Source organism: Pantoea sp. SORGH_AS_0659 (assembly GCF_031453915.1).
GTDB lineage: Bacteria > Pseudomonadota > Gammaproteobacteria > Enterobacterales > Enterobacteriaceae > Pantoea > Pantoea leporis.
Genome location: NZ_JAVJAK010000003.1, coordinates 688,986 through 746,656, shown reverse-complemented (window position 1 = coordinate 746,656; position 57,671 = coordinate 688,986). Strand labels below are relative to the sequence as shown.

The window sequence follows — 57,671 nt, the reverse complement described above, 5'->3', positions numbered from 1 at the left end:
GATCCGCGTAAACTGCGTGGCGCCCGGTCTGGTGTATCCCACCGATGCCAGCCAGGCAACGCGCGAAGCGGTGCGCGATTCTCTCACCGCGCAAACCCCGCTGCGGCGCATCGCGCGACCGGAAGATGTTACCGGCCCGGTGCTGTTTCTCGCCACCGACTGGAGCGAATTTGTTACCGGGCAAACGTTGTACATTGATGGCGGATTAGTGATGAATTGATCCGTACGGTCGCCATTCATTCATGGCGACCGTTACGCATTAATAAGCTTAAGACGAATGATACACATCTGTACGCAATTACGGATTAAATAATAGATATTTCACACGCTAACGCCTCTCAGTATTTTCTTTACTGAAATGAGTAAAACACAAAATTAAGTGAGAATTTACACATCCTTATTTTATGAATAAGGATCACGTCTGGCTAAATTTTAGCTTCCCTGAATTATACCATTACTCTATTGTTTTCGTGGTTAACGGAGGAAATTTCAGGGATATATATATATCACAGTGATGCGGTCATAAAGCAGCTTCAGGCGCAAAGGATTCTGGCAGAAAAGCTCGACAACGCCGTTTCAGGCGTTATTGATGCAGTTTCCGATCAGGTCAGTAAGATCAATAAAGGGGCGGCCCGGCTTTCATTTTATACATCGTGCTTTACTGATGAATACATGGACGTCTGTAAAAATCAGATGCTGGAAGATAATCGTTTTAGAAAAGCAGTCGTTCGGTTAATAAAAGACAGAGATATTGTTTTTGCACTGTTGCAAACCTACATAGACTATCAGCTTGAAGGCAGATCTTATCGCCAACTCGAAGCAATTAAAATTCATCTAATGCGAGCAAACATTCACATTGCAGCCAGCACACTCACTACTCGCGCATTTGGTGCTGGAGCGGCTATGGCTGTCGTTATGGGGATGAATATAACGCTTCCTGTTGGCCGTAATGTTGGTACTGCAGTTGGTGCGGCAGCGTCAGTATTGGGAATTTATGCCATAGTTCAAAACGCAGCAGACAGCGCAAAGCGCTTGCAAATAATGCACCCTCTTTTTTACCACGCATTGTATATGCGAGAACTCGAAATGATGTATTTCCTTATTGAACCTTCATTCATGCGGGCTGGTGCGCTAAAAAATCAATGGCTTTCAGATTACGAAGTCGCTGGAGTATTGATGAAGTTAGTGGGGAAATGATGAAAAAATTTTTAAAGCAATGGTTAATATCAGAATCGAAGTTCCTGATTTGCACTTACGTGCCGATAGTATTAACAATACTTTTTGCGTTACTACAAATTTACTTTTTCCCAGATAGCAGTATGTTAGGTTTAGGGATATTTTATCTATGCTCTCTGTCATTTGTTATCTACAAATGTCGTTGAATTAAGATTGAAGTATGTTTGTTTAGGTGCCTATTTTTGCAGGCTAAACATATGTTCTTGATTGTGAATTTAAGACTCTTAGAGAAATAGCATATGTTCAATGTAATTAGGTATAAATGCTCGTCAGACTTGTATACGAGTAGATTGGAGTAAAACTATGAGAGGGTTTTTAAATCGATGGTTGATAACGCAATTGCAATTTCTATTACGTATATACGTTCCCGTTTTATGTGCGCTCGTGTTTGGTATGTTGAAATTTTATTTCTATCCTGAGAGTGGGATAATGAGTGTATGTATAGTTTACCTGTGCGCGTATATTTTTGTTGTTTATAAATGTCGAAAACTTTAAGGGATTAAATATGTCAACTCCAGCACATATCTGGTTAGAAGATGAAAGCGGTTCGCCGATTGTGGGCTCGTGCATGATGCCGACCAGACTCGGTTCGATAGAGCTCAACTCCCTCATGCACAACATTACCATCCCGGTGGATCCGCACACGGGAAGGCTTACGGCCATAAGAATTCATGCACCAATATCCGTTCAAAAGGAGTTTGATAGAACAACGCCGGTGCTGTTTCGTGCATTATGTCAGGCCAGAACGCTGAAATCAGCGACCATCAAGATGTACCGAATTAACGAAGCGGGTATTGAGGTTGAGTATTTTAATATCCACCTGGATAAAGTCAAAATCTCCAGCATTTCACCGGCTCTGCTGCCAAACGGCCAGACCAGCACGCATCTGGAAAATATTGAGCTACGATATGAAACGATCACATGGAAATACGTGGACGGTAATATTGTGTTTAAGGATGGATGGAGTGAGAGGATGATTGCTTAGCTTTTGGCTAAGATTGCTGACGCTGAGGATTAGAAATACATGAACAAAATAGTATTGCTTAAAGACGATATAACCAAAGTCCCAGTGAAAGCCATTGTGAACGCCGCCAACACCTCCTTACTGGGCGGCGGCGGAGTTGATGGCGCCATCCATCGTGCGGGCGGGCCGGCGATTTTGGCTGAGTGTCAGAAAATCAGAAATCGACAAGGTGGCTGTAAAGTCGGAGATGCAGTGATCACCACGGCGGGTGATTTGCCAGCAAAATACGTCATTCACACCGTTGGCCCACACTGGCATGACGGACGACATGAGGAAGAAACGCTGTTGAAAAATGCCTATCTGAGCTGTTTTAAACTGGTAGAAGAATACGGCATTCAAACCGTTTCGTTTCCCAATATCAGTACTGGCATATATAGATTTCCTAAAGAGCTGGCGGCTGAGATCGCATTAGATGTGATTAATCAGTGTTTGCGTGAGAACGCCAATATCGAGCAAGTCAATTTGGTCTGCTTTGATGAGGAAAATTACGACCTGTATTCAAAAATGCTTGGGCAATAAAGTTCTGTATAATTTCATTCAGCCGCACTCGAATAACGATATATTTACGGTTGGCTAGACAACATTGATGGCTATCTTATCGCCATCTTCAGCCGGGAAAAATGGCAATTTTTTACCCTTACTCAATAATTAAAAGGAATGGTTAATAACATGGGGTTTAGATTTCGAAAATCGATAAGCATTATTCCCGGTGTAAGGATGAGCCTGAGCTCCTCGGGTGCGAGTATGAGTGTTGGGCCGCGAGGGGCATCCGTTTCGTTCGGCAAACGCGGTACTTATGCCAATCTGGGACTTCCAGGGACGGGATTGAGCTATCGAACTCGTTTAGATCGAGCAAGTGCAGCGAGCAGAAAACGCAATGCTTCTCGACAAGAGGATCCCTATTTACGGCAAGAGCTTGAGCAAGAGGTGGAAGCGCTTAATCAGGCTGTAGACGATATTGTGAATATCTATCTCCTTACACCTGATCCTCGTACGGGGCATTCCTACTCCGAGCTCGAAGCGCATTATCGGCAGTTGATGTTGCAGCCCTACAATGTGCCTGCACCTGTCCGTCCCGAAAAGCCCGTTCCTCTTATTGCACCTGAACAACCTGAAGACAATCAAGGTCGTGGTCTTATTGGACGAATATTTGAATCAGCTTCTGCTCGCCAGGATCGGCAAACACGTAATATTGAGCAATGGCAACGAGAAGTCGAAGAGTGCGAACAGGAAAACGAACTTTCTATTAAGCGATATCAGGCGATGCGTCAGCGCTGGGCGGAGCTATACGCTAACTGGAAATTCGATGCGGCTGAACATGAAAAGAAGATTGCAAGCAAGTCGGCTAATATTGAATCGCAATTCGCCACCGATAACAGCTATTTCGAATCACTTCTGTCCGAAGTCATTCAAGCTGCAGACTGGCCACGTGAGACGCTGGTGTCGTTTCAGGTGAATGCCTCCACATCTGAAATTCTCATTGAAGTAGATTTGCCAGAATATGAAATGCTGCCTACTTCATCAGTACGGGTGAATGCCCGTGGAACAGAGATTATTGAAAAAGAGTTGTCACAAAAGGCGATGCGAGAACGTTATGCTTCGCATGTGCACGGTATCGTATTGCGGCTGGCTGGTATGGCTTTTTGCGCGCTGCCATTTAATACCGTTATCATTAGCGGCTTTACTCAGCGAATCAGTAAACAGACCGGGCACTTAAATGATGAATACATCCTATCCTCACGTATTGAACGTTATTTATTTGAACGGCTCAACTTTAGCAATCTGGAAAATGTCAGCCCGATTGACGCTTTTGATAAATTCCAAACACAGCGTCGCATGAGCGCAACATTCATTTTTCAACCCGTTACACCTATTGTTTGAGAAGATGATCGCGGCCTCTACTACTCGGAAACCCTAACCAAATTTGACGCGACCGCATTGATTCAGTCTATATCGGGTGACAAAAGGATCTGTAATAACCCCACACCCATAAAAAAAGCGGCCCTAAGGCCGCCAAAACCCTCAACTGCAGTGAACATTGAGGAAGGAGGATAATAAACGGGTTATCCTTTCACGCCACCGGCCGTCAGGCCGCTGACCAGCCAGCGTTGGGCCAGCAGGAACACCAGCGTAATCGGAATTGCAGAGAGCACCGCCGCCGCGGCAAAGTCGCCCCACAGATAGTTTTGCGGGTTGAGATATTGCTGCATGCCGACCGCCAGCGTGTAGCTGTTCACATCGCGCAGCAGCAGCGAGGCGACCGGCACTTCGGTGACAGCGGCGATAAATGCCAGAATAAACACCACCGCCAGAATCGGCACCGAGAGCGGCAACAGCACCAGCCGGAACGCCTGCCACGGCGTGGCGCCATCCAGCGCGGCGGCTTCTTCCAGCGATCCATCGATGGTTTCGAAATAGCCTTTAATGGTCCAGACGTGCAGGGCGATGCCGCCGAGATAGGCAAAGATCACGCCGCCATGCGTATTCAGGCCGATAAATGGCAGATATTGTCCCAGGCGATCAAACAGCGCATAGAGCGCCACCAGCGACAGCACGGCTGGGAACATCTGGAAAATCAGCATGCCTTTAAGCAGCGTGGCGCGCCCGGCAAAACGCATGCGCGCAAAGGCATACGCGCAGGTGGTGGAAAGCGCCACAATACCAATCGCGCTGATGGCGGCGATTTTCACCGAGTTCCACAACCACAGCAGTACCGGGAAGGGCGGCGGCGTCACGCGGCCATCGGCGTGCTCCACGCTGAAACCTAACGCCAGCTGCCAGTGTTCCCAGGAAATCTGCTCCGGGATCAGCGAGCCGGTGGCGAAGTTACCGGCGCGCAGTGAGATGGCGAACACCATCAGCAGCGGAAACAGGATTCCCGCAATAAACATCAGCAGCAGAAGGTGCGTCATCAACAGACGCAGCTTTTGCGATTTGGGTTGCACCATAGCCATAACACCTCCTTAATCGAATTTCATCCGCACGGCTTTTAGATTGATTACCGCCAGCGCGCCCACCAGCAGGAAGATCAGCGTGGCGATCGCCGCCGCCAGACCAAAGTCCTGTCCGCCGCCACCTTCAAACGCAATGCGCCAGGTGTAATTGACCAGCAAATCGGTGTAACCCGCTGGCGTGGTAGTGCCGATGCGATCCGGTCCGCCGTTGGTTAGCAGCTGCACCAGCACAAAGTTATTAAAGTTAAAGGCGAAGCTGGCGATCATTAGCGGCATCAGCGGCTTCAACAGCAGCGGCAGGGTAATCAGGAAGAAGTTCTGCAGCGGCCCGGCGCCGTCCATCGCCGAAGCTTCATAAAGATCGTCCGGAATCGCTTTCAGCAGCCCCATGCAGAGAATCATCATGTAGGGATAACCCAGCCAGGTATTGACGATCACCAGCATGGTGCGCGCCAGCGTCGGATCGCTAAACCACGCGGGCTGGAAGCCAAACAGCGCTTTGAGCATCACGTTGATTTCACCGAAGCTCTGGTTGAATAAGCCTTTGAAGATCAATATCGAGATAAACGCCGGCACGGCGTAGGGTAAAATCAGCATCACGCGATACACCGCTTTGCCTTTCAGCGCTTCCCACTGCACTAAGCAAGCCAGCACCATGCCGACCGCCACGGTGAGAATTACCGTCACAAACGAAAACAGCAGCGTCCAGCCAAAGATCGCCAGAAACGGTTTTTGAATCCCTTCATCGGTAAACACGCGAATGAAATTCTTCCAGCCGGTATTCACCGTAAAGCCCGGACTCAGCGCCTCGCCGCTGCTATTCTGATAGAAACCGCTTTCACGATTGGCCTGATAAAGCGCGCCGCTTTGCTGATTTTTCAGGTCGCCGTTGGCTTGCAGTACATACAATGGCCGCGTACCGGAGAACTGACGCAGTGAGCTCATCACCACCATACGACCATCCGGCAGTTCGGCCTGAATCTGGTTCAGCGCCTGGCGATTGGTGGTGACGATGCGCAGCGTGGCGCGTTCGCCCGGCGGTGGCGGGGCGCTAATGAGTTTCAGCTTTTGCGATCCGCCAAAAGCGAACGCAGGCGAGACGAAGGTTTGCCCGTTGGCGGCTTCGGTCAGCACCAGCTGCCAGCGATCGCCCGCCGGGATCAGCGAGAAGTTCAGCGCCGAACCATCCTGATACTGACGGCTCAGCAACACCTGTTGCGCACGTTCCAGCGTCAGCTGGTTGGTGCTGCTGTAGTTGGTAAAGGCAATCGCCACGGTACAGGCGAGGGGAAACAGTACGAATAGCGCCATACCCGCGAGTCCGGGATAGACATAGCGCCAGGCGTAAGCGCGACGATTGGCATAAATCCAGATGCCGACGGCGCTGATAATCAGCGTCACCAGCGCAAACAGATATTCACCTTTTGCATACATCAGCACGAGCAGATAGCCGACCAGCAGACAGCAGATACCGAGAAAAAGAGCCTTCAGCACGGCGCTGAACCGTGCTGTTTTCGGTTTTCCTGACATGATGCGGTTTTCCTTAACAGCCAGTAACGAGCCGGATTGCGCCGGCTCTGGTAGAGAGGATTACTTGTTGAGTCGTGCCTGCGCATCTTTTAGCGCCGCATCAACGCTTTGACGTCCGCTCAGCGCATTCAGCGTGGCGGTGCGCATCGCGTACCAGAAGGCGGCCATCTGCGGAATGTTCGGCATGATGTCGCCGTTGCGCGCGTTGGTCATGGTGGCGGCAATGCGCTCATCTTTCTCCAGCGTCTGCTGGAACGATTTCAGCGCCACCGCGCCGAGCGGTTTGTCTTTGTTGACCGCATCAAGACCAGCGTCGGTCAGCAGGTAATTTTCCAGGAACTCTTTGGCCAGCTCTTTGTTAGGGCTGGCGGCATTGATGCCTGCACTCAGCACGCCAACGAAGGTTTTAGAGTTTTTGCCGTTCAGCGTTGGCAGCAGCGTCACGCCGTAGTTGATCTTGCTCTTATCGATGTTGCTCCATGCCCACGGCCCGTTGATGGTCATGGCGGTTTGGCCTTTGTTAAAGGCGGCTTCGGCAATCGAGTAATCGGTATCGGCATTCAGCGTTTTGGCCTTCACCTGATCGACGAGGAACTTCATGCCCGCTTTGGCGCCAGCGTTATCGACGCCGGTATCTTTCACGTCATAGCGACCATCGTTGAGCTTAAAGGCATAGGCGCCGCCCGCCGCCAGCAGCGGCCAGGTAAAGTACGGTTCCTGTAAATTGAACATCATGGCGCTCTTGCCCTGTGCGCGCATTTTCTTATCGATGGCGGCGATCTCTTCCCAGCTTTTTGGCGGCTCAGGCAGCAGATCTTTGTTGTAGATCAGGGACAAGGACTCAACCGAAATCGGATAACCGATCAGCTTGCCGTTGAAGCGCACCGCGTCCCAGGTGAAGGGGAAGATTTTCTCCTGGAAGCGCGCGTCCGGCGAAATCTCCGCTAACAAGCCTGACTGCGCATAACCGCCAAAGCGATCGTGCGCCCAGAAGATGATGTCCGGGCCGTCGCCAGTGGCGGCCACCTGCGGATACTTCTCTTCCATTTTGTCCGGATGCTCAACCGTCACCTTGATGCCGGTCTCCTGCTCAAACTTTTTACCCACTTCAGCCAGGCCGTTGTAGCCCTTGTCGCCGTTGATCCAGATGACCAGCTTTCCCTCTTCAATCTTTGCAACGGCAGAGGCTGAAAACAGCACGGCCGTCAGGGCGGAAAGGGCAAGAATGCGTGCACCGGTTTTCATTGTCATAACTCCATCCTGTTAGCGGAAACGGAAATCGTTTTACCTGCCACATTGTGAGTATCTGCCGCCGCTTCTCATCCTCCCCGGCTCTACGCCTGCCCGACAACTGATGTGATCTGCGTTGCAAAACCACCCGGTTATCACGGGCTGGCGCACACAATCGTCGCTCTGCTCTGCGTCATAGCTCACAAAAATGGTTGCCTGCCGCGTTTTATCAGACAGGTTTGCAAGATCTCCTCCTCCCGTCTCCTCCCCCACGCTGACGCCATGCGGTGGAGGATGTCGGCGGTTATCTCCTTGCCCATAGTGGTCGCCGGGGTCTGTCCGCCGACTTGCGGACAAGGAATAGCAAGCTGAGAGGAAAGCATCATGTCGAGCGTTACGTTGCGCAGTGTATCCAAGGTGTGGGGCGAAACCGAGGTGTCGAAAAACATCAGCCTTGAGATCGCCGAAGGCGAGTTCGTGGTTTTTGTCGGACCTTCAGGCTGCGGCAAATCGACGCTGCTGCGCATGATTGCCGGTCTGGAAACCATCACCAGCGGCGATCTGTTTATTGGCGACAAACGCATGAATGAGGTGCCGCCCGCCGAGCGCGGCATCGGCATGGTGTTTCAGTCCTACGCGTTGTATCCCCACCTTTCGGTGGCTGAGAACATGTCGTTCGGCCTGAAGCTGGCCGGCACGCGCAAAGCGGAGATTCAGCAGCGGGTCAATCAGGTGGCGGAAGTGCTGCAGCTGGCGCATCTGCTGGATCGCCGTCCGAAAGCGTTGTCGGGTGGTCAGCGTCAGCGCGTGGCGATTGGCCGTACGCTGGTGGCGGAACCGCGGGTGTTTTTACTCGATGAGCCGCTCTCCAACCTTGACGCGGCGCTGCGCGTGCAGATGCGCATCGAGATCTCACGCCTGCATAAGCGTTTGAAGCGCACCATGATTTACGTCACCCACGATCAGACCGAAGCGATGACGCTGGCCGATAAGATCGTGGTGCTGGATGGCGGCCACGTTGCCCAGGTCGGCAAGCCGCTCGAGCTGTATCACTATCCCGCCAATCGTTTTGTTGCCGGTTTTATCGGCTCACCGCGCATGAATTTCTTACCGGTAAAAGTCACCGCTACCGCCATTGATCAGGTTCAGGTGCGTTTACCCAATACCCAGCTGGTGTGGCTGCCGGTCGACAGCGCCGGTGTGCAGGTGGGCAGCAACATGTCGTTAGGCATTCGTCCCGAACATCTGCTCTCCAGCGATATCGCTGACGTCACCCTCGAAGGCGAGGTGACGGTGGTGGAGCAGCTGGGACACGAAACGCAAATTCACATCCAGATTCCCGCCATTCGTCAAAGCCTGGTTTATCGCCAGGAGGACGTCGTGCTGGTAGAAGAGGGCGCCCTGATGGGCATCGGCCTGCCGCCAGAGCGTTGCCATCTTTTCCGTGAAGATGGCAGCGCCTGTCGCCGGCTACATCAGGAACCCGGTGTTTAGCCCTGCAAAACAATAAAAGCAATGACCTCAGGAGATAGAAAATGTTAACTCTGCGCAAACTCCCTATCGCGGTTGCTATCGCGGCAGGCACGCTCGCTGCCCCGTCGATGGCAGTCGATTTTACCGGCTATGCTCGTTCCGGCATCGGCTGGACCGGCAGCGGCGGGGAACAGCAATGTTTTCAGGCCACCGGCGCTCAAAGTAAATACCGTCTGGGCAACGAATGTGAAACCTACGCTGAGCTGAAGCTGGGCCAGGAAGTGTGGAAAGAGGGCGATAAGAGCTTCTACTTCGATACCAACGTCGCCTATTCGGTTTCTCAGCAGAATGACTGGGAAGCGACCTCGCCCGCGTTCCGCGAAGCCAACGTCAAAGGCAAAAACCTGATCGACGCGCTGCCGGGTTCCACCATCTGGGCCGGTAAGCGTTTCTACCAGCGTCATGACGTGCATATGATCGACTTCTACTACTGGGATATTTCCGGTCCCGGTGCCGGTCTGGAAGATGTCGATCTCGGCTTCGGCAAACTCTCTTTTGCCGCCACGCGCTCCTCCGAAGCGGGCGGTTCTTACACCTTCTCCAGCGATCAGATCCGTGATTACGCCACCAGCACCGCCAACGACGTGTTTGATGTGCGTCTCGCAGGTCTTGAAACCAACCCGAACGGCGTGCTGGAACTGGGCGTCGATTATGGCCGCGCCAACGCGCGTGACGGTTATCGCCTCGAAGATAACGCCTCCAAAGATGGCTGGATGTTCACCGCCGAACACACGCAGAGCATGCTGAAGGGTTACAACAAATTCGTGCTGCAGTACGCCACCGATGCGTTGACGTCGCAGGGCAAAGGGCTGCCGCAGGGCACCAACATCAACAACAGCGGCAGCATGTATCGCGTACTCGATCACGGTGCGATTAGCCTCGCCGATCGCTGGGATCTGATGTACGTCGCCATGTACCAGAACACCGATCTCGATAACAACCGTGGCACCGAGTGGTACACCGTGGGCGTGCGCCCAATGTACAAATGGACGCCAATCATGAGCACGCTGCTTGAAGTGGGCTATGACAACGTGAAGTCGCAGCAGGTGAACGAGCGCAACGGCCAGTACAAAGTGACGCTGGCGCAACAGTGGCAGGCGGGCGACAGCATCTGGTCGCGTCCGGCACTGCGTCTGTTCGCAACCTACGCCAAGTGGGATGAGAAATGGGGCTACAGCAAAGACAGCTCAGGTGATTTGACCTCCTTTGCTTCTAACGACAGCAGCGGCAACGGCATTCTGACCAACAGCCGTGGCAACGACGATGAGGTGACATTCGGGGCGCAGATGGAGATTTGGTGGTAATGCACCCGCATGTGGCTTAACTGAGACAATCTCTTTTCGGCGCGGCGCGCCATTGCCTGGTTCGCGCCGCCGCCTGACAGTTTTTGAGGTTATACAATGAGAATGAAAAAAACGGTTTTTGCGCTCTGCCTGAGCGCCGCGCTGCTGGCCGGCCAAAGTTTACCGGCGCTCGCGGATGTCAATCTGGTGCCACAGGATCTCTCTGCCGCGCCCACATTCCCCGCCGCCAGCCTGCAAACGCTGAGCTGGCTGCCGGTCGATACCTCCCGCACGCAGGTCACTACGCTGAGCGAGAGCCACAGCAACCTGAATGCAGCGGGCGTGACGGGTTCGGTGGCGGCCTACAGCTTGCCAGCCAATATCGGTGAACTCACCATTACGCTGAGCAGTGAAGTGAAACAAAATCAGGTGTTCGCACCGAATGTGCTGGTGCTGGATGAGAACATGCGTCCGGCGGCCTGGTTCCCGGCGCGCTTTTTCACCTACCAGCAGCCGGGCGTGATGGCGGCGGATCGGCTGGAAGGCGTGATGAAACTGACGCCTGCGCTGGGTCAGCAAAAGATCTACTTGCTGGTGTTTACCACCGAGAAGGATTTGACCGAAACCACCACGTTATTGGATCCGGCGAAAGCCTACGCCCGCGGTACCGGCAATGCGGTGCCGGATATCCCCGATCCGATTGCGCAGCACAGCCGCGATGGCACGTTGAAACTGAAAGTGAAAACCAGTTCAGGTTCATCCATTTTGGTTGGACCGCTGTTTGGATCATCGAGTCCTGCGCCGGTAACGGTAGGCAATACGCAGCCGGTTGCGCCGGCGACTTATCGTGCTGCTCCGGTTTCGGATGCAAAACCTAAACCGATCATGACGGATACCGAAGGTTACTTTAATCAGAACATCCGCGAAGCCGTTGAGAAGGGCAATATCGATAAGGCGTTGAAGCTGCTGGACGAGGCCGAGCGTTTAGGCTCCACGTCGGCCAGACAGGTGTTTATCAGCAGTGTTAAAGGCAAGGGGTAATCCGCCCCGGCAGTGCTGATTTGTCCCATCTGGTGCGCTTCGGTGCACCTTTTTTATTGGGAGCCAAAGTTCGTAGCGGCGCAATTTATTGCGCAATGCTGTGTCGGAGCACGAAAGTCAAAACAACGCGATGAATCGCGCCGCTACGGATGTGTGCGTTTTTAAGATCGCCTTCCATGGCGACCGCTGTGAATTATTTCACTTTCCGCCGGCGTTGATCGATATCCGCCAACAACGCATTGATCTGCGGGTCGTTAAACATCGCCTCCAGCGAAGCGCTGAGTTTGCGGCGCCAGTTGGGATATTGGCGGGTGGTGCCGGGAATATTCACTGGGGAAGCCATATCCAGCCACTCTTCGGGTTGCAGGCCCAGCAGCGCGCTATTGCTGTCGGCCAGATAACGCTGCATCGCCGCACTTAACGCGCGATCCATCACCTGCGGTTCGGCCTGTTCGGGCAAGCAATTGCTGCGTTGCAGGCTCTTAAACAGCGCGCGGCGCGCGGCTAAGCGTGACTTACTCAGACCGGCAAGAATTTGCTTATCAGGATAAAGCCCCAACTCGCTGCCCAGCCGTAAATCATCGCTTTGCCACCAGCCGCGCAGGGTCGGCATATCGTGGGTGGTGGCGACCGCCATCGCCTGACGTGGCCAGCGGGCGGGGGCGCGAAAGGCCACTTTGGACGTCTGCTCAAAATAGAGCACTTTGTAGGAGTAAACGCCCGCCTGGTAGAGCTTGCCGATGATCTTCTCCGGCACCGTACCCAAATCCTCACCAATCACCATGCAGTGATGACGCTGGCTCTCCAGCGCCAGAATCGCCAGCAGATCGTCGATGGGATAATGCACATACGCGCCTTCGGCCGCGCTTTCGCCCTGCGGGATCCACCACAGTCGCAGCAGCGCCATCACGTGATCGATGCGCAGCGCGCCGCAGTCGTGCATGTTGGCGCGCAGCAGATCAATCCATGGCTGGTAGGCGCGCGCCTGCATAATCTGCGGATCCATAGGCGGCAATCCCCAGTTCTGGCCCAGCGGGCCGAGGATATCCGGCGGCGCGCCGACGCTGGCCTGCAAGCAGTAAAGCTCGCGATCGCTCCAGGTTTCCGCGCCGCCCTGCGCCACGCCCACCGCCAAATCGCGGTATAAGCCAATCGGCATCGCCTGCTGCTGGCACACCGCCCAGCAATCAGCAAACTGGCGCGCGGCCAGCCATTGCAGCCACAGATAAAAGCGCACGTCATAGGTGTGTTCGATGCGGAATGCCCGCACCGCTGCGCTCTCGGGCGACTGCAACGCCGCAGGCCAGGTTGTCCAGTCGTAACGCTGAGGGTCTTCGGCGATCTGCGCGGCGTGCAGCGCATCAAACACGCCCTGATGCAGCAGACTTTCACCGCCTTGCTGCATAAAACGTTCAAAGGCGACAACCAGGCCATCATCCCCACCGCGCTGCCTGAACTGCTGCCAGGCGAAACGCAGCGCCTCCAGCTTCAGGCGAGTAACCGCTGAGTAATCGACCCACTCAGCGTCCCGCGCCGCCCGTAGCGCCTGCTGCGTGCTGGTCGCCTGCCACCAGCGTTGCGCTTCTTCACTCAGCGTAAAATCCTCAACGGCGGCGACATCGATATACAGCATGTTGAGCCAGCGCCGCGACGAAGGGCTGTACGGACTGGCGCTTTCCGGCGTTGCCGGGAACAGCGCATGCAGCGGGTTTAGCCCAATACAGGCACCGCCGCGCTGCGCGACCTCAACCAGCATCTGCTTTAAGTCGCTGAAATCGCCGATTCCCCAGTTGTTGGCCGATCGCAGCGTATACAGCTGAATGCAGGCGCCCCACAGTGATTGCCCTTGCTGGATGGCCGGTGGCTCGTAACAGCGCACGGGCGCGACAATAATCCGGCAGTGAAATGCCTGCTGTTGGGCGTTAAAGCTGAGCTGGTGATAACCCAAAGGCAGCGCAGGCAAAGCGATCGGCCGGTTGGCGATTGCGCGACCTTGCCAGCGTTCGCCCTGTTCCGCGATCAGCTGCCATTCGCCTGTTATGCCGGGCGCAGGCAGCACAATCTCCGCGTGTTCTTCCTGCACGATCAATACCGGCGGCAGCGGCGAAGCGTGCGGTTGCGTGGGATGCATCGCCGCCAGCAAACGCTGGCGGGTAACGGCAGAAACCGATTGCAGCTGGCCGTGCGCGTCGATGTATTCGCTGGCGATTTCGGCGGTTGGCGTGATAGTGCTGTTCATCGCGCGGCCTGCCAGATGCGTTGCTGATAGTCGCGGATGGCGCGATCGGCGCTGAACATGCCGCAGCGCGCGGTGTTGAGAATCGCGGGCGCGCGTCCAGCCATGCTGATCGGCCCACAAGGTTTCTGCCTGCGCCTGCGCGTTGAGGTAGTGACGAAAATCGGCTAGCACCAGATAAGGATCGCCGCCTTTGGCGCTCAGGCTGTGCAGCAGCGGCTCGAACGCGGTGACGTCGCCGTCGCTAAAGGTGCCGTCTTCTAACGCTTTCAATACCCGATCCAGCTGCGCATCTTTTTTGCGCCACGCGTCAGGCGAGTAACCTTCTGCTTGCAACGCGCTGACCTGATCAACGGTATGACCAAAGATAAAGATATTGTCGCGCCCAACCTGTTCGGCGATCTCCACATTGGCGCCATCCAGCGTGCCGATGGTTAAGGCGCCGTTTAGCGCCAGTTTCATGTTGCCGGTGCCGGATGCCTCTTTACCGGCGGTAGAAATCTGCTCCGATAAATCGGCCGCCGGAATCAGCCGCTCGGCAACCGTGACGTTGTAATCAGGCACAAACACCACTTTCAGGCGATCGCCAATGCGCGGATCGTTGTTGATGGTGGCCGCCACTTTGTTAATCGCGTAGATGATGTTTTTGGCCAGCACGTAACCCGGCGCGGCTTTAGCGCCAAACAGCACCACGCGCGGCGTCAGGTTGGCCTGCGGATCGCTCACCAGCGTTTGCCACAGCGCGATAATGTGCAGCAACGCCAGATGCTGACGCTTGTACTCGTGCAGGCGCTTGATCTGCACATCAAACATTGCCTCAGGATTCACCTGGATGCCGGTGCGTTCTGCGATCCATTGCGTCAGCGCAACCTTGTTCTGCTGCTTGATGGCGCGATACTGCGCCTGGAATGCGGCGTGATCGGCGTAGGTTTCTAACGCTTTCAGCTGATCGAGATCGGTGAGCCACGGCTGATCGAGAGTTTGGCTGATCAACGCCGCTAGCGCCGGATTGCACTGATTAATCCAGCGGCGCGGTGTGATGCCGTTGGTGACGTTGTGGAATTTCTCCGGCCACAGCGCGTGATATTCCGGGAACAGATCTTTCACCACCAGCTGCGAGTGCAGCGCCGCCACACCGTTTACCGCAAAGCCGCTGGTGACGCAGAGATTCGCCATACGCAGCTGGTTATTGTGTACCAGCGCCAGTTTCGCCCAGGTCGCTTCGTCGCCCGGCCAGCGCGCTTCCACCTGCTTCTTCAACTGAGCATTTAGTTGGGTAACGATCAGCATGTGGCGCGGCAGCAGGGCGCGCACCATGCGCACATCCCAGCACTCCAGCGCTTCAGGCATCAAGGTGTGATTGGTGTACGCAAAGGTGCGCTGGGTAATGTGCCACGCTTCGTCCCAGCTCAGCGCGTATTCATCCAGCAGCAGGCGCATCAGCTCGGGGATCGCCAGCGTTGGATGGGTATCGTTGAGCTGAATCACCTCATAATCCGGCAAGCTGGCAATGCTGCGTCCGGCGCGCTGATGACGGCGCAGAATATCCGCCAGCGAGCAAGCGCACTGGAAATATTGCTGCATCAGGCGCAACTTTTTGCCGTTGTCGTGGTTGTCGTTGGGGTAGAGCACTTTGGTGAGTTTTTCAGCCTCGATGCCCGGCTGCTCGGCGCGCAGAAAATCCCCGTTATTGAAGCGCTGCAGATTAAACGGCTGCGCATGTTTCGCCTGCCACAAGCGCAGCGGCTGAGTGACGCCATTCTGATAACCGACCACCGGCAGATCCCAGGCTTCGCCGAGAATTTGCACCGCCGGCTCCCAGCGCGCAACGCCATTATGGGTGCTGACTTTGCCGCCGAGATGCACCGGCACAGTTAACGCCGCGTTGTGGTTAAACCACGGATAGCTGTCGCGCTGCCAGTCATCCGGCATCTCCTGCTGCGCACCATCAACAAAGTGCTGGCGGAACAGACCGTACTGATAATTGAGTCCGTAGCCGGTGGCGGGTTGTCCCACGGTTGCCATCGAATCGAGAAAACAGGCGGCGAGCCGGCCCAAACCGCCGTTGCCCAGCGCCGGATCGGTTTCACACGCTTCCACGTCGCTCAGCGTGATATTCCACTCGGCCAGCGCCTCGTTCACCTCGTCATACCAGCCAAGGTTGAGCAGATTGTTGCCGGTCAGTCGGCCAATCAAAAACTCCATCGAGATGTAGTTAACGTGACGCTGCGGCGTGGCCGCTGGTGGCGCAGGCATCTCCGCCAGCATGTCGGCCAGTGCGCCACTCAGCGCCTGCCACCATTGGTTGGGCGTCATCTCTTGCGCATCGTGCAGACCAAAACGTTGCCATTGTCGGGTTAGCGCGTGTTTAAAACGGGTGCGATCAAATTTCATAATCAGTCCTGTCAGGGCGGAGGTGAATGTGCTTCATTCTGCGCGTCAGCCATGACGCGCTCCTCCTCCTGCACCAAATTCAGCGGGGAGGATGAGCGGGGAGGAGAGGCTGAGGGAAATCTTAAAGTGTGACAGGAATGTGATAACCGTCGCTTTTGTTAAGACTGCTTAATGGGTTAGCTTGCATTAGGTAAACGAATATCTGAACGTATGTGACTATTAATTACGAAGCGTAAAATAATGATGCGCCACGTTTAGGGAGAAGCGTTTACCGATGTTAATACCCTCCAAACTTAGCCGACCGGTCCGCCTTGAGAACACGGTTGCGCGCGAGCGCCTGATGCAAAAACTCGGCGCGGCGGGCAATTACCGTTTGGTGTTGGTGACTAGTCCGGCGGGATATGGCAAAACCACGCTGATCTCGCAATGGGCGGCGGGGAAAGCCAATCTGGGCTGGTATTCACTGGATGAGGGCGACAATCAGCCTGAACGCTTCGTCGATTACCTCATCGCGGCTCTGCAGCAGGCAACGCAGGGCGGCTGCGCCTCGAGCGAAGCGCTGGCGCAGAAACGGCAGTACATCAATCTGAATGCGCTGTTCGCCCAGTTGTTCAGTGAGCTGGCGGCGTGGCAGCAGCCGATTTGGCTGATCATTGACGATTACCATCACATCACCAATCCCGCGATTCACGACGCGATGCGCTTCTTTTTACGTAACCAGCCGGAAAATGTGACGCTGATTTTGCTGTCACGCAATCTGCCACAGCTCGGCATTGCCAACCTGCGCGTGCGCGAACAGCTGATTGAATTAGGCAGCCAGCAACTGGCCTTTACCCATCATGAAGCCAAACAGTTTTTTGATTGTCGCCTGACGACGCCGCTGGAATCGGAAGAGAGCGGGCGTTTGTGTGATGACGTGGCGGGTTGGGCGACGGCGCTGCAGCTGATCGCGCTCTCGACGCGTCAGGGTGCCAGCTCCGCTCAGGATTCCGCGCGCCGTCTTTCCGGCATTAACGCCAGCCATCTGGCGGATTATCTGGTTGAGGAGGTGCTGAATAACGTGGATAGCGCCACACGACATTTCTTACTGAAAAGCGCGCTGCTGCGATCGATGAACGATACGCTGATCGCCTGCGTAACCGGCGAAGAACAAGGGCAGATGCGGCTGGAAGAGATTGAGCGTCAGGGCCTGTTTTTGCAGCGCATGGATAACTCGGGCGAGTGGTTTAGCTATCATCCGCTGTTTGGCAGTTTTTTGCGTCAGCGCTGTCAGTGGGAACTGGCGGCGGAACTGCCTGCGTTGCATCGCGCGGCGGCTGAAAGCTGGATGCGGCTGGGTTTCCCTGGCGAAGCAATCCATCATGCGCTGGCGGCTGGTGATGCGTTGATGCTGCGCGACGTGCTGCTGCAATACGCCTGGACGCTGTTTAATCAGAGCGAACTCACGCTACTGGAAGATTCTCTCAAGGCGCTGCCGTGGGAAATTCTGCTGGAAAATCCAAAGTTAGTGCTGTTACAGGCGTGGCTGATGCAAAGCCAGCACCGGTTTTCCGAGGTGAGCAGTTTGCTGATGCGCTTTGAGCACTCCTGCAGCGAACAGATTGATGATGTGCTGCGCGGCGAATTCAACGCGCTGCTGGCGCAGGTTTCGATAAATGACGGTAACGCAGAAGAAGCCGAGCGGCTGGCGTTGCTGGCGCTCGATGCGCTGCCGGAAAGCCGTCAATACAGCTGCATCGTGGCGACGTCGGTATTGGGCGAAGTGATGCACTGCAAAGGCGAGCTGAGCAGTTCGCTGAAGCTGATGCGCCAGACCGAGCAGATGGCGCGCCGCGAGGAAGCGTGGAATTACGCGTTGTGGAGCCTGATTCAGCAGAGTGAGATTCTCTTTGCGCAGGGGTTTTTACAGTCCGCATATGAGATACAGGAGCGGGCATTTGTGCTGGTGAAAGAGCAGCATCTGACGCAGTTCCCGATGCATGAATTCCTGCTGCGAATTCGCGCGCAACTGTTGTGGGCGTGGGGCCGACTCGACGAAGCAGAACAGGCGGCGCGCGAAGGGATAAAAGTGCTGAAAGGCTATCAGCCGCAGCAGCAGATTCAGTGCCTCGGTTTGCTGGTGCAGTGTTCGCTGGCGCGCGGCAATCTCGATAATGCGCGCAGTCACTTGAGTCGGCTGGAGAATCTGCTTAACAACGGATCGCTGCATAGCGACTGGATCGCCAATGCCGATAAGGTGAGGGTGATTTTTTGGCAGATGACCGGCGACAGCCAAAGCGCCAGTAGCTGGATGCGCCAGACGGTGAAACCGGAATTTGCCAACAATCACTTCCTGCAAGGGCAGTGGCGCAATGTCGCGCGTGCGCAGATTCTGCTGGGAAATATGAGCCAGGCCGAAGTGGTGCTGGATGAGCTGAATGACAATGCGCGCGCGCTCAACCTGATGAGCGATATGAATCGCAATCTGCTGCTGTTAAATCAAATTTACTGGCAAACCCAGCGCAAAGCGGAAGCGCAGCAGGCGCTGACCGAAGCATTAAAACTGGCGCGTAGCACCGGTTTCGTCAGCCATTTTGTGATTGAAGGTGAAGCGATGGCGCAGCAGCTGCGTCAGCTGATTCAGCTCAACACGCTGGATGAACTCGATAATCATCGCGCCAGACGCATTCTCAGCGAGATTAATAAATATCATCGCCATAAGTTTGCCCATTTTGACGAGGGCTTTGTTAGCCGCCTGATTAATCATCCCGATGTGCCGGAACTGATTCGCACCAGCCCGCTAACCCAACGCGAATGGCAGGTTTTGGGGCTGATCTATTCAGGATACAGCAACGACCAAATTGCTGGCGAGCTGGATGTCGCTGCTACTACCATCAAAACGCATATCCGCAATCTGTACCAAAAATTGGGCGTAACGCACCGCGCGGAAGCGATGAATCAGGCGCAGTCGATGCTGCGGATGATGGGGTATGTTTAAGGCGGACACCGGCTCGCGGTTCAGACATATTCCAGAAAATAATGTCCCTCTGAAGGGGAGCGGATATAGGCAAACCCAGACACGCCCAAGTGCATACCTGCAATCAATAGGTTTTCTCGTGAAGCGCGCTCAAGAATTGCTCTTCGTGTTTGCTCTGCCTGGTCAGGATCGTAATCAAAGGCGATTGAAACTTGCGGATGGGCAATTTGAATATGCGGATAATGCGTAATATCACCCCAAATCAGTAATTTTTCATCGCGGGAATCTATCAGGTAGCCGCTGTGACCAGGCGTATGTCCCGGTAGGCTGACTGCGGTGATATCTTCAGCAATCGCTGTTTCTTCCGTAAATCGAACAGTTGAATAAGCTTCGAACGTGCGACGAAACAGCGAACCATTCATCAGTGCGCGTTCACTCAGGCTAGTTAATTTTTCATTATCCAGCCAGAAGTTTGCTTCTGCTTTGCTAATGTAGAGTGCTGCATTTCGGTAAGCGGGTCGCCCATTCTCACCCAGCAGACCGCCAATATGATCGGGATGCGCGTGGGTCAACAACACAGTATCAACCTCGTCAGGCATGATGCCGGATAAAAGGAGGTTTCGTCTTAATTCTCCACCGATATGATTGAGGTTTCCCATACCCGAATCGATCAATATTATTCGTCCCGCTCCACGGATGAGATAGCTATTAATTTGGATATCATCTGCTGCTTTTATTCCGGCTTGTTGCTGTATATTTACCGCTGCTTCAGGTTCTATTCCAGATAACAGACTCAGGCTGGCTTTCATCACGCCATCACTAAGCGCAGTGACCTTATAATTGCCGATATCCCTTGTGCTGAATACGTTCGTCAAAATTACCTCGTCAAATGTAGATATTAAAATAGAAGATGACTCTGTTTGCTTAATTAAACGTCGCATTACTTAAGATGTTGCGGCAATATTTATTGTGTGGCTATCATCATTCTCGACTGAGTTGTGACCGGAAAAGTTATGGACATTAAGTTATTGCGCTCTTTTGCTCTCGTCGCCGAACTCGAGCACATCGGTCAGGCAGCTGAGAAGTTGCATATTTCAGCATCCCCCTTAAGCCGCCAAATTCAGCAACTGGAAGATGAGTTAGGTGTGGCACTTTTTCATCGGGAAAAGAAACGCCTCTATCTCAGCGCCGAGGGCAAGCAGTTCCTGACAGAAGTGAAGGCATTGCTTTTGCACCATGATCGTCTGAATGGACTGGGTAAAAGTTTGAAGAATGGTCAGTCAGGCAGGCTTGATATTGGCTATGTCGAAGCGGCCATTCACTCACTTCTACTTCCTGAAAGCCTTGCCCGGTTAAATTGCTCGTCAAAAGTTGATATACAGCTCCATGCCTTACGCTCACAGGCACAAATCGATGCGCTAGCGAATCATGCGCTGGATCTGGCACTGGTTTATAACGAGCCGGAAGAGGATGACGGTTTTGCCTTTCAAAGCGTGTTAGTTGAGCCGGTGGTGCTGGCTATGCCAATAGAACAGGCAATTAGGGATCCCAAACCTGAGCAGTTACACATGATGCGCTGGATCGCCGATAAGCAAAGTCTAAATACGGCAGTGTCCAACCGCTTGCTTGAGGTGTGTGAAGGGAGTGGGTTCACGCCTGATATTCAGCTTGAGGTTAGCGGACCACTGGCGGCGCTCTCCTGTGTTGAAGCAGGGCTGGGATTTACCTTTATTCAGCGAAGTCTTGCGCGGCTTGCTTCGTCGTCTGTCATTGTTGTTGAAGTCCCCTGGCTGGCGCTGTATGTGAATCTCTATGCGGTATGGCGGAGAAATGAGGCCAAACCGCTGGTCAGCCGCTTACTGACGGCATTGAGGGAACACGTTCCCTCTTGATGTTAATGTGATAGCCACTCTTCGCGGGTCAATTCCCACAATTCATAATCGAGAACACCCGCGACATACTCTTTTTTGCCGGTTTCTATCAGACGCATGCCGGATTTACGTGAGATCTTCACTGAGCCTGTATTCACCGCCGCTTTTGGCACACGTAATACGTCGCGGCCCAGCGTTTTAAACCAGAAATCATTCACGGCGTTGCAGGCTTCACTCATATAGCCACGTTGCTGCCACTCAGGTACCAGCCAAAATCCGCGGTTATCATTTTCTGCATCGCGCAGTTCGATCAGACCGATCAATTCCTCAGGCTTCTCCTGACGTCTGATACTCCAGCACCAACCTCGACCTTCCTTAACGGCGGGCAACACCACGTTATCAACGTAATTCTGTGCGGCACCTTCAGGATAAGGCCAGGGCACGGCAGCATTGAGATAACGCACTATCTCCCAGCGCGGAAAGGCGATTTGCATCGCCTGCCCATCACCGCTTTCCAGGGGCTTCAGGATTAATCGTTGCGTTTTGATTTCTGGCGTCATAGTTCCTCCCTAAGAAACGTCACTTTACTTCTGAAGAGTAGAATGATCGCACCAGTTTCGCATTGAATTAATTCCGCCATCTGGTGAGGTAAAGCCAGCGCAGCCTAATATCGAGTCGAATAACTTCTCATGGAATACCGGCGTTTTGTCGTTCTGCAATTGCTGCAGTTTGGCAAATGACGCTTTGTTATTACTGTCACTTAAAAACTTATCGGATGCCCAAACCATAATTGGCACCGTGCGCTGCGCCATCGGCGCATGATCGCGTGGCGTGCCGTGGAAATGCAGATTGTCGGAAATCGATTCTCCGTGATCGGAGGCATAAAACACGATGGCATTTTTATCTTTCAGGCTATCGAACGTCTGCTTAAGAAAATAATCGGTATACAAAAGACTATTATCGTAAGAGTTGATCATCTCCTGCGTGCTGCAGGCATCATCAATGCCCTGACACTCCGGTGTGTAACGCGCGAATGCCCGTGGATAGCGTTCGGTATACATATAATGTGAACCTTTGGTGTGAAGAATTACAATATGTTTACCCTGCGGATGGCGCTGAATGGAGTCCTGCAGTTCATTAATTAACGCCATATCATCCACCGGCTTACCGACATTACGCTTCTCCGCCTGAATAGATTCGCGCATTGAATAACTGTCGGCCATGACTTTGTTATAGAACCAGGCTTCGCTCTGCATGGAATAGAGATCTTCCGAGAAACCTTGCTTCTTCATCACAGTAAAGACATTCATCTCTTTCAGGGTGCGCTGCGGAGCTTCTGAGGCGCCGCCTTCTCTGACAAACATACAGCGCAGCGAGAGCTTGGTTGAGGTATCACAGGAATAACCCTGCAAGTGAACGAGGTTTTTTTCGTGATCGAGATAAGGTGTGTTGTCGCGATCGTAACCGTATAAACCCATATGATCGCGGCGGGCACTTTCACCAATCACAAATACGATATACAAGTTATCCGCATTTTTCGGTGGGACGTATTTAAAGTGTTCAGCGGGATCGTATAGATTACGGTTGTCTTCAGCCTGACTGAATGAACTGTATGCCAGCAAGCCAACGCCTGATAACCAGTTAGACGGTGAATAAGTGCCGGCAACAATGCCACCGTAGCTGGCCATCATGCGGTTATTTTTCTTGTCCTGTTCATCCTGCACCTTGCCCATCAAATTCAATGGTAACCAGCAACCCAATGCGGCAATCACAATGGCGATAGTTTTATAAGACCAATAACGCCTTTTGCTGATATTTGAAACGGGTTTACTGCGCATTCCGCGCCAGATTAGCCACAGTGGAATGACGTTGATAATTACCATCCACAGCACAAAGTGCCAACCCACCGATTCCTTAGAAAGATCCAGTGAATCGGTGGCTAAAACGGCGGCGATGATTCCATAACCAATATCAATATTAAAGAAAATCATGTAATAACTGGCCGCGCTGGAGAAAATCACCAGCATGGTCATCAATACACGCGACAGATATTTTCCGGTTAATGAGGTTAACAACGTTAACAGCATCACCAAACAAAACGCAGCGATGACCTCAGTCACTAATGAAAGGGTATTATCAAACTGCAGTTGCGTATAGCGGCGGATAAAAATCGGAATGTTAAGCAGTACGCCAATATAGAGCGAAATAAACGCCGGTAGATAAAACTGTTTAACCCAACCCTTTATAAACATGTGTTCCCCGTTCTTATAATAGACAACTCAATCACTTGCCTGAAAATTGACAACCTTTAGTGAGAGGGTGGATTTGGGTAACAGTTCAATCGTTGCTGGGCATAAAGTATGTTATAATGTAACAATCTTGCTGAAGTGTTCATATCTCTCCCAGAAAGCTGCTAATCAGTACAGCTAAAATCGTGATTCTTAATAACCATTTTTCTAATCACTAAACGTGTCAACCATGACCCTTTGTACAACTGATGCCGAGTCAACGATTATAATTACCGGATATTTGTGTTAGGGGGGTTTTTTCTGGTTTCTAAAAATAAATAATCAGGAAGATGGTATTTTATAAGTGTTTTAAGAAAATCCTGATATTAATTATGGTATTATGTGTATATGTCATAACTTAAAAATGACAACCGATTGTGCTTGGTGTTTTTATAAATACGCTAAAAAAGATACTTGTTGCAAAATGCAAGGAGGCAACAAAGTCTAATGAATTAGCTATAAAGATCAAGTCGATTAAAAATATTCATCAAATTTCACTGTCATTTAATAATATTTAAAGGTTTAATCATGAAATGGGGTTGCATTAAGTGTGGAGAAGAAATACCGCAGGACAGGGAGTTTTGCACAGGATGTGAAGAAATACAATTTAGAAAAATTGGCGGCCTCCTTTACATACCTTTTGTAGGATTGATAATTTCAGCTATCTCGTACCTGTTGAATATAAATGAGGCTTTTAAGGCAATTATAGAGAATTATCGATCTATAGATATAAATGCTAAGGTGTTTTTTATTTCTTCTCTTACAATTTATGTAGTGATGTTTTTATTTGCGGCGTTCACACTATCACAATTCTTAAAAAGAAAGAAGTTGCTCCCTAATTTATATATTTCATTTTTGATCGCTATAATTATAACATTGTCGATTAATACCTACACGCTCTATGTGCTAATTCCTGGCGTCAAAATTGGGTATGATGAATTGGTTCCTATCTTCCGCAGTTTAATATCAGCATTGATATGGATCCCGTACTTCACCGTGTCTGTTCGGGTAAAGAGGACCTTCATAAAGTAGTAAATCGCCACGGGTTTAACAGACACCTCAGAGTCATTTAAGATGGCTCTGAGGTGTTTATGAGCGGTAAGCGTTATCCTTAAGAGTTCAAAATTGATTAGATTTGTAATCAAATAAGCAGCGATTAAACCGCTCCCGCCGTACCTTCAAAAAACGTCACCAGCAATTGCCATAAATGCTGCGCGGCGGGCGTGAAGCGGTGATCGGCGCTGCGTAATAAGTGGCATTGGCTTTCACGGGCGATGCGATGGTGAATCGGCACGGCGACTAAGTTCTTAGCGATGAGGTCGTCTTTAACCACTTTGGCGGTCATAAACGCGATGCCCATGCCGGCCTGGCTTAAGGCGATGGCGCTGGAAAACAGATTACAGCTATAAGCCGGGCTGAATATAAATCCTTCCTGACTGAACATGGCATTCATATAACTTTGAATGCCAAAATTTTTGTCCATGCCAATTAATGAATAATTGACCAGTTCGGCCACCTCAATTTGCGGGAATTCCGCGATGGGGTGTTGGCTGTGCACCACTGCGCAGATGGGTCCGCGGTGAAAACTCAAACACTTCAGGCCAGGCGGACCAATCGGGCCAAAACCCACCGCCATATCAACGTCGCCTTTGGCAATCAGCGAAACGGTGGTTTGCATATCGCCCGACAGGATATCGATAAACACGTCCGGATAAGTTTGCGAAAACGGCTGTAACACATGCCTTACAACTTCATCCACCATGCCCTGCCCGACGCGTAATTTGATTGAGCCGCCGCGCTTATGGCGCAGATCTTTTAACTGACGATCCAACTGGCTGCGCCGTTGATGGGTGTGCGCGTAATCTTCAGCCAATAACTTTCCAGCTTCGGTCAGAACCACATTACGGCCACGTCGCTCTAACAGCGGCAATTGCATCTCCCGCGCCAGTTGCGATAACTGACGGCTGATGGCGGCGGGATCAACATCCAGGGCTTCCGCCGCGCGACGAATACCGCCGTAATTGCCCACTTCATACAGATACCTTATGGATTTTTCTGGATAGAGCAGCATCGCCATAGGTTTTTCCTATCTGTTGATCTGAGGTCAACAATAATAGCCTTTTATCTCCATTTTTTAAGCGCATTTTTATCTCCATACTCGAAGATTCACTATGCGAGGGCAGTACAAATGAAAACTATAAAAAATTACCTGCAACAACATGCCGATGAAATTCTTCTGGATATCAAGGAATTGGTCGCAGCGGAATCTCCATCAATGAACAAAGCCGCCGTGGATCGTTGTGGCGAAGTCTTACAAGCGCTGTTTGCCAAACGTTTGGGCGTGGTAGCAGAGATTGATGAGCAACCGCATTACGGCAATCACCTGAAATTCACGCTGGGAAGCGGTGACGAGCAAACCGTGTTACTCGGGCATTTCGATACCGTCTGGGATGAAGGCGAGTTGGTGATGCGTGAAGAAGACGGCAAGCTTTACGGCCCTGGTGTGCTGGATATGAAGGCCGGTCTGGTGCAAGCCATCTGGGGAGTACGCGCGTTGCAACAGCACGATTTACTGGCGGGCAAACGCATCGTGTTTCTCTGCGGCAGCGATGAAGAAGTGGGTAGTCCAAGCTCCAGCGCCTGGTTATCGCAGCACGCTTTGGGATCGGCGCAAGTGCTGGTGGTTGAGCCTGCGGTGGCGGGATCGGGCGCACTGAAAACAGCGCGCAAAGGTACCGGACAATATGAAATCACCCTCAACGGATTAGCGGCGCACGCCGGGAACAATCCCGAAGAGGGCATCAGCGCGGTACAAGAAATGGCGCATCAGATCATGTTCTTGCACAGCTTAAACGCGCCAGAGCGCGGCACCACCGTCAATGTGGGAATCGCGCGGGGTGGCAACCGCATCAATGTGGTGGCGGATAAAGCAGTATTAGGCATTGATACGCGCGTCACCAGCGAAGCAGAAGCAGATCGCATTCACGCCGAGATTAGCCAGATCACACCCCATTTATCCGGCATCACGTTGCATATCAGCGGCGCACAATCGCGCCCGCCGATGCGTCAAACGCCGGAGTCGTTGCTGCTGATGGATCGCGCGCAGCAGGTTGCCTTACAGCTTGGTTTCGAGGTGGAAGGCAAAGCGGTTGGCGGCGGCAGCGACGGCAATTTCACTGCTGCGTTGGGCATTCCAACCTTGGATGGTTTGGGCGCAACCGGCGCAGGTATTCATGCACGTCATGAACATATCATTATTGCCGATATTGCTCCGCGCGCGGCGTTGGTGGCGGGATTGATCCTCGGAGGTGATGCGCATGTCTCAGGTTAATGTTGAGAAAAATACGCTGCGGCAACCGCCAGCAGCGAAAACCGAGCAAAGTCCTTATCTGCTGCTGTTTATTATTTTGGTGCTGGCGGCGGTGGCAACCTGGATTATTCCGGCGGGCAAGTTTGACCATGAAACCCGCAATGGCATCACTTTTGCCATCAAGGGAAGTTTGCATGAAGTCGCGCGTTCGGGCGTTTATCCCGGCGAAATCTTCATGGCGATTGTGCAAGGGGTGATCAAAGCCGCGCCGATCATTTTCCTGATTCTGTTTACCGGCGGGTTATTAGCCGTTATCGAATCGACCGGTGCTATTGCCACGGCGCTTAATTCACTGTCGCGCAGTACCAAAATAAGCGATACGCGCATTATCATCATTTTTGGTGTGATATTCGCCATTCTCGGCACCACCGGCGTGGTGCAAAACTCGGTAGTGGCGTTTGTGCCGATTGGTTTATTAGTGGCGCGATCGTTGGGTTTATCGCCAATGATTGGTATGGCGCTGGTGTATTTAACCTGTGCGGCGGGTTTTAACGTTGCGGTATTAGGTCCAGCTACCACCGGATTAACCCAACATCTGGCGCAGTTACCGCTGTTTTCCGGCATGTTGTTGCGCGGCATCACCTGTTTATTGTTCGTGTTAACGGTGATGACCTATTTGATTATCTCGGTGAAACGCGCGCGAAATAATGGTGAAGTGCGAATAGAACAAACTGCGCAGAATGACGAATCACTGGCGATTACTGGTCGGCATAAACTGATTCTGCTCACCTGCGCCGCAACGCTGATTGTATTTATGATTGGCACGGTGCAATTGCATTGGGCCACCAATGAAATGTCGGCGATGTTTATTATTCTGTCGATTATGGTCGGCATGATGGGTCGCATGTCGGGTTCTGCCATTGCCAACACCTTCCTTACGGGTTGCTCGCAATTGGTAAAAGGCGGCTTCATTGTGGGTATGGCTGGCGCGATTTCCGTGGTGTTGCAACAGGGCAATATTCTTGATCCTATTGTTGGCTTCCTGTCTGATTTACTGGCACCGGTTCATCCCGCCATTGCGGCGGTGGGCATGTTCATTAGCGCGGCGTTAATGCATTTCAGTATTTCATCCGGTTCCGGTGAATCCGCTTTGCTGATCCCGATCTTCTCGCCGCTCGGCGATAACCTCGGTTTAACCCGTCAGGTGACGGTGCAAACGGTGTTGCTGGGTGAAGGTATCGTCAACTCCATCAGCCCAACTTCTGGCGTGTTAATGGCAGCCTTGGCCACCGCTAATATCTCTTTCAGCAAATGGATTAAATTCGTTGCGCCGGTAGTGGCGATTTGGTTTGCCATTTGTGTTGTCACCTTATTAATTGGTGTGGCGATCAACTGGGGGCCATTCTAATAAATCGTAAGAAGCCACTTAATGGTGGCTTCTTTTTTTTATATTGTTGTTAACACGATCAACATCCTTTCCGCTATTTCAGTCCCACGAATAATTGCATTCAATCCCCGGCCTTTTCTTAAAGTTATCTCATCATCGCTATTTGGCTTAAGTCGCGCTGGAACTGTCTCGCTTAAAGTGATGTTATTGCCGCGTCGCAGAATTTCTTTACGTTCAATTACACAAATTAATAATAGCCAAACCCATTGCTGGCGATGTCTTTACGCATCGCGGCAGCGTTGCACGCTTCTCTGGAGTGAACGATGATGTTTCGATTGCATCCGCTGTTTATTAGCCTTATTGCCGCTTACGGTGTGTTTAATCCGGCTTCGCCAGTTTGGGCGGCGACGCTTCAGCCTTTTACGCCGGAATTAAATGACAACCGCGCCGGCGTGTTTTGTATTTGCAATGGCTCGACTCAAACTTTAAGTGGCAATCAGCAGTTTGCGCCCGGTCAGGACGGCGGTGGCACCATATCCATCGGAGAATTGCTCAGCAGCGGCAGAATTATTTCGTATTCCTGGCAAGATTCAGGTCGCGTCGATCTGGGCGCGCAGAATTATGTGATTAACGTGCCGGACGCCAATGGCAGCGGCAATAATAGCGTGCAGGTGTATAATTCCGCTGCGATTAGCGCCATTGAAACCAATACCTTGTCGAATTTTTATAACGTTAATAATGGGCAATATATCAACGCGCGCGTTGCGCAGGTCAGCAATGGCACCATCAATGTTGATATCGGGCAGAAGGGCGCTGCGACCACCGCCAGCACCAACGGCTGGTCGATGGCGGCGAAACAGAGCGAATTGTTTACTGCCAGCGGCAGCGGCACCATGAACTGGAACTCCGCCAACCGCATCTCCTTTTTTGGCTCCTACACGCCTTACACCTATCAACTGGGGCAATGGTTCGACAATGTGGTCTCCTGGCGCGGCGCGTTTAGCGTCACCACGCTGGACAATGCCACCACTTCATTCAACGTTTCCAACGTCAGCAGCTTGCAGAGTTACAACAATTGGCTGATTGAGCAATTGCAAAACGGCAATCTGGCCGCCGATAGCTACAGCAGCGAGTTTAATAAAGCGCTCTCCTTGCGCAGCGATGTCATCGCCTATGTGATCGATGCCGATGAATACTACGACGAAGTGACGCAGCCGATTGGCGAACGCATTGTGTTAAGCGCTGATGGCCCCAATGCCAGGGCAACCATTGGTAGCAGCGGCATACTGGAAATGGTAAATGCCAGCAGCGCGGCGATGCGCGCCAGCAACGGCGCGACGGCGGTGATTGACGGCAAACTGGCCAGCGTTGGCAGCAACGCACTGGAACTGTTGAACGGTAGCACCGGCACCAACAACGGTGTCATAAACAGCGGCTTTTTCAATAATGCCGATGGCAACGGCGTCGATGCCTCGACCGTTGGTGCGGATGGCACCGGCGTGTATGCCAACGGTGGCAGCCGCTTCACCAATAATGGCGTGATCAATACCGCGATTAACAGCACCGGCATCCGTCTCGAGGATGCCAGCGGTGCGAATAACGGCACCATCAATGTGAAGGGCAAGGGCTCGACGGGCGTTGCCGTTTCGGGCAGCCAGGCCAATTTTGCCCAGAACGGCAGAATCAATTTGTACGGCGAAAATACGGTTGGTGTTGATGTGCGCGATGACGCCAGATTAACTATCAGCGATGCCAGTTCACTGCATTTTTACGCGCCGAATCAAACCGGTTATCAAGCCACCAACTATGCGCACATCGATAGCCACGGCGGCAGTTATGATGTCTCCACGCCAGGTTCGGCGCTGTATCGCCTGAGTGATGGCGTGATCTTTAATCCGGTGGTGGCTGCCGACGTGACGATGAGCGGTGCCAACACACGCGGCATTGTCGCTTCAGGTGCCGGTTCACGACTTTACGGCACCACCTTGTACGGCACCGACAGCTATCACGTTAACGGCGAAGGGGCGATTGCGGTTCAGAGCTCGGAGGGTGCAGACGTGACCATCACCAACCCGATTGAGCTGAACGGCAACAATACCATTGCGGGCACCGGGCAAGGTGGATTCTTCGCCAACGTGGCGCCGATCACCGGCAACGGAACCAACGCCACTGCCTTTGATATCCGCGACGGTGTGATCTATCAGTCAACGCCGCGCGGCACCATAAATCTCAGCGGGCCAAACAGCATCGGCGTGCGTATTCGCGGCGGCGGAAATATCTTTGATGGAGCCAGCTCCAACATAGCCTCGGGTATCGCGCTGGATACCGCCGAAGGCAATACCGTTTATTGGACCGATCACAGCGGATTGAGTGCGGGCGGCATTGCTGCGGTGCGCGTTGGCAATAACGGCGGCCTAACGATTAATGGTGATACCGCCGGGCCGAATTTTTACTACAGCACCATCAACGCCAATGCTGGCGCAGACACCATCTTACTGGATAAAGGCGCAGCATCGTTAAGCGCCAGCAACATCGGACTCTACAATTCTGGCGGCGGCAGCGTGCTCAACAACCGCGCGGAAACCAGCAATATTTCGCTGCAAGATGTCGGGATGAACACCGATGGCGGCACGTTAATTCGCTCCGCGACTTCATTCGATCCTAATGGTTACATGCTCGGTACGGTCAGCGGTGCAGGCGCGACAGGTTATGTGTTTAGCAAAGAAGATGGTTCTACCACCAGCAACGATTTGATCATCCCACAAGGTTACAGCTTCTTTGTCTATGGTCCGGCAACCGGCGTGCGCGCCAACACCACCGGGCGGGTGATCGCCAACGGTAACATCATCGTTAACAGTTCCGATGGCGGCTCGGCGATTGTCACCAGCACCGCCAGCGAGGTGATCAACCGCGGCACCATCGTTTCGCTCAGCCTGGTTTCGCCAATTATCGATCTGCGTGGCGGCAACTCCGTATTTATCAATGAAGGCAACGTCACCGCGCCTTACCCGGAAACGGTAGTGGTTGCTGGTGGCGCCACCAATGACCAGATCGCGCTGGTCGATGGCAACGTGGTGGGCGATGTGAACACCGGCAACGGCACCGACGTGGTCGAACTCACCGGCGGAACCATTGACGGCAGCGTGACGATGGGAACCGGTGTTAACAATGTGGCTTCGATCGCCAACGTCAGTCTGGCAAACACGCGTCACATCACTATCGCAGGCGGCAGCGGCAGCACGCTGAACTTTAGTGAGATTAACGCGCGCGGGGGCTCGTTCAGCAACGATGATCTGGCGCGCGGCGTTAACCTCGGCGCAGGCTGGAGCACCATCAACTTCTACAACACGCAATTTACCCTTACCGATAATCTCAAACTGGCACACAGCACCATCAACGTGGATAGCGGCTCAACGCTGTTTGTCGGCGATCAGGTCAATCCGGTTTTGTCGGGCGAGACTGACGATTCGTTGGTGGTGAATAACGCCGGTACGTTGAATCTCACCAACGGCAGCGGCGCGGCGGGCAACACGTTGACCATCAACGGTGATTTGGCGTCGGCGGGCGGCAAGCTGGCGTTGCGGACGCAGGGCGCGCAAAGCGACACTTTACGCGTTAACGGCAACGTGACCGGCACTACCTTTATCAATGATGCGCTGAGTGCTGCCACGCTGGCGGATAGCAATCGAGATGGCGTGATCTCCGCCAATGAAGGCGTTTCTCTGGTGCAGGTTGCTGGTAGCGCCAGCGCCAATAGCTTCGCGCTGCAACGGGGTTATGTCGCGGCAGGGCCGTGGCAATACGGGCTTTATAGCTTTGCCCCCGAGAATGGCAATACAACCTGGGATTATCGTCTGGCCAATAACTACGTTTGTAAAGATAGTTCCCTTTGTCAGCCGCAGACAGCAGGCAGCGGCGCGCTGCGCCCGGCGGTCATTCCACAGCTTCCTTCGTACATTTCGGCGCCGGTCGGATTGGCGTATTACACCCTGGCAACCATTGGTGATTTACATCAACGCCTGGGCGAATTGCGGCAGAATCCAGACGGATCAGCGGAAATGTTCATCCGTTATTCCGGCTCCAACCAGAAGTACAAAACTAACCTTGATACGGCGCATTACGGTTACGACTTTGACCTCGATTACAGCGCGGTGCAGTTTGGCGGCAACCTACTGCGGTTGGACGGCGAGCAAGATAGTCTACGCGGCGGCCTGGCTTACACGCGCGGCAATGCGCGCATCCGACCGAATGCAGCTGATGGTTACAGCTCAACAGATTTCGACAGCGACAGCCTGGCGATTTACGGCACCTGGCAGCGCGCAAGTGGCTTCTATCTGGATGGCGCGCTTTCACTCGATTGGCATCGTGGCGACACCGATATCGCCCGACAAAAAGAGGTGGCGAAGTTGAAAGGCAAAGGCTGGACCGCATCGCTGGAGAGTGGTTATCCGTTTCAGTTGGCGAACGGCATTCGTCTTGAGCCGCAAGCGCAACTGCTGCATCTGCATTTGAAGTTGGATGACTTCACCGACGACGATCAAACCCAAGTCTCTTACGACGATTATGACCAAACCATTGGCCGCGTCGGCGCACGTCTGGCACGGACCTGGAACGATAGCGGCAGCGGGCAATATACGCCGTATCTGCGCACTAACTACTATCGCGGTTGGGGCGGCACGGCGAAAGTGGATGTTGGTGCCAGTAACAGCGAGGTTAGCGATAACTTCAACAGCGGCAAGTTCGGCCAGATGTGGGATGCCGGCATCGGCGGCAATGCGGCTTTCACCAACAATGTCTCGCTGTATGCCGAAGCCAATTACCGCAAAGAGATCGACGGCAACGGCGTGCAAGGCTGGAATTACAACGCGGGCGTACGCTGGGTGTTTTGATAAAACGGTTACCCTCACAAGCCCGCCGGTTTAGTTGACGGCGGGCTTTTTTACCTGTTACGAACGCAGTAAAATTGACAACCTACCAATGGTAAGTTACTACTAGTAGCTTACTCATAACGGAGGTTGTCGCTATGCATGCTCTGATCGTTACTGCTCATCCGGACCAACATTCACACACGCACCACATCGTCTCGCAGGTGGCACAAGGAATTGCTGCTGGTGGCCACAGCTATGAAATTGCCGATCTGGCGGCGGAGCAGTTCGATCCGCGCTTCAATCAGGCCGATTTCGATCAGTTCAAAAGTGGTGCGCCATCGCCGACAGATGTGTTGGCGGAACAGCAACGCCTGGATCGCGCCGATGCATTGATTCTGGTTTATCCCATCTATTGGTGGTCGTTTCCGGCGCAGCTGAAAGGCTGGATCGATCGCGTTTTCACCCAAGGTTGGGCGTACGATGATGATGGCCAAACTGTGGTGAAAAAGCTCGGCCATTTGCAGGTGCATTTGCTGGCGCTGGGCGCGGCGAGCCAGCGCACCTATGTGCGTCGGGGCTATTTCAGCAGCATGCGCACGCAGATCGATGAGGGGATTTTTGGCTATTGCGGCGCGCCGGTGGTGATCAGCGAATTGCTGCTGCCAACCGATGAACATTATCCCGACGCGCATTACACGCTGGCAAACCAACTCGGACAGCGACTTTTTGACGTGAAGGAAATGGCATGAATCAACCCACTCGCCAGCGCATGTCACATCAGGCACGTCGTCAGCAACTAATTGGCGTGGCGTGGAATCTGGTGCGCGAGCAGGGCAGCGATGCGCTGACGTTAGGACGCGTGGGGGAAGAAGCGGGCGTCAGTAAACCGGTGGTCTACGATCATTTTGGTACGCGCCACGGTCTGCTCGCGGCGCTGTATGAAGATTTTGATCTGCGCCAGAACGCGATTATCGAGGCGGCGATGCATGCTGCCGGTGCCAGCCTTGCCGAGCGGGCTAATGTGGTGGCGTCGAGTTACGTCGATTGCGTGTTAACGCAGGGACGTGAAATTCCCGATGTGCTGTCGGCGCTCGATAGCACGCCGGAACTGGCGGAAGTGAAACGTAAATATCAGCTCGATTTCATTGAAAAATTCCGCAGCTGGTTTGCGGAGGCAGCGTTGCCGCAAGCCAGCATGTGGGGAATGTTAGGCGCCGCCGATGCGATTTCCCATGCGGTGGTGTGCGGTGACATCAGCCAACAGCAAGGATTAGCCGAACTTCAGGCGCTGATTCTGGCGCTGGTGGAACGTCACCAGTAACCTTTTATCCAGCCAACAGGAACAACAGATGTCATTACGCGAGATTGATAGCGATTGCTGGCAACAACTGGAAACCGGCGCAAGCGATCCCGATGCCGGTTTTCACTTCTTAACGCTCGCGTCGGTTGATCAACAGGGCAAGCCGCAGGCAAGGACGCTGGTGCTGCGCGCGGTTGACCGCGTCGAACGCACGCTGGAGTTGCACACCGATATGCGCAGCCCGAAATGGCAGGCGCTGGCGGTTAATTCAGACGTTACGGTTCTGGGATACAGCGCAAAAACGCAGCTGCGGTTGCAGGGAACGGTTGAGCTGCACGCCGCACACAGCGCAGTAGCTGAAGCGGCGTGGCAACGATTATCGCGCCGGACGCAGCAAACCTATGCTGGCGCTGCGCCGGGAAGTGACATTGACCACCAATCCAATGATGTCGCTAACGCCGAGGATAATTTTGGCGTGTTGCTAATCCGAATTACCCAACTGGATTGGTGCCTGCTGGCGCGGGAAGATAATCAAAGAGCGTTGCTGAATTACACCGACGACGGCGCGCTAGTCAGCAGCAAATGGGTGCATCCGTAGCTAAGGCGTGCATTGTTGCTGCGCCTTGCGACGAACGTTAAACAGCAGAAAACTCGCCAGCGCCAATCCCCAAACGCCCGCCGCGCCATACAAAAGCACGTCGGAAAAACCGTCGGTGAGCACCTGCGCGGCAATATCGTGGTTCAATGAAACCTCGCCGCCGCCGGCGATGCGCTCGGCTAGCGAATGCACATCACTTTGTCCCGGCATAATGCGTTGCAAACTCGCCGCAATGCCCGCCACCAGCAAACTGCCCATCAGCGCGATATTGATGGCAAGCGTAATCAGGCGCGCGCTGATATCAATCCCCGACGCCATGCCAACGCGATTCCCCGGCACCGATCCGGTTGTGGTGTTGGTCACTGGCGTGTTGGTCAGTCCAAGCGCCATTCCAGCGAGCAGCGCGCCCGGCAGTAAACTCATCTGCTGCGCCACGGCGAACTTCATCAACATAAAGCCCGCGCCGATGGTGAATAATCCCAGCGGAATCATGCGCGCCGCGCCAAAGCGCACCACCAGTTTCTCGCCCAGCGGCGGCATCAGTAAGGTTGGTAAAGTGTAAGCCAGCAGCGCCAAACCGGTTGCCATGCTGCTGTAGCCAAGGCCGCTTTGATAATAGACCGGCAAATAAATCATCAGCGGCCAGAAGCTGAAGTTCATGCCAATCGAACCCATCAATGCCCCGGAAAAGGCGCGGATACGGAACACGGAGAAATCAAACATCGGATGTGGATGGCGCTTCTCAATCCATATAAACAGCAGCGCGCTCAGCAGTGTAACCAGCAAAATCAGTTGTGCCGCGACGCTGTTCCAGCCGAGGCTGCTGCCCTGCGTAATGAGATAGGTGGCGCCGACCACGCTGAGCGATAAGGTAATCAGGCCGCTGAGATCGAGCTTTTGGGCTTCAGCATCGCGCGATTCCACCACATTTTTCAGCGCGAGGATCAGCGTCAGCAACGCGATAAATCCATGTACCAGAAACACCCATTGCCAGCTAAACCAGGCGACCAGTATGCCGCCGATGATCGGCCCGAATCCCAGCCCAAAGCCAAAGGTAATGCCCCACGCGGCGAACGCACGGCTGCGCGCTTTGCCCTGCGGAAACTGGAACGACAGAATGGCAATCAGGCAGGTTAACATCGCGCCACCGCTCAATCCTTGCAGCAAACGTCCGACAATCAGCCACAGCGCATTGCCCGCCAGTCCGCACATCACCGATGTCACGCCGAAGGCGATGATGCTGATGATGAAGATGCGCTTGCGTCCATAAGTGTCGGCCAGCGTGCCGGTGGCCATTAACACTGCGGTGCAGGCCAGCGTATAGGCGTTCATGATCCACTGCAGTTCGCGGAAGCTGGCGTGCATCTCCCTTTCCAGCACCGGTAAAATCACCGGTACGCTGGATATCTCCAGTCCCGACATCAATGCGGCCAGACAAACCGCCATCAGCGCCAACATGTTCTTCATACTCAATCCCTGCGATTCGTTAAGAGCGTGCCAGCATGAAAGATTGGCGTGCGAGTGGAAATCTGCCTGCATGCCATATATCGTCAAGATCGTGCCAATTTCTCCGGTGACCTTAAATGCAAATGATTGCTCCGCTTCATGGCCGTTCACCTGCACCGTTCAACCGCCGACTGGTTTTGCTGGCGTATGAATGTCTGTGTACCTTTGAGTTCGGCATCGCTGTTGAGGCTTTCGGGCGCGCCGACGAAGTGTTCGGCCAGCCTTTGTATGATTTGAGCGTCGCGTCGGTGGAAGAGGGCGTATTCGGCGCGCAAGGTGGCGTGCGGCTGGTGGTCGACGGCGGACTTGAGCTGCTGGAAGAGGCGGGCACCATCGTAATTCCCGGCTGGCGCAGCTTACATGAACCGGCATCGGATCAACTTATCGCCGCGTTACAAAAAGCACATCGCAACGGCACGCGTATTGTTTCGATCTGTGCAGGCAGTTTCGTGTTGGGCGCTGCCGGATTGCTGAATGGCAAGCGCGCGACCGCGCACTGGAACAGCACCGAGATTCTGGCGCAACGCTTCCCGCAGGTGCAGGTTGAGCACGGTATGATTTATGTTGATGAGGGCAGCATCATTACGTCAGCGGGTGGCGCAGCGGGTGTGGATTTGTGTCTGCATCTGATTCGCCGCGATTATGGTATTGAAGTGGCAAACCGCACCGCGCGTCGCATGGTGACGCCGCCGCTGCGCGAAGGCAATCAGGCGCAGTTGGTTCAGCAGCCGGTGCCGCAGCGCGCGGCAAAAAATCTTTCGCCGTTACTTGATGATTTGCGTAATCACCTCAATACGCCATTGGTTATTGATCAACTCGCCAGGCAAGCTGGCATGAGCCGCCGCACCTTTTTACGCCGTTTCCATGACGCTACCGGCACCACGCCGGGAGAATGGATGTTGAGCATGCGGCTGGAAAAAGCTTGCGCACTGCTGGAGAGCGGCAAGCTGAGCATTGATCAGGTTGCTGAACAGGCGGGATTTGGAGCGCCAGAAACCTTACGTCATCACTTCAGACAGCGGCTCAACACTACGCCGACTCATTGGCGCAAGTCATTTAGTGAAAGAGGGATAACACAGTAGTTTCCGTGGGTCGCCATTGATGGCGACCGTTTTACATTTAATTCCCGCGATAAGTCGAATAACCAAACGGGCTCAACAGCAGCGGAATATGGTAGTGCTCGCCGTTGCTTTCCATATTGAACTCGACCGGAATTTCCGGGAAGAAGGTTTTCTGGTTGTTCATTTTGTAATAGTCACCGGTTTTAAACACCACGCGATAGCTGCCTGCGCTGGCGGTTTCATCTTCCGGGAATAGCGCGCTAATCCTGCCGTTGCTGTCGGTTTTGCCGCTGGCTAATTTCACCCAGTTATTGTTCTGTTTCTGATCGAGTTCAACCTCAATACCCGCTGTCGGCGAGCCTGTTTGCAAGTTCAAAACATGTACGCTGAGCGGATTTTTTGGTGCTGCCGGTTGTGCTGCTCCCGCTGACAGGCTGGTCGCAATCAGGATGGCGCTGGCTGAGGTAAAGAGAGTTTTCATTAAAATATCCTTTTTAAGCAGGTGAATGTGCTGCAATCCTGGATGCTTCGACAACAAAATCATAATTGATAAGACTAAATGTGAAATTTCTGAGATCTGACGAGCAATCTACCAAGTGCTGACATCTTAGCGGGCATTGATGCAAACCTGGTTGCCATGAAGAGCGAGCATACGTAATGCAGGTGATTGTTGTCGTCACTCCCTCAGTGCAAATGACGGTTAGTTAAATTACCAGCGAGCGGCAGCTACGCTAATCCACCTCCGATTATTCTGAGTCATCTGTCAGAATTCTTCTCTAAAAGTTGTACCAGTTTAAGTAACATGTACATATATAATTTTGAGTCAGGCATTTATTATTAGCTTGCAAATGTAATTTTGTGGTTAATAAGCGAAGGGTAAAGCCTGGATAAGCGAAGCGGTAAATAAATTGAAGTTGATCAAGAAATAATCGATTATACGGATTTTTAGCTGGAAATAACCCTCCTGACATGGATAAATCTGTATTTAAGCGAAGCGTAAATACAGTATCAGGAGAGTGTTGTGCAGAAGTAAAATGATGTTAGATGTTTATTCTTTTGGGAAGAATGTTATTTGCGTCGGCTGATTTTCCCTCCTTTTCTTCCTGCTTCAATGGCGCGCTCCGGGTCGTTTTTGAAGTTACCGCTGCTAGCCTGACCGCCTTTGCGCCCGGCTTCAGCCGCGCGTTCCTTGTTCTCTGCGAAGTTGCCTGCACCACCACGACGTTGCGGCTTTTTTTCTTCCTCATCGGGTAGCTTCTTAGCGTCCGTCATTGGTTCTCCTCTTTTTTAAATACCAACATGATGCAAAATAAATGTAGTGCCATTTTTTCCAGTTTCAAGCCTGGGTTTCTCGTAAGTCTTAATTCTAAGAGGCTTGCTTATGTTACTTCCAGTTAAATTTTCACTTCTCTCTAAATGTAACTACCATTAGTTACTTGCTTAAGATTTTTAACATTAAAAAGAAAGCTTCTCTAGCCAGATAATAAGCGAAGCGGTAAGCACATTTACTTATAACCTCAATCGCAATTCTTGCGCACATTACTTGCAGCTTGACGCTTGCTTGCTACGTTTAATTAATCTTCTTGTTTAGCCTAAATTAACGCTTCGCTTATTTTGCTCAATTAGCCTAAATGAGCTGATGTCATACCCATCAGGCAGCTAACTGTCGATGTTCTTCTCACTACCGGAGCAAATTGATGACCAAGGAATTTGTATATCTGGATTGGTTGCGCGATGCGCATGCGATGGAAAAACATGCAGAGCCTTTGCTGCAGGCAGCTACGCTGCGGCTGGAGGAGTTCCCGCTGTTGCAGGCACGTATGAAGCAATATGCACAACAAACCGCTGAACAGCAGCAGTGGGTGAAAGACGTTTTGAAACGCTACGACAGTAACTGGTCAGCGCTGAAAGACGCGTTAGGACGATTGTCGATCGTTGGGCAAGCCGCGAGCGATATGTTGCGCAATGAAGAGGGCGTGCGCATTGCGGTGAGTAGCTACGTGTTCTGTAACTATAAAGTGGCAACCTACACCGCATTACTGGCCGCAGCGCAGCAGGCGGCGGACAGCAAAGGCATTAAGACTTTCCAGCTGATCCTGCAACATGAAATCCAGATGGCAGATTGGCTTCTCCATCAGCTGCCGGACGTGGCGAATGAGGCCATTTTGCATAGCGCGGTAGCCGCAGTCTGACGGATAACTATAAGCGGTCGGCAGCCTTGCTCTGCTGACCGCTAAATTTGGCTTGCAGGTTAAACGCTACAGAGAAACTAACTGTTTTCCCTTAGTCAAATTGCTGCAAATAATAAAATCAGGATCATTCTTTGCTATTTGTTAGCCTGGCGAGAACCTTTATTCTAAATTAAGTAAAAAAACCAGGCTTAGAATTTTATGTTATTCCCTATCAGTAAATGGAACTGATCAATGAAATCGATTTCAGCAAAATAACACTCCGCGTCTGATATTTGAAATGTGACCCTATCAATCATCGTCTCTAATGTTAATGAAATTGCTGACGATAACAGCAGAGATGCTGCCGATTAACGCCCGGAGCCTCTTCTGTTTTTTAAAACAACATTATTGTCTTCACTACTTTTCAATCAAAATCATTGAGGTTTCTAAATGGACGTAGTTCAAAGATTTTCACGTAATGTAAAGTTGCGAACCAAACTTACAATATCCTCTATGCTCAATATCGCGATGCTACTTTTAGTGGCGTTACTCGGATTAAATTCGCTGTTCTTAGCGGAAACCGGCGTTAATGGCATGATGAAAGACGATTACCCGACTATTGCATTGGGCAACCGATTAATTGATGAGATCAACGTAACGGTGCAGCAGCAGGCGCTGCTGCTGAGCCCGATTGATGCGCAACGCCGGACAACGATTCAGAGCAATCTTCAGGATGCCTCGAAGAAAATTACCGAAACCTATAAGCAGTTAAATAAGCTGGCTTCCGATGATGAATCAATCGCATTTCTCAAGCGCGTGGAAGTGAGGCGAGCAGAGTTCCTTAAAGAGCGAAATGTATTCTTCGATTTAGTGAATAGTGATGTGACAAAAGCAGTGAATTTCTATTTTTCTACGCTTGCCTTAGCGCAAAGAAATTATATCGATGAAGTTGAGGGATTTATTACCCTGCAAGAGCAGCAAATGGATGGATCCTATAATAATTTTATGGCGTCATACGGCAAAACGAAAATTTCCATGCTGATTATTTTTGTGGTGGCTATTTTACTTTCAGCATTTATTGGCTGGATTATTATCCGCTCGATTACCGTGCCATTGAAAAAAGTGATCACCTTTCTTGGTCGAGTGGCGGATGGCGATCTCAGTTCTGATTTTCATGAACAGCGAAAGGATGAAATGGGGCAGTTAATTAACGCCATCCAGCAGATGCAGGAAAAGATGTCTGATATTGTCAGCCATATTCGCATTAGCGCAGAACAGATTTCCGGCGGCGCCAGCGAAATCATGTCGGGCACCAACGATCTCGCGGCGCGTACGGAAGAGCAGGCCAGCTCGGTAGAGCAAACGGCGGCCTCGGTGGAGGAGTTCAGTGCCACCATTAGCAACACGCGTAATAATACCCACGTTGCCGCCGATCTCTCCGCTAAGGCGGAAACCACGGTAGGACGTAATGCCAGCATGATGGACAACGTCGCCAGCAAAATGGCCGAAATCAATGATTCTGCCAGCCGCATGGCGGAGATCATCAACCTGATCGATTCCATTGCTTTCCAGACCAATATTCTGGCGCTCAATGCTGCGGTAGAAGCCGCACGCGCGGGTGAACATGGTCGCGGTTTTGCCGTGGTGGCGCAGGAAGTGCGCGCGCTGGCGCAGAAAACCGCCACCTCATCGCATGAGATCCGTAATTTGATTGAGGAGTCGTCCACGCGTATTGCCGATGGGCGCGATATGGTGACGGATGCCAATAAATTGATGAACGGCATGATGTCCAACGTGGCTGAGATGAAAGAGTTGTTGGTGCAGATCAATCAGGCTAGCAGCGAGCAGGCAGACGGCATCAGCCAAATCAACACCGCGATTAGCCAGATTGATATCACTACGCAGCAGAATGCGTCGCTGGTGGAACAATCGCTGGCGGCGTCGGCGATGCTGAGCGAGCAGGCGGCGAATATGGTGAATAGCGTGAGCGTGTTTACGCTGCGTCAAACCGCTTAATGCGAGGGTGATCCAGAACGGCATATGCGTTCTGGATCTTTTTTTAAATTGCCGGATATTCGCCGGTACCTTCTGGCCACGGCGTCAACAAATCAAAGCCGGTTTCGGTCACGGCGATGGTGTGTTCCCACTGCGCTGACAGCGAGCGGTCTTTGGTGACCACCGTCCAGCCATCGGACAGTACACTGGTGCCGGCTTTACCCGCGTTGATCATCGGTTCGATAGTGAAAATCATGCCCGCCTGTAACGCCAATCCCGTGCCTGGCGTGCCGTAATGCAGAATCTGCGGATCGCCGTGATACACCTCGCCAACGCCGTGACCGCAATATTCGCGCACCACCGAGAAACCGGCTTTTTCCGCTACCTGCTGAATGGCCGCCCCGATATCGCCTAAGGTCGCGCCCGGCTTTACCACTTTGATACCTGCCACCATCGATTCGTAGGTGATATCCACCAAACGTTTGGCGCGCACCGACGGCTGGCCAACGTAATACATGCGGCTGGTGTCGCCGTACCAGCCATCTTTAATGATGCCGACGTCTATGTTGACGATGTCGCCATCCTTGAGCTTTTTCTCGCCCGGAATGCCGTGGCACACCACGTGATTCACTGACGTACAGGTCGTTTTGCTGTAACCGTGATAGCCAATATTTGCTGGCACTACTTTTAGCTCGTTTACCACGTAATCATGACAAATCGCGTCCAGTTCATTGGTGGTGACGCCCGGTTTAACGTACGGAGTGATGATCTCCAGCACTTTAGCGGCGGCGTGTCCAGCGGCACGCGCCAGTTCGATCTCTTCAGCGGTGTGCAGTTTGATGCTCATTACGCGATTCCCTGCGAGGTGAATAAAGGATGGTCGAGCAGTTGCGCTAAATCCGCGCCGCTGTCGCGTTCAACGCGCATCAGCAAGCGCGTCAATTCCTGATGATTGAGTGACGGATAAATCTCGGCCAGCATGCCGATCTTCATCCAGTGTTCCGCCTGCGCGTTGATGGAACGGCTCATCGCCGTGCTGGCGATGCGCAGATTCTCATGCATTAAGTCAGAGATTTTTACGATGCCCATGGTGCAACCTATATATGAATCGTATGTGATATGTATATAGGTTACCGTTTTAGGCTGGGACATGCAAAAAGGGGGTGAAGCCAATCCATGGCGGACAAAATCCTAAGGCGCCTTACTCAGACTTCGTTGGAGGACGACGACTTATTTTGCCTCCTTTCCGTCCCGCTTCAACGGCGCGTTCAGGATCGTTTCTGAAGTTGCCTCCACTGGCTTTGCCTCCCGCCTTGCCAGCTTCTTTCGCACGTTCTGGATCGTTAGCAAAATTCCCTGCGCCGCCTCTGTAGCTCTGTTTGTTCATAGGAAGACCTCTTATCAATGTTCCGTTAGATTTGAGGACTAGCTAGTCACGCTGCAATTTTAGTTCGCCGTTGCGTTAAAGCCAGGCCGTAAACGCCGATCATTGAAAATGATCATTAAGCGCGGTGAAATTTGTCGAATTAATAGTGACCTTCGTCACATTTTACGATTCCTGACTATACTTCTGCCTTTTGGGTTTCAACCTTTGCGCTACAAGGCGCGTTCAATATGCAGGGAACAGGAATGGACACATCGCAGCAAAACAGTGACGACGATTCAGCGCTAAGTAATCTCACCGTCAAACAGCGCATCTTCTTCGTGGTTTTAGTGGCGACCATGGGCGCGCTGGCCTTTGGTTATGACACCGGGATTATCTCGGGTGCCTTGCCGTTTATGACCTTACCGCCTGATCAGGGCGGTCTGGATCTCACGCCGTTCACCGAAGGTTTAGTCACTTCATCCCTGATATTTGGTGCCGCGCTGGGTGCTTTCCTCAGTGGTTATTTCTCCGATCGCTTTGGCCGACGCATTACGCTGCGTTCTCTGGCGCTGATTTTTGTGCTGGGCGCGATTGGTACCGCCTTAGCGCCAAACCTGCACGTAATGGTGGCGATGCGTTTTCTGCTGGGCATTGCGGTGGGTGGCGGTTCCTCAACCGTACCGGTGTTTATTGCCGAAATTGCCGGGCCAAAACGGCGTGCGCCGCTGGTGAGCCGTAACGAGCTGATGATTGTTTCCGGTCAGCTGCTGGCTTATGTGGTCAGCGCGGTGATGAGTTTCACGCTTAACGATCCGCATCTGTGGCGTTATATGCTGGCGATGGCGATGATTCCTGGCGCGTTGCTGTTTATCGGCACCTTCTTTGTGCCAGCGTCGCCACACTGGATGGTGGCAGAAGGGCGCATCAAAGAAGCGAGCCGTATCCTGCACAAACTGCGTGAAACGCCACGCGAAGTGAAAAAGGAGATGACGGAGATGCGCCAGCACGCTAAAGCGGCGCGTCAGGGGCCGTCAGCGCGTGAACTGCTGCAAGAGAAATGGATTCTTCGCTTGTTATTGGTGGGCGCGGGGCTCGGCATTGTTATCCAGTTCACCGGCGTGAATGCCTTTATGTACTACACGCCCGTGATTCTGAAAACCACCGGCATGGGCACCAACGCCTCGATTGCGGCGACAATCGGTAACGGGATTGTTTCGGTGCTGGCGACCATGGTGGGCATCAAAGCAGTGGGACGTTTTGGTCGTCGTACCATGCTGATGACCGGTTTGTCGGTAGTGATCGCCATGCAGCTGGCACTGGGCTGCGTGCTGCTGTTGATGCCACAGGACATGACGCAAAGCATCTTCGCGCTGGCGGCGATCCTGGTGTTCCTGTTCTTTATGCAGATGTGCATTTCGCCGGTTTACTGGTTGCTGATGTCGGAGCTGTTCCCGATGAAAGTGCGCGGCGTGCTGACCGGCGCTGCGGTTTCGTTCCAGTGGATCTGTAACGCGGCGGTGGCGTTTGCCTTCCCGCCGCTGCTCTCCGCCACCGGCAATGGCGCGTTCTTTATCTTTGCTGCCATCAACGTCGGCTCGCTGATCTTCGTGATCACTATGCTGCCGGAGACCAAAGGCAAATCGCTCGAGCAGATCGAAAATGAGATGCGCGAGCGGTTCAGCGAGCAAGAGCAGGATCAGCAAACCGCGTAGCGGCGCTTGAGAATTCCTGGTCACGGGAGGAAGATACGCATCTTTCACCGGGCCAGGATTTCCCATGCTAATCACCGCCGAGAACACGCGCACCTTCAATACCGACATTCGTCTGGCCTGCACGCTGGCCGCCGTTGCGGGCGCACTTAACACCGCAGCGTTTGAAACGGTCGGCTTCTTCTCGGCGAACATGACCGGCAATGTCTCCTCACTTTCCGACCATTTGGCCAAAGCCAATCTGCACGTCGGCCTGTTTTTTCTGCTCATCGTGCTGCTGTTTATCGCCGGATCTTCTGTCTCAACGCTGATAATCAACTCCGGCAGACGGCGCCAGATTCGCGGCATCTACGCCATCAACATCCTGATTGAAGGCATCGCTTTGCTGCTGCTCGGCGTGATTGAAAGCTGGTTTCGCTTTAGCGGCTCCGGCGTGTTGCTGGTGCTGAGCCTGAGTTTTTTGATGGGATTGCAAAACGCCGTTGTGACGCGCATCTCCAACGCCCGCGTGCGCACCACGCACGTTTCTGGCACCGCGACCGATATCGGCATTGAGCTGGCGATGCTGTTTGATGTGCTGCGCCGCAAAGAATCCCCCAAAGATGCGCCGCTCTACATTGAGCGGCTTAAGCTGCATTTTTACACCGTGCTGGCGTTTTTGGGCGGCGGTGTGTTGGGAATTTGGCTGCTGCAGTGGATGAGTTATCTGCTGCTGATGGTGATCGGTGCGCTGCTCAGCGTGCTGGCTTTAGCGGCACTGAAACGGATCTGATCGGTGAGCAGCTTCACAGTTTTCCGCATCGTTCGTTAAAACTGCTTGCCACTTTTTCCGCGCTGTTAGCATTATTGCGCCCGTTAAGGATTGTTACTGTTCGGCAGGCAAAACCTGAGACGCGCCCTTTTTCAGTTGAAGAGGGCGCGTCTCAGGTTTTTTTTTGCGCGAAATTCGGGACGAAACTCAGAACGCAAATTCCGTAGCGGCGCGATTTATCGCGCAATAAATTGCGCCGCTACGGAATCTGCAGTGATGGAATGCAGTAATCAACTTGTCAGCATCAGGGCATTGTTCAGGAGAAAGAGTGATGCAATATCAGGAACTGGCGGATGACATCTTTGCCGGTGTTGGCGGCAAAGAGAACATCATCAGCGTGATGCACTGCGCCACGCGCTTACGCTTCAAACTAAAAAACAGTCAAAAAGCGCAAACTGCGGCGTTAAAAGACAATCCTGGCGTGATTATGGTGGTGGAGAGCGGTGGCCAATATCAGGTGGTGATTGGCAATCAGGTGGCGGAAGTGTATCGCGAACTCACGTCACGTCACGGGCTGGATAATCAGAGCGAGGCCGCAGATAACGCTGCACCACAAGGGTTATTTGCACGCTTTATCGATCTGGTTTCCGGCATTTTTACTCCGTTTATCGGCGTGATGATCGCCACCGGCATCATCAAAGGGTTGCTGGCGTTGGCGCTGGTGCTCGGCGTGATGAGTGCCGACAGCGGCAGCTACAAAGTGCTGTTTGTCGCCAGCGACGGTTTGTTCTACTTCCTGCCGATTTTGCTCGGCTACAGCGCCGGTAAAAAATTTGGCGGTAATCCGTTTGTCAGCATGGCGATTGCCGCTGCGCTGGTGCATCCAATGATTCTCGAAGTGCTGCAACAGCAGCAGCAGGGCAATGCGCTGACCTTCATCGGTATCCCGCTCGAAGTGCTGAACTACAGCTCGTCGGTGATTCCGATTATTTTCGCGGCCTGGGTTTCCAGCCTGATTGAACGCTGGGTGCATCCGCGTTCGCCCAGCGCGGTGCGTAACTTCACTACGCCGTTGTGCTGCCTGCTGATCACCGTGCCGCTGACGTTTCTGGCGATTGGTCCGGCGGCGACCTGGCTGAGCCGCATGTTGGCCGAAGGTTATCTGTGGATTTACAGCCTGAGCCCCATGATCGCGGGTGCGGTGATGGGCGCGATTTGGCAAGTATGCGTGATTTTCGGTCTGCACTGGGGCTTAGTGCCGATCATGCTGAACAACCTCGCCAACTTTGGTCACGACACGCTACTGCCCTTGCTGATGCCTGCGGTGCTGGGCCAGGCGGGCGCCACGCTAGGCATCTTCCTGCGCACCCGCGAAGCGAAACTGAAAGCGATGGCGGGATCGGCTTTTACCGCCAGCATCTTCGGCATCACCGAGCCGGCGGTATATGGCGTGACGCTGCCGCGCCGTCGTCCGTTTATCTTCGGCTGCATCGGTGGCGCCTTGGGCGCGGCGATCCTTGGCTTCTGGCACACCACCATATACTCCTTTGGTTTCCCGAGCGTGTTCACCTTTATTCAGGTGGTGCCGAACAGCGGCATTGATGCCAGCGTGCTGGCGGCATTTGCCGGTGCTGCGGTGGCGCTGATCTTCGCTTGCGTCAGCACCTATCTGTTCGGTCTGACCGAGCTCGCAACCGAAGCGGTTGCGCCGCCGGCAGCGGTTGCTCCGCCCACCAGCCTGACGCGCCGCGAAAGCGTGGTCAGTCCGATGACGGGCGATGTCATTCCGCTCGATCAGGTTAAAGATGAAACTTTTGCCAGCGGATTGCTCGGTAAAGGCGCGGCGATTATCCCGCAGCGGGGCCGCGTGGTATCGCCGATCGATGGCGTGGTGTCGTCAATGTTCCGCACCGGCCATGCGATTGGCCTGACATCGGCGCAGGGCGCAGAAGTGTTGATCCACGTTGGCCTCGATACCGTGAAGCTCGATGGACACTATTTCTCACCCAAAGTAGCGAACGATCAGCCGGTCAAGGTGGGTGATTTGCTGCTGGAGTTCGATCTCGATGCGATTAAAGCCGCAGGCTTTGACCTTACTACGCCGGTGCTGGTGAGTAATAGCGATGACTTTGTGGATGTGTTAACCCTGAGCCGCACGGCCGTGAGCGAAGGCGCTCCGTTGTTGGCCGTGCTGAAATAATAGAGGAGCAAACAGATGACTAAACGTTTCCCGGACGGATTTTTATGGGGCGGCGCCGTTGCCGCAAACCAGGTTGAAGGCGCGTATCAGGAAGGTGGCAAAGGTTTATCGACCTCCGACCTGCAACCCAAGGGCATATTTGGTGCACGCGTCGAGCGCAGCGATGACGATTTTGGCATCAAGGATACCGCCATCGATTTCTATAACCGCTTCCCGGAGGACATTAAACTGTTCGCCGAGATGGGCTTTACCGTACTGCGTACCTCGATTGCCTGGACGCGCATCTTCCCGCAGGGCGATGAAGCGGAACCTAATGAAGCGGGATTAGCCTATTACGATCGCCTGTTCGATGAGATGGCGAAATACAACATCACGCCGCTGGTGACGCTGTCACATTACGAAATGCCGTACGGCTTGATCAAAAAGTACGGTGGCTGGGGCAATCGCATCACCATTGATTGCTTTGAACGCTATGCGCGCGCGGTGTTCACCCGCTTCCAGCACAAGGTGAAGCTGTGGCTGACCTTTAATGAGATCAACATGTCGCTGCACGCGCCGTTCACCGGCGTAGGTCTGGCGGAAGAGAGCGATCAGCAGGCAATCTATCAGGCGATTCATCATCAGCTGGTGGCGAGCGGGCGCGCGGTGAAAGCCTGCCATGAAATCGTTAAGGACGGCAAAATCGGTAACATGCTGCTGGGCGCGCTGCTCTATCCGCTGAGCTGCCGTCCGGCGGACGTGCTGGAAACCTTGCAACAGAACCGCGAATGGCTGTTCTTTGGCGATGTACAGGTGCGCGGCGCGTATCCGGCCTATATGAAGCGCTTCTTCGCCGATCGTAACATCAGCATTGAGATCACCGATGCCGATAAGCATGACCTGCAAAACACCGTCGATTACATCTCCTTCAGCTACTACATGACCGGCTGCGTTACCACTAACGAAGAGGAGAACCAGAAAGCGCGCGGCAACATTCTCTCGATGGTGCCGAACCCACATCTGCCGAGTTCCGATTGGGGTTGGCAGATCGACCCTGAAGGGTTGCGCATTCTGCTTAACATCCTCTATGACCGCTATCAGAAGCCATTGTTCATCGTAGAAAACGGGCTTGGTGCCAAAGATGTGGTGGAAGCGGACGGGCAAATTAACGACGATTACCGTATTCAGTATCTCAACGATCATCTGGTGCAGGTGCGTGAAGCGATTGAAGATGGCGTCGAGGTATTGGGTTATACCTGCTGGGGGCCGATTGATTTGGTCAGCGCGTCAAAAGCCGAGTTCTCCAAGCGTTACGGCTTTATCTACGTTGATCGCGATGACGCGGGTAACGGCACGCTGGCGCGTTCACGTAAGAAGAGTTTCTTCTGGTATCAGGACGTGATTCGTAGCCATGGTGCAGCGTTGAAATAAGTGAGTTGAATGAAGGGTGCGCAATCATGCGCACCTGGTTTACGCCTCGTCCGCATCATCCTGCAACGCCAGCGTCTCTTTGCGTACCCGCTCAATATGAATGGTGAGAAACATGCGTTCCTCGCTGGAGAGCTGATACAGGTATTTCTGCTGAATATGCTGGTCAATCTTTTCTGCACATTGATAGGCGAGCGGATATTTGTCGCGCACCACATCATGCAAAGATTCATCCTCGCTCCACACGCCGCGTTTGCCCAACATGCGTTGCGCAAAGAACTTCAGATGGTTGACGAAACGGTTGTAGCTCAGGCTCTCTGTGCGGTAATCCAGCTGCAGGCGATACTTCACGATATGCAGGATTTCCTGCATAAATTGCGTGATGTGCGAAACATCGGCGAAATCACTACCAAGCTGCGCATTCACCAGATGCAGCGCGATAAATCCGGCCTCATCTTCCGGCAACGCTACGCCCAGCCGCTGGTTAATCAGTTCCAACGCTTCGATACCCAATGAAAACTCTTTCGGATAGAGCGTTTTGATCTCCCACTTCAACACGTTACGAATCGGGATGCCTTGCTGATGGCGCTCAATCGCAAAATGGCAGTGATCGCACAGTGCGATGGAGAGGCTTTCATGCAGCGGCTGGCCCAGCTGCTGACGTGCGTTGGCAATGATCAGTTCGCTGGTGGTGATCACCTCGAGCGGGATATCCGACAGCAGTTCGCTGAGCCGGCCCGTTAAGGTGTCGCTTTGTAGCGCAAACACTTTTTCGATCTGCTGTGCATCCAGTTCGTCGCCAACGCGCTTCTGAAACGCCAAACCGCGTCCCATCACCACCTGTTCTTTGCCGTTGTCGCCCAGCACCACCGCGACATTATTGTTGAGGATTTTCGCGATTTTCATTTTTTATCTGCCCTGAAAATAAAAAACCTGACCCACCGGGAGGACGGCGTGTCAGGTTTTGCCTGCGCTGAACGCAGTAACAATCTCGCCAGATCATAATCGGCTCTGCTTTCCCGACAAGCAGAGCGACAGTTAAATGTGAAACGCATCATATTTCCAGCGCAATTAATCAGATGCGTTGATGGCGCAATTTAATGAATGTAAGGATAACGTAAGGAAATGATCAGATTTCTATAAAGTTTGCGTTAAGGCTGCCGATAGTACCGTAACGTTAAATTAACAGGAGTTGCGTACATGACTGGGATTTCAACATTAGGCGTCGGTTCAGGACTGGGTTTAAGCACCATTCTCGACAAACTGACCGCGGCAGAAAAACAATCGCTGGCACCGATTTCCAAACAACAATCCGCTGCGACCGCGAAGTTGTCCGCCTACGGCACCCTTAAAACCGCGATTCAGACCTTCCAGACGGCAAACAATAAATTAAACGATGCCGCGCTTTATACTTCGACGACCACAGCATCCAGTTCCAGTGCGTTTAGCGCCGATTCCAACGGCAATGCGCTGGCGGGAAAATATACCATCAGCGTGCAGAAGCTGGCGCAATCCCAGACGCTAACCAGCGAGACGAAAACCGATATCAAAGCGGCGATAGGTAGCGATGCCGCGTCCAGAACCCTGAAATTTGTTAACGCGGAAGGTAAAGAGAAAAGCATTACGCTAACCAAAGATCAGACTTCGCTTTCGGCGATTCGTGACACCATCAACAAATCCGACGTTGGCGTTACTGCAAGCCTGATCAAGGTCTCCGCCACGGAATACCGTTTGTCGCTGACATCATCGGCATCCGGCACCGCCAATGCGGTGAAATCGCTGAGCGTGACCGGCGATGATACCTTGCAGGATTTTATCGGCTTTGATGCATCAGATGCGGCCAGCAGCGGGATGGCGCAAAGCGTCGAGGCGCAGAATGCCAAGCTGACCGTAAACAATGTGGCGATTGAGAGCAGCAGCAACGTTATCACCGACGCGGTGGAAGGCATCACGCTGAAGCTTAACGATGAAACCAGCGGCAACCAAACGCTGACGGTGAGCAGCGATACCAACAAGGCGAAAACCGCCATTACCGATTGGGTGAATGCCTATAACTCGCTGCAGGATACGATGGCGAGTTTGACTAAATACACGCCAGTGGATGCGGGTAAAGATCCGGACGGGAAGAATGGAGCGCTACTCGGTGATGGCACACTGCGTAATATTCAGGTGCAACTGAAAAGTATTCTGGCCAACAGCTCGGGTTCAGGTGTTTATAAAACGCTATCTCAGGCGGGCATTACTACCGATCCCACTAACGGCCAACTTAAGCTGGATGCCACCAAACTGACCACCAGCTTGCAAGTGAAACCAGAAGCGATTCGGGACATGTTTGTCGGTGATGGCAAAAAAACCGGTGTTTCGACGGTGCTGAACACCACATTCACCGCATTTCTCAGCAGTAAAGGTGTGTTGCAGGGCGCGACGGATTCCATCAGTAAAAAACTGAATACGCTAACCGATCAGTACAATACCGCCAGCAAACGTATTGATGACACGATTGCGCGGTATAAAAAGCAGTTCACCAATCTGGATAAGATGGTCAGCGTGCTGAATAACACCAGCAACTATCTCACCGAGCAGTTTAGCAATAGTACAAAGACCAATAAGTAAGCGTAACGCGGTCGCCATAAATGGCGTAATGTCGATCAGTTAACCGCCGTATCAAATCACCGCACCTTCCGTAGCGGCGCGATTTATCGCGCAATGAATTGCGCCGCTAAAATGTGTGCTCTCGGTAATGAGGGATTTTCATGTCTTAACTGGCGAGCGTTACACCATTTATGGCGATCGCTATTTCTGAAACTAGCCTTACTTTTTCTTATTCAGCATGGCCTTCAAATCGGCAAAAGGATTATAGGTGGCTTCACCAACATCCTTCTGCGCATCTTCACCTGCCACAACACGTGTGCCGTACTGATCCGCTTCGGTGTATTTCGAGTGCTCGTGATCGTGACAATAGAGGCACAACAACTCCCAGTTACTGCCATCTTCTGGGTTATTGGTATGGTCGTGATCGATATGGTGAACGGTTAATTCGCGCAGGTTGGAATAAACAAATTCACGCGAGCAGCGGCCGCATACCCACGGATAGATTTTCAATGCTTTCTCACGATAGCCGCTTTCCAGCCGCGAGTAGTTTTTAGGGATCAGAGCCATTGCAGACGTTACCTGTTAGAAAGAGATAAAGCGACATGTTATCTGCACATCCCGCAGCTGCCAATGATGTTTATCATTCCTGAGCATCCGTTCTAAAAAACCGCCTACACTAGTTTGTAACTACGCGGAAATAAAAGACCGCCCGACCCCGTTCGATGGAAATTCACTCATAAAATGATGCCCGTTAATGATTCTCCGTCGGTAAGCCGGATGCAACGTATCGCTTTGACGATGATGGTGGCATTGCTGGCCACCATCCCTCTATGGACTAACAAAATTTATTATCGGGATGATCTTTACCGGATATTAGATGGGGATAGATCAACATGGCTAAGTAACGGGAGGCCGGGCACCTGGTTATTACAATCCCTGATCTCTTTTGGTGATACGGTCAGCGATATTTCTCCGCTTAATTTACTGCTCGGATTGCTGGCGCTAAGTATTGCTGCGGTATTTTTCACGGAAAGATTGAGAATTCCGCTGGCGGGTTTCTGGTCATTTCTCCCGCCGCTATTTGTCATTCTTAATCCCTTTCTGACGCAGGGAATGCTCTATACCTATGACAGTCTCACCATACTTCTGTCATTTGCAGGCGCCATGCTGGCAAGCATGGTTAATCGCGCAAAGCCTTTTCAGGAGATCGTTTACACGGCGCTGATATTATTGCTGATTCAGACACTCTATCAGCCAGGGCTCAATGTCTATATTGCCTGTGTAGCCTTGCTGGTCGTCTCTCGACTGGTAAATGATCAATCCAGCTGGAAGTGGCTGTGCGGGAAAATAGTGGCGCTGGGCATTGCCATCCTGACTTATAAACTCGCGATGAATTATTTATTGCCGGTGAAGATCGACTGGTACAGCATGAAACACAGCAAGCTGTTATCACTGAATTCCGATTCTCTGCAAGTCCTTATCAACACTATTAAGGCGTTCAGTGACCTTTTTCTCAGCGCCTATCCGCGCGGCATGATGGTATTTATAGGGCTGCCTATGCTGATAATGTTTTCAGGCCTTGTTTTGATGGTTCGAAACTTAAAACAGCAGCAGAAGTTGACGCTAAGTGCGGTCTTAATGCTGTTCAGTGCGGGATTGATCGTCATCATCGCCATCCCCGGGCTTTCATTGGCCTTAGCCACGCCGTTATTTGCACCGCGTATGCTGGGCGCATGCAGCATTACTTTCCTGTTCTGTTTCTATGTAGCCGTTTATTCATTACCTGCAATAAGAAGCTGGCTGGCGGGATTGAGTGCGATATTGCTGTTTTATCATCTGGTGGTGATGCTGGTCACTTTTAACACTGTAGTTAACGATCAACGTTATCAAATGGAGGTGATGAATCAGATCAAAATCACGCTTTCTGCTCCCGCTGCCCAATCGATTGATTCACTCGCCTTTATTGGGCAGTTGAATGATGCTCCAGAAGTACAAACCAATATTCGTAACTTCCCCATCATCGATCATATCCGCATGAAAATGTTGGGTGAGTCTGAACCGTGGATATGGCTGGCGCTGATTAAACATGTAGGTTTGAGATTGAAAGCGGTGAAAGCAACGGATGAAATGAGAGTAATTAAACCGCGTCAGGTTCTGGCGCAGGGACCCGATTATGACGCCTTTCAGGATGGGCAAACGATGGTGATTGATTTTAGAAAATCGGGTGGGCAGATTAATAAACTTTAATTCAACGGCTCAGTCCGGTTGCGGGTGGGTAATAATCCCGGACTGAGCTTTTATCTGGTGTTATTTATTCAACAGTTCTTTGCGAACAATTTCTGCACCTGCACTCAATGCATCTAGCTTGCCTCTTGCCACACCGCGTGGCAGAGGAATCATGCCGCAGTTGGTGCAAGGGTAGAGTTTATCAGCATCAACAAACTGCAGGGCTTTACGCAGCGTTGCTGCAACTTCTTCTGGCGTTTCAATGGTATTGCTTGCCACGTCAATGGCACCAACCATCACTTTTTTGCCGCGAATCAGTTCCATCAACTCCATCGGCACATGCGAGTTTTGACACTCCAGTGAGATGATATCGATATTCGACTTTTGCAGTTTAGGGAATATCTCTTCATATTGACGCCATTCTGTGCCCAGCGTCTTTTTCCAGTCGGTATTCGCTTTGATGCCATAGCCGTAGCAAATATGCACTGCGGTTTCGCATTTCAGCCCTTCAATGGCTCTTTCTAAGGTTGCGATACCCCAATCATTCACTTCGTCGAAGAAGACGTTAAATGCCGGCTCATCAAACTGAATAATATCGACGCCCACCGCTTCTAACTCTTTCGCTTCTTCATTGAGAATTTTAGCGAATTCCCATGCCAGTTTTTCGCGGCTTTTATAGTGGTTGTCATAAAGCGTGTCGATCATGGTCATTGGACCCGGCAGCGCCCATTTAATAGGACGATCCGTTTGCTGACGTAAAAACTTTGCATCTTCAACAAACACTGATTTTTGACGACTCACCGGACCCACAACGGTCGGCACACTGGCATCATAACGATCGCGGATTTTAACGATCTCGCGCTTCTCAAAATCTACGCCGTTGAGATGTTCAATAAAGGTGGTGACGAAGTGCTGGCGGGTTTGCTCGCCGTCACTGACGATATCAATTCCTGCCTGCTGTTGATCGTCCAGGCACAAACGCAGCGCATCTTGTTTGCCGTCAGTTAATTCCTGATCTTGCAATTTCCACGGTGACCACAACGTTTCCGGCTGAGCCAGCCACGATGGTTTCGGTAAACTACCAGCAGTGGAAGTCGGTAATAATTTTTTCATAGCAGGTGACCTTATATTTTTTTATCGGTAATCAAAGAACGGGAGTAAACCATTGCTCAAGAAGCGTTTGATATGGCTTGATGAAGCGCTCTTCCGTGAACTTTCCTTGTTCAATAGCCAGATGGCTACGTTCTTCTCGATCATAAACAATTCGCGTTAAAGAATAATCCTGATGGCTCAGGCTTGGCTGATAGTGTCTACCAGCTGCAGAATTCGCATTGTAAATCTCAGGGCGGTAAATCTTCTGGAACGTCTCCATGGTGCTGATGGTGCTAATCAGCTCAAGATTGGTGTAATCACTGAGTAAATCGCCATTGAAATAGAAGGCCAGAGGCGCAGCACTGTTTGCCGGCATGAAATAGCGTGCCCGCAGGCCCATTTTGCCGAAATATTCGTCAGTCAGAGAAAGTTCATCCTGCTGATATTCAATACCCAACACCGGATGTTCATTACCGGTGCGGTAATAGGTATTTTTACTGGATACGCTCAGGCAAATAACCGGCGCTTTATTGAAATTCGCTTTGTAAGCTTCTGAGTTAACGAAATGCTTGAAGATGTTGCCATGCAGATCGCCAAAATTATCTGGCGTGCGGAATTCAGTATGGTTCTTGTTGTGCTCAGACAATAAAACGCTGAAATCATAATCACGCACGTAAGAAGAGAAGTTATTTCCAACAATCCCTTCAATGCGTTCGTTGGTTTTTTTATCAACGATATTGGTCTTCAATATTTCGATCACCGGGAAGGTGCTGTTGTTGCCCTCGGCACCCAGATTCAGCTCAGCAGAAATAATCTCTAGCTCAACCGCGTAACGATCGCTTTTAGGGTTGTCCCAATACGCCAGTGAATTGAAACGGTTATCAATCATCACTAAGGCGTTGCGCAGGTTCTCCTGACGCTTCTCACCACGCGCCAAATTAGCAAAGTTGGTGGTGATGCGTGTATTGCCAGAAGGATTGTAATTTTCGTCGAAACGAAGGCTCTTAACAGTAAAAGTAAAGGCGTTGTTCATTTTAGTCTGCTATCCCGGTTACCAATAAAAAGCCTTGCTGTCGCTGGATTTCAGGATTTCCCAATGCTTTTGCAGGGTACTTTCATTCAGCAGGCTTGATATTATTTTAAGTTATTAACAATGGTACTTTTATGCCTGAGTCACTGGTTGAAAAAAAGTGATTTAATTTCATCGAACATGAAGGAATTTCATGATGAGGAGGGGAGAATGAACGGCGCTCACTGCAGCCAGCCTGTTCAACCTGGCAGAGGCTCTACAATTAAAGGTATACTCTTCCACAAATTTTTAACCGGTTAAGACACGACAATGGCAAAACTCACCTTACAAGAGCAGCTGCTGAAAGCAGGCTTAGTCAGCAGCAAAAAAATGGACAAGGTCCAGAGAACCGCTAAGAAATCACGCGTTCAGGCTCGTGAGGCCAGAGAAGCGGTAGAAGAGAACAAAAAGGCTCAGCTTGAGCGTGATAAGCAATTGAGCGAACAGCAAAAGCAAGCGGCGTTATCGAAAGAGTACAAAGCGCAGGTTAAGCAGCTGATCGAAATGAACAAAATCGATATCTCTAAAGGCAATATTGGTTTTAATTTCACCGACAATAATCTGATTAAAAAAATCGACGTTGATAAGCAAACGCAGACGCAACTGATTAATGGTCGCTTAGCGATTGCGCGCCTGGCCGTCGATAGCAAAGGCGAGAGCCAATACGCGATTATTCCTGCCAGCGTCGCCGATAAAATTGCGCAGCGTGATGCGAACAGCATCGTGTTGAATAGTGCATTGAGTCAGGAAGCGCAGGATGAAGACGATCCGTACGCTGATTTCAAAGTGCCTGATGATTTAATGTGGTAAGCACAACGCCGGTTGCGCTGTCAGAACGGGCAGGCACACTTGGCGTTCATGCACTCGCCGCTGACCGGATGAACAAACTTCAACTCGCTGGCGTGTAACATCAGACGCGGGGTGTGTTCGGTCCCCGCCAGCATAAGACCGCCATACAGGTCGCAACCCAAAATCGGATGGCCCAACAGCTGGCAATGGATACGCAGCTGATGGGTGCGTCCAGTCTCTGGCGTAAGTTCCACCCGCGTTAATGGCATGAACGTCTTATCTTCCAATAGGTGATGAGTGCGCTCAATCACCTGATAGCGTGAGCGAGCTGGCTTACCATTGATTGGGCAAATTGACATCAATGGAAATAGCGTCGGATCTTTGGCAATCGGCGCGTCAATCACACCTTCGTCGTCATGCAGATGCCCGCACAACAGTGCACGATAAATCTTGGTCACGCTGCGCTGGCTAAACTGCTGGCAAATTGCGGCATTGATCGCCTTATTGCGGGCAATCACCATTAACCCTGATGTGCCGAAATCCAGACGATGCACCAGCGTGCAGCCGGGGAAAAGCTTCACTAACCGATGATGCACAGAATCGAGATTGCGCGGATTCTTCCCCGACAGGCTGAGCAGACCAGCTGGTTTATTGATCAGAAGCAGATGATCGTCCTGGTAGAGAATCTCAATCTCTTC

The 57,671-nt window shown here is 52.3% G+C and carries 46 protein-coding genes and 1 pseudogene (2 of these 47 cut by a window edge); 27 read left to right on the top strand and 20 right to left on the bottom strand.

Annotated features, from left to right (window positions below):
- The 5 genes from Q3H59_RS24565 to Q3H59_RS24545 form a co-directional block, all read left to right on the top strand.
- On the top strand, positions 1-220 hold the 3' portion of the coding sequence (locus Q3H59_RS24565; protein WP_309837842.1) for an SDR family oxidoreductase. It extends 548 nt beyond the left edge of the window; 220 of the gene's 768 nt are visible here — the last part of the coding sequence; its start codon lies beyond the left edge, outside the window; its stop codon occupies positions 218-220.
- Positions 221-462: 242 nt separating this feature from the next.
- Entirely contained in the window at positions 463-1,197 is a 735-nt protein-coding gene (locus Q3H59_RS24560; RefSeq protein ID WP_309837840.1) for a hypothetical protein, read from the top strand.
- A 544-nt stretch (positions 1,198-1,741) separates the two neighbouring features.
- Positions 1,742-2,221, top strand: coding sequence for a type VI secretion system tube protein TssD (locus Q3H59_RS24555; RefSeq protein WP_309837839.1), 480 nt, complete (start codon positions 1,742-1,744; stop codon positions 2,219-2,221).
- A gap of 39 nt (positions 2,222-2,260) precedes the next feature.
- Complete coding sequence (locus Q3H59_RS24550) at positions 2,261-2,779, top strand: O-acetyl-ADP-ribose deacetylase (protein ID WP_309837837.1); 519 nt, start codon at positions 2,261-2,263, stop codon at positions 2,777-2,779.
- Positions 2,780-2,929: 150 nt separating this feature from the next.
- Positions 2,930-4,141, top strand: coding sequence for a DUF4236 domain-containing protein (locus tag Q3H59_RS24545; protein ID WP_309837834.1), 1,212 nt, complete (start codon positions 2,930-2,932; stop codon positions 4,139-4,141).
- A 182-nt stretch (positions 4,142-4,323) separates the two neighbouring features.
- Here Q3H59_RS24545 and malG read toward each other — a convergent pair whose 3' ends face one another.
- From malG to malE, 3 genes are read right to left on the bottom strand one after another with little or no spacing between them, the layout of a single operon-like run.
- Positions 4,324-5,214 carry a maltose ABC transporter permease MalG gene (malG, locus tag Q3H59_RS24540; RefSeq protein ID WP_008110659.1) on the bottom strand — a complete coding sequence of 297 codons (891 nt, stop codon included), beginning with the start codon at positions 5,212-5,214 and terminating at the stop codon, positions 4,324-4,326.
- A 9-nt stretch (positions 5,215-5,223) separates the two neighbouring features.
- Positions 5,224-6,744 (bottom strand): maltose ABC transporter permease MalF, encoded by a 1,521-nt coding sequence (gene malF, locus Q3H59_RS24535; protein WP_309837831.1) that lies wholly within the window; start codon positions 6,742-6,744, stop codon positions 5,224-5,226.
- Positions 6,745-6,804: 60 nt separating this feature from the next.
- Positions 6,805-7,995 carry a maltose/maltodextrin ABC transporter substrate-binding protein MalE gene (malE, locus tag Q3H59_RS24530; RefSeq protein ID WP_061719671.1) on the bottom strand — a complete coding sequence of 397 codons (1,191 nt, stop codon included), beginning with the start codon at positions 7,993-7,995 and terminating at the stop codon, positions 6,805-6,807.
- Between the two features lie 363 nt (positions 7,996-8,358).
- Between malE and malK the strand changes: the two genes are divergently transcribed.
- The 3 genes from malK to malM all read left to right on the top strand — a co-directional run bounded on the left by malK (position 8,359) and on the right by malM (position 11,831).
- Complete coding sequence (malK, locus tag Q3H59_RS24525) at positions 8,359-9,468, top strand: maltose/maltodextrin ABC transporter ATP-binding protein MalK (RefSeq protein WP_101761287.1); 1,110 nt, start codon at positions 8,359-8,361, stop codon at positions 9,466-9,468.
- 41 nt (positions 9,469-9,509) lie between these two features.
- Positions 9,510-10,811 (top strand): maltoporin, encoded by a 1,302-nt coding sequence (locus Q3H59_RS24520; RefSeq protein WP_137387053.1) that lies wholly within the window; start codon positions 9,510-9,512, stop codon positions 10,809-10,811.
- 96 nt (positions 10,812-10,907) lie between these two features.
- Positions 10,908-11,831 (top strand): maltose operon protein MalM, encoded by a 924-nt coding sequence (gene malM / locus Q3H59_RS24515; RefSeq protein ID WP_110867146.1) that lies wholly within the window; start codon positions 10,908-10,910, stop codon positions 11,829-11,831.
- Between the two features lie 193 nt (positions 11,832-12,024).
- On the opposite strand, the gene malQ is transcribed toward malM, so the two are convergent.
- The gene (gene malQ / locus Q3H59_RS24510) at positions 12,025-14,070 is read right to left on the bottom strand and encodes a 4-alpha-glucanotransferase (protein ID WP_309837825.1); all 2,046 of its coding nucleotides are present in this window, start codon (positions 14,068-14,070) and stop codon (positions 12,025-12,027) included.
- Positions 14,067-16,461 (bottom strand): annotated as a pseudogene (gene malP, locus Q3H59_RS24505) (maltodextrin phosphorylase). The gene malQ and the pseudogene malP overlap by 4 nt, the downstream one beginning before the upstream one ends.
- Positions 16,462-16,735: 274 nt before the next feature.
- Between malP and malT the strand changes: the two are divergent.
- Positions 16,736-19,438 carry an HTH-type transcriptional regulator MalT gene (gene malT, locus Q3H59_RS24500; protein WP_192414495.1) on the top strand — a complete coding sequence of 901 codons (2,703 nt, stop codon included), beginning with the start codon at positions 16,736-16,738 and terminating at the stop codon, positions 19,436-19,438.
- A gap of 20 nt (positions 19,439-19,458) precedes the next feature.
- Here the strand turns inward: malT and Q3H59_RS24495 are convergent, their stop codons facing one another.
- Entirely contained in the window at positions 19,459-20,292 is an 834-nt protein-coding gene (locus tag Q3H59_RS24495; protein ID WP_405042495.1) for an MBL fold metallo-hydrolase, read from the bottom strand.
- Positions 20,293-20,430: 138 nt separating this feature from the next.
- Between Q3H59_RS24495 and Q3H59_RS24490 the strand changes: the two genes are divergently transcribed.
- Positions 20,431-21,309 (top strand): LysR substrate-binding domain-containing protein, encoded by an 879-nt coding sequence (locus Q3H59_RS24490; protein WP_309837823.1) that lies wholly within the window; start codon positions 20,431-20,433, stop codon positions 21,307-21,309.
- A 2-nt stretch (positions 21,310-21,311) separates the two neighbouring features.
- Here the strand turns inward: Q3H59_RS24490 and Q3H59_RS24485 are convergent, their stop codons facing one another.
- Positions 21,312-21,848 carry a GNAT family N-acetyltransferase gene (locus Q3H59_RS24485; protein WP_309837821.1) on the bottom strand — a complete coding sequence of 179 codons (537 nt, stop codon included), beginning with the start codon at positions 21,846-21,848 and terminating at the stop codon, positions 21,312-21,314.
- 24 nt (positions 21,849-21,872) lie between these two features.
- Positions 21,873-23,540 (bottom strand): kdo(2)-lipid A phosphoethanolamine 7''-transferase, encoded by a 1,668-nt coding sequence (gene eptB / locus Q3H59_RS24480; RefSeq protein WP_309837819.1) that lies wholly within the window; start codon positions 23,538-23,540, stop codon positions 21,873-21,875.
- Positions 23,541-24,104: 564 nt separating this feature from the next.
- On the opposite strand from eptB, the gene Q3H59_RS24475 reads away from it, so the two are divergent.
- The gene (locus tag Q3H59_RS24475; protein ID WP_271460277.1) at positions 24,105-24,608 is read left to right on the top strand and encodes a DUF2569 family protein; all 504 of its coding nucleotides are present in this window, start codon (positions 24,105-24,107) and stop codon (positions 24,606-24,608) included.
- A gap of 124 nt (positions 24,609-24,732) precedes the next feature.
- Here Q3H59_RS24475 and Q3H59_RS24470 read toward each other — a convergent pair whose 3' ends face one another.
- Complete coding sequence (locus tag Q3H59_RS24470; protein WP_277975252.1) at positions 24,733-25,653, bottom strand: LysR family transcriptional regulator; 921 nt, start codon at positions 25,651-25,653, stop codon at positions 24,733-24,735.
- 111 nt (positions 25,654-25,764) lie between these two features.
- Between Q3H59_RS24470 and Q3H59_RS24465 the strand changes: the two genes are divergently transcribed.
- The 6 genes from Q3H59_RS24465 (at position 25,765) to Q3H59_RS24440 (ending at position 35,039) form a co-directional block, all read left to right on the top strand.
- Positions 25,765-26,907 carry a M20 family metallopeptidase gene (locus Q3H59_RS24465; protein ID WP_309837816.1) on the top strand — a complete coding sequence of 381 codons (1,143 nt, stop codon included), beginning with the start codon at positions 25,765-25,767 and terminating at the stop codon, positions 26,905-26,907.
- Entirely contained in the window at positions 26,894-28,294 is a 1,401-nt protein-coding gene (locus tag Q3H59_RS24460) for a Na+/H+ antiporter NhaC family protein (protein ID WP_309837814.1), read from the top strand. The genes Q3H59_RS24465 and Q3H59_RS24460 overlap by 14 nt, the downstream gene beginning before the upstream one ends.
- A 302-nt stretch (positions 28,295-28,596) precedes the next feature.
- Positions 28,597-33,162 carry an autotransporter outer membrane beta-barrel domain-containing protein gene (locus tag Q3H59_RS24455; protein WP_309837812.1) on the top strand — a complete coding sequence of 1,522 codons (4,566 nt, stop codon included), beginning with the start codon at positions 28,597-28,599 and terminating at the stop codon, positions 33,160-33,162.
- Positions 33,163-33,296: 134 nt separating this feature from the next.
- Entirely contained in the window at positions 33,297-33,890 is a 594-nt protein-coding gene (locus Q3H59_RS24450; protein WP_309837810.1) for an NAD(P)H-dependent oxidoreductase, read from the top strand.
- A complete protein-coding gene (locus Q3H59_RS24445) occupies positions 33,887-34,462 on the top strand; it encodes a TetR/AcrR family transcriptional regulator (RefSeq protein WP_309837808.1) in 576 nt (191 codons plus the stop codon). The genes Q3H59_RS24450 and Q3H59_RS24445 overlap by 4 nt, the downstream gene beginning before the upstream one ends.
- Positions 34,463-34,490: 28 nt before the next feature.
- A complete protein-coding gene (locus Q3H59_RS24440; protein ID WP_309837806.1) occupies positions 34,491-35,039 on the top strand; it encodes a pyridoxamine 5'-phosphate oxidase family protein in 549 nt (182 codons plus the stop codon).
- Here Q3H59_RS24440 and Q3H59_RS24435 read toward each other — a convergent pair whose 3' ends face one another.
- Positions 35,040-36,506, bottom strand: coding sequence for an MFS transporter (locus tag Q3H59_RS24435; protein WP_309837804.1), 1,467 nt, complete (start codon positions 36,504-36,506; stop codon positions 35,040-35,042). It lies immediately after the preceding gene.
- Between the two features lie 116 nt (positions 36,507-36,622).
- Between Q3H59_RS24435 and ftrA the strand changes: the two genes are divergently transcribed.
- Positions 36,623-37,627, top strand: a complete 1,005-nt coding sequence (gene ftrA, locus Q3H59_RS24430; protein ID WP_309837802.1) for a transcriptional regulator FtrA — start codon at positions 36,623-36,625, stop codon at positions 37,625-37,627.
- A 37-nt stretch (positions 37,628-37,664) separates the two neighbouring features.
- Here the strand turns inward: ftrA and uraH are convergent, their stop codons facing one another.
- Both uraH and Q3H59_RS24420 read right to left on the bottom strand, forming a co-directional pair.
- Positions 37,665-38,087: a hydroxyisourate hydrolase gene (uraH, locus tag Q3H59_RS24425; protein ID WP_309837801.1), complete on the bottom strand. Its 423-nt coding sequence runs from the start codon at positions 38,085-38,087 to the stop codon at positions 37,665-37,667.
- Between the two features lie 587 nt (positions 38,088-38,674).
- Positions 38,675-38,878: a general stress protein gene (locus tag Q3H59_RS24420; RefSeq protein ID WP_064740224.1), complete on the bottom strand. Its 204-nt coding sequence runs from the start codon at positions 38,876-38,878 to the stop codon at positions 38,675-38,677.
- A gap of 425 nt (positions 38,879-39,303) precedes the next feature.
- On the opposite strand from Q3H59_RS24420, the gene Q3H59_RS24415 reads away from it, so the two are divergent.
- Both Q3H59_RS24415 and Q3H59_RS24410 read left to right on the top strand, forming a co-directional pair.
- Positions 39,304-39,798, top strand: a complete 495-nt coding sequence (locus Q3H59_RS24415; RefSeq protein WP_222183016.1) for a DUF892 family protein — start codon at positions 39,304-39,306, stop codon at positions 39,796-39,798.
- Positions 39,799-40,227: 429 nt separating this feature from the next.
- Entirely contained in the window at positions 40,228-41,793 is a 1,566-nt protein-coding gene (locus Q3H59_RS24410; RefSeq protein ID WP_309837797.1) for a methyl-accepting chemotaxis protein, read from the top strand.
- Positions 41,794-41,836: 43 nt separating this feature from the next.
- On the opposite strand, the gene map is transcribed toward Q3H59_RS24410, so the two are convergent.
- The 3 genes from map to Q3H59_RS24395 all read right to left on the bottom strand — a co-directional run bounded on the left by map (position 41,837) and on the right by Q3H59_RS24395 (position 43,159).
- Complete coding sequence (map, locus tag Q3H59_RS24405; protein ID WP_271460289.1) at positions 41,837-42,619, bottom strand: type I methionyl aminopeptidase; 783 nt, start codon at positions 42,617-42,619, stop codon at positions 41,837-41,839.
- Positions 42,619-42,861: a ParD-like family protein gene (locus Q3H59_RS24400; protein ID WP_008106304.1), complete on the bottom strand. Its 243-nt coding sequence runs from the start codon at positions 42,859-42,861 to the stop codon at positions 42,619-42,621. The genes map and Q3H59_RS24400 overlap by 1 nt, the downstream gene beginning before the upstream one ends.
- Positions 42,862-42,973: 112 nt before the next feature.
- Positions 42,974-43,159 (bottom strand): general stress protein, encoded by a 186-nt coding sequence (locus Q3H59_RS24395; RefSeq protein WP_101761305.1) that lies wholly within the window; start codon positions 43,157-43,159, stop codon positions 42,974-42,976.
- A gap of 242 nt (positions 43,160-43,401) precedes the next feature.
- Here Q3H59_RS24395 and Q3H59_RS24390 point away from each other — a divergent pair, with 242 nt between their 5' ends.
- The 4 genes from Q3H59_RS24390 (at position 43,402) to Q3H59_RS24375 (ending at position 49,208) form a co-directional block, all read left to right on the top strand.
- Entirely contained in the window at positions 43,402-44,850 is a 1,449-nt protein-coding gene (locus Q3H59_RS24390; RefSeq protein WP_137387035.1) for a sugar porter family MFS transporter, read from the top strand.
- A 64-nt stretch (positions 44,851-44,914) separates the two neighbouring features.
- Entirely contained in the window at positions 44,915-45,619 is a 705-nt protein-coding gene (locus tag Q3H59_RS24385; protein ID WP_110867163.1) for a YoaK family protein, read from the top strand.
- 310 nt (positions 45,620-45,929) lie between these two features.
- Positions 45,930-47,798, top strand: coding sequence for a PTS beta-glucoside transporter subunit IIABC (bglF, locus tag Q3H59_RS24380; RefSeq protein ID WP_309837794.1), 1,869 nt, complete (start codon positions 45,930-45,932; stop codon positions 47,796-47,798).
- A 15-nt stretch (positions 47,799-47,813) separates the two neighbouring features.
- On the top strand, positions 47,814-49,208 hold the full coding sequence (locus Q3H59_RS24375) for a glycoside hydrolase family 1 protein (protein WP_277975259.1): 1,395 nt from the start codon (positions 47,814-47,816) through the stop codon (positions 49,206-49,208).
- Positions 49,209-49,247: 39 nt separating this feature from the next.
- On the opposite strand, the gene licT is transcribed toward Q3H59_RS24375, so the two are convergent.
- On the bottom strand, positions 49,248-50,111 hold the full coding sequence (gene licT / locus Q3H59_RS24370) for a BglG family transcription antiterminator LicT (RefSeq protein WP_309837791.1): 864 nt from the start codon (positions 50,109-50,111) through the stop codon (positions 49,248-49,250).
- Positions 50,112-50,405: 294 nt separating this feature from the next.
- On the opposite strand from licT, the gene fliD reads away from it, so the two are divergent.
- A complete protein-coding gene (gene fliD / locus Q3H59_RS24365) occupies positions 50,406-51,818 on the top strand; it encodes a flagellar filament capping protein FliD (RefSeq protein WP_110867167.1) in 1,413 nt (470 codons plus the stop codon).
- A gap of 198 nt (positions 51,819-52,016) precedes the next feature.
- Here fliD and yajD read toward each other — a convergent pair whose 3' ends face one another.
- Positions 52,017-52,364, bottom strand: coding sequence for an HNH nuclease YajD (yajD, locus tag Q3H59_RS24360; protein WP_101761311.1), 348 nt, complete (start codon positions 52,362-52,364; stop codon positions 52,017-52,019).
- Between the two features lie 210 nt (positions 52,365-52,574).
- Between yajD and Q3H59_RS24355 the strand changes: the two genes are divergently transcribed.
- Positions 52,575-54,044, top strand: a complete 1,470-nt coding sequence (locus Q3H59_RS24355; protein ID WP_280173032.1) for a glucosyltransferase domain-containing protein — start codon at positions 52,575-52,577, stop codon at positions 54,042-54,044.
- A gap of 60 nt (positions 54,045-54,104) precedes the next feature.
- Here Q3H59_RS24355 and Q3H59_RS24350 read toward each other — a convergent pair whose 3' ends face one another.
- Positions 54,105-55,136, bottom strand: coding sequence for a methionine synthase (locus Q3H59_RS24350; RefSeq protein WP_101761313.1), 1,032 nt, complete (start codon positions 55,134-55,136; stop codon positions 54,105-54,107).
- A 31-nt stretch (positions 55,137-55,167) separates the two neighbouring features.
- The gene (locus tag Q3H59_RS24345; protein ID WP_309837785.1) at positions 55,168-56,148 is read right to left on the bottom strand and encodes a DUF1852 domain-containing protein; all 981 of its coding nucleotides are present in this window, start codon (positions 56,146-56,148) and stop codon (positions 55,168-55,170) included.
- 306 nt (positions 56,149-56,454) lie between these two features.
- Here Q3H59_RS24345 and Q3H59_RS24340 point away from each other — a divergent pair, with 306 nt between their 5' ends.
- Entirely contained in the window at positions 56,455-56,994 is a 540-nt protein-coding gene (locus Q3H59_RS24340) for a DUF2058 domain-containing protein (protein WP_101761315.1), read from the top strand.
- Between the two features lie 20 nt (positions 56,995-57,014).
- Here Q3H59_RS24340 and Q3H59_RS24335 read toward each other — a convergent pair whose 3' ends face one another.
- Positions 57,015-57,671, bottom strand: partial view of an RluA family pseudouridine synthase gene (locus tag Q3H59_RS24335; RefSeq protein WP_101761316.1) — the 3' portion only. 42 nt of this gene lie beyond the right edge of the window; only the last 657 of its 699 coding nucleotides appear in the window; its start codon lies off the right edge, out of view; its stop codon occupies positions 57,015-57,017.

Coding starts and splice junctions, on each gene's coding strand:
- Q3H59_RS24475 (WP_271460277.1), top strand. CDS start 24,105: ATGAAATGGGGTTGCATTAAGTGTGGAGAAGAAATACCGCAGGACAGG.
- Q3H59_RS24340 (WP_101761315.1), top strand. CDS start 56,455: ATGGCAAAACTCACCTTACAAGAGCAGCTGCTGAAAGCAGGCTTAGTC.
- Q3H59_RS24450 (WP_309837810.1), top strand. CDS start 33,297: ATGCATGCTCTGATCGTTACTGCTCATCCGGACCAACATTCACACACG.
- Q3H59_RS24350 (WP_101761313.1), bottom strand. CDS start 55,136: ATGAAAAAATTATTACCGACTTCCACTGCTGGTAGTTTACCGAAACCA.
- malG (WP_008110659.1), bottom strand. CDS start 5,214: ATGGCTATGGTGCAACCCAAATCGCAAAAGCTGCGTCTGTTGATGACG.
- Q3H59_RS24455 (WP_309837812.1), top strand. CDS start 28,597: ATGATGTTTCGATTGCATCCGCTGTTTATTAGCCTTATTGCCGCTTAC.
- Q3H59_RS24520 (WP_137387053.1), top strand. CDS start 9,510: ATGTTAACTCTGCGCAAACTCCCTATCGCGGTTGCTATCGCGGCAGGC.
- Q3H59_RS24390 (WP_137387035.1), top strand. CDS start 43,402: ATGGACACATCGCAGCAAAACAGTGACGACGATTCAGCGCTAAGTAAT.
- Q3H59_RS24465 (WP_309837816.1), top strand. CDS start 25,765: ATGAAAACTATAAAAAATTACCTGCAACAACATGCCGATGAAATTCTT.
- ftrA (WP_309837802.1), top strand. CDS start 36,623: ATGCAAATGATTGCTCCGCTTCATGGCCGTTCACCTGCACCGTTCAAC.
- malE (WP_061719671.1), bottom strand. CDS start 7,995: ATGACAATGAAAACCGGTGCACGCATTCTTGCCCTTTCCGCCCTGACG.
- Q3H59_RS24555 (WP_309837839.1), top strand. CDS start 1,742: ATGTCAACTCCAGCACATATCTGGTTAGAAGATGAAAGCGGTTCGCCG.
- Q3H59_RS24345 (WP_309837785.1), bottom strand. CDS start 56,148: ATGAACAACGCCTTTACTTTTACTGTTAAGAGCCTTCGTTTCGACGAA.
- bglF (WP_309837794.1), top strand. CDS start 45,930: ATGCAATATCAGGAACTGGCGGATGACATCTTTGCCGGTGTTGGCGGC.
- Q3H59_RS24485 (WP_309837821.1), bottom strand. CDS start 21,848: ATGACGCCAGAAATCAAAACGCAACGATTAATCCTGAAGCCCCTGGAA.
- Q3H59_RS24550 (WP_309837837.1), top strand. CDS start 2,261: ATGAACAAAATAGTATTGCTTAAAGACGATATAACCAAAGTCCCAGTG.
- eptB (WP_309837819.1), bottom strand. CDS start 23,540: ATGTTTATAAAGGGTTGGGTTAAACAGTTTTATCTACCGGCGTTTATT.
- fliD (WP_110867167.1), top strand. CDS start 50,406: ATGACTGGGATTTCAACATTAGGCGTCGGTTCAGGACTGGGTTTAAGC.
- malT (WP_192414495.1), top strand. CDS start 16,736: ATGTTAATACCCTCCAAACTTAGCCGACCGGTCCGCCTTGAGAACACG.
- Q3H59_RS24400 (WP_008106304.1), bottom strand. CDS start 42,861: ATGGGCATCGTAAAAATCTCTGACTTAATGCATGAGAATCTGCGCATC.
- malF (WP_309837831.1), bottom strand. CDS start 6,744: ATGTCAGGAAAACCGAAAACAGCACGGTTCAGCGCCGTGCTGAAGGCT.
- Q3H59_RS24420 (WP_064740224.1), bottom strand. CDS start 38,878: ATGACGGACGCTAAGAAGCTACCCGATGAGGAAGAAAAAAAGCCGCAA.
- Q3H59_RS24445 (WP_309837808.1), top strand. CDS start 33,887: ATGAATCAACCCACTCGCCAGCGCATGTCACATCAGGCACGTCGTCAG.
- map (WP_271460289.1), bottom strand. CDS start 42,619: ATGAGCATCAAACTGCACACCGCTGAAGAGATCGAACTGGCGCGTGCC.
- Q3H59_RS24440 (WP_309837806.1), top strand. CDS start 34,491: ATGTCATTACGCGAGATTGATAGCGATTGCTGGCAACAACTGGAAACC.
- Q3H59_RS24355 (WP_280173032.1), top strand. CDS start 52,575: ATGCAACGTATCGCTTTGACGATGATGGTGGCATTGCTGGCCACCATC.
- Q3H59_RS24415 (WP_222183016.1), top strand. CDS start 39,304: ATGACCAAGGAATTTGTATATCTGGATTGGTTGCGCGATGCGCATGCG.
- Q3H59_RS24375 (WP_277975259.1), top strand. CDS start 47,814: ATGACTAAACGTTTCCCGGACGGATTTTTATGGGGCGGCGCCGTTGCC.
- Q3H59_RS24435 (WP_309837804.1), bottom strand. CDS start 36,506: ATGAAGAACATGTTGGCGCTGATGGCGGTTTGTCTGGCCGCATTGATG.
- yajD (WP_101761311.1), bottom strand. CDS start 52,364: ATGGCTCTGATCCCTAAAAACTACTCGCGGCTGGAAAGCGGCTATCGT.
- Q3H59_RS24545 (WP_309837834.1), top strand. CDS start 2,930: ATGGGGTTTAGATTTCGAAAATCGATAAGCATTATTCCCGGTGTAAGG.
- licT (WP_309837791.1), bottom strand. CDS start 50,111: ATGAAAATCGCGAAAATCCTCAACAATAATGTCGCGGTGGTGCTGGGC.
- Q3H59_RS24410 (WP_309837797.1), top strand. CDS start 40,228: ATGGACGTAGTTCAAAGATTTTCACGTAATGTAAAGTTGCGAACCAAA.
- malK (WP_101761287.1), top strand. CDS start 8,359: ATGTCGAGCGTTACGTTGCGCAGTGTATCCAAGGTGTGGGGCGAAACC.
- Q3H59_RS24470 (WP_277975252.1), bottom strand. CDS start 25,653: ATGGCGATGCTGCTCTATCCAGAAAAATCCATAAGGTATCTGTATGAA.
- uraH (WP_309837801.1), bottom strand. CDS start 38,087: ATGAAAACTCTCTTTACCTCAGCCAGCGCCATCCTGATTGCGACCAGC.
- Q3H59_RS24385 (WP_110867163.1), top strand. CDS start 44,915: ATGCTAATCACCGCCGAGAACACGCGCACCTTCAATACCGACATTCGT.
- malM (WP_110867146.1), top strand. CDS start 10,908: ATGAGAATGAAAAAAACGGTTTTTGCGCTCTGCCTGAGCGCCGCGCTG.
- Q3H59_RS24395 (WP_101761305.1), bottom strand. CDS start 43,159: ATGAACAAACAGAGCTACAGAGGCGGCGCAGGGAATTTTGCTAACGAT.
- malQ (WP_309837825.1), bottom strand. CDS start 14,070: ATGAACAGCACTATCACGCCAACCGCCGAAATCGCCAGCGAATACATC.
- Q3H59_RS24490 (WP_309837823.1), top strand. CDS start 20,431: ATGGACATTAAGTTATTGCGCTCTTTTGCTCTCGTCGCCGAACTCGAG.
- Q3H59_RS24460 (WP_309837814.1), top strand. CDS start 26,894: ATGTCTCAGGTTAATGTTGAGAAAAATACGCTGCGGCAACCGCCAGCA.